Source organism: Streptomyces sp. NBC_00249, assembly GCF_026342355.1.
GTDB lineage: Bacteria > Actinomycetota > Actinomycetes > Streptomycetales > Streptomycetaceae > Streptomyces.
The window spans coordinates 1478599-1535793 of record NZ_JAPEMV010000001.1 but is presented as its reverse complement, the minus strand read 5'-3'; the positions used below and the strand labels follow the sequence as shown (position 1 = coordinate 1535793).

Sequence of the window (57195 nt, the reverse complement as noted above, 5' to 3'; positions counted from 1 at the left end):
GCCGTCGTCGCGTGGCCGTGGAGGACATCGAGATCGCCGGGCAGGTGATCCGGGCCGGCGAGGGTCTGATCCTCCCGGAGGAGATCGGCAACCGCGACGAAAGCGTGTTCCCCGGTGCCGGGGAGCTGGACCTGCGCCGCGATGCCAGCCAGCAGCTCGCCTTCGGGTTCGGTGTGCACAAGTGCACCGGCCAACCGCTGGCCCGCCTGGAGCTCCAGGTCGTGTTCGCCGCCTTGTTCCGGCGCATTCCGACACTGGCCCTGGCCGTCGACCTCGGCGACCTCCCGTTCATGGACGACGGGCTCGGGTACGGCGTCAAGAAGATGCCCGTGAGCTGGTGAGTGAATGAGGTTGACCAATGATCACCGGAGTCACCAGGGGGAGCCCGCAGCATGACCGGCACCACGGAGGCCCTTGGCGGGCCGGCTGCAGTCGACGATGCGGCACGGAGCGTCGCGCGCCCGTTCTACGTATACGCCGTGCTCGCCAACGCGCTGTTCCAGCGCGGCGTATTCGTCCTCTTCCTCTATGAGCGAGGCTTCTCCGTCGGGCAAGTGGCCCTACTGCAGACACTGCTCTTCCTGGTCAGCGGACTTGCAGAGATGCCGACAGGAATCATCGCCGACCGAATCGGCAGGCGTGCCAGCATCGTGATCGGCCAGGTGCTGATTGCTGGATGTCTGCTCGGTCAGGGGACGTTCTCCAACTACTGGGTGTTCCTGGCGCTGTTCATCGGGCAGGGCGTGGGCATGGCATGTGTGTCCGGTTCGGACACCGCCCTGCTGTACGACCTGCTCGTGCGTCGTGGTGCAACGGCCGGCTACGTCAAGATCAAGTCCCGGTTCACCATGCTCGGGACGGTCACCTCGGGAGCCGCCATCGTCCTCGGCGGCCAACTGCAGCAGATTTCCTGGGGAGTCGTCTACGTCGGTTCGGCGGCGTGCCTCGTCCTGGCCGTGGTGGTGCTGATGTCACGGGTGCCCGAGATCCGGGGCGCGGACGCGGTGGACGAACAGGGCGGAGCCGAGGAGGCGCACAGCGACGCCACGGCATGGCGGGCGATGCTTCGGGTCGCCACGCCGGCGCTCGTGACGCTTGTCGTGGTGTCCGGATTGATGCATGCGACGTTGACGCCGTTCATCATTTTCACCCAGAAGACCCTCTCCGATCAGGGAGCGGGCACCGCATTGGTCAGCGTGGTCATATCGGCGGGATTCTTCGTCGGCGGGCTCACTCCCTTGCTGTCGGACCGCGCGGACCGGCGCATCGGGTATCGGATCATCGTCCCGGTGTCTCTCCTGATGCTCGCCGTGGCGCTCGGCCTGAGCGGCCTCGGCCTTGTCTGGGTCACCATCGCCGCGTTCCTGGCCCTGGTCGGAATTCCCGAGATCACCGCCGTGCTCGTGGACAACGTGTTCAACGAGGCAGTGCCGTCGCGCCACCGGGCGAGCCTGCTGTCGATGATCGCGTTCGTGGAGTCGGTGCTCATCGGCACCGGCTATCTCGTCCTCGGCGCGCTCATGGACGGGTTGGGCTCCAGTGTGGGCATGGCCGCCTACGCCGCGGTCCCCCTGCTGGCATGTCTCCTGTGGCTCCCGGTGCTCTTCCGAGGGACGCGGGTGACCAGCGAGATCGAGAAGCCCGCCGGCCAAAAGGCAGCCTGAAACAGAGCATCTCGAGCAACGCCCCTAATCGATGAGGAGCCGAAGTGGAATTGATGCAGATCGGGCACAAACGACCGGTGCTGGATCTCACCCCGCCGGCCGTGCACGAGGATTCCCTTTCGGTTGCGTTGGTCTGCATGCCCTGGGCCGTGGTTGACATGCCCTCACTGGCGCTGAGCACGATCGCTCCGTTGTTCGAGCAGCGCGGAGAAGTTGAGAAGCTCGACGTCGTCTACGCCAATATTCGGTGGCTCGACTTCTTGGTCCGGGAGGCGGGCCTCGAACGTGATCACTACGAACTGATCGTCGATGCTGAAGTGTTCGGGGTCGGCGAATGGGTCTTCTCCAGCTGTTTCCGCCCCGGTATCGACCCACGCCGCACGAGTTTCTATGACCTCGTGAGCGACAGTGAGCACGTTGATGCCTATTGCGCGATGTTCCGCGCGGCGCCCGCCTTCATCGACGAGTTGGCCCGAGATCTCGTAACGTCAGATGTCGATGTCCTGGGGTTGACGACGACGTTCGATCAGAACATTGCCTCGTTCGCGCTCGCGCACCGCGTCAAGGAGTTGCGGCCAGGCATCGTCACGATTCTCGGCGGGGCGAACTGCGACGGCGTTCAAGGTACGGCAGTCCACCGCGCTCGCACGGAGTTCGACTACGTGATCCGGGGCGAGGCGGAGCGCTCGATCGCACCACTCATCGCCCACATCGCAGGATTTCGTAGCGGTGACGAGGAAAGGCATGACGAACTGCTGCGTGCCGTGCCTGGACTGTGCTGGCGATCGGACATCGATGGAGCCTCGGTAAGCAACCCCATCGGACCGACACCCGTCTCCATGAACGCGGTGCCGGAGCCCGTCTACGATCACTATTTCCGCGATTTGCGGAAGTCTCCGGCCGGTCAACTCATCGATGTCAAGATTCCTCTGGAGGCCAGCCGCGGATGCTGGTGGGGTGCGAAGCACCATTGCACATTTTGCGGCTTGAACGGGTCGGCCATGGCCCATCGCGCAAAGCCGGCCGAGCGCGTGCAAGCGGAGGCCACCCGGGCCATCCGTCGGCACAACGTGCTTGACCTGGTGTTTGCTGACAACATCTTGGCGCCCGAACATGTCATTCAACTCACCACGGATATGGCGCTGCCCGCTGAATGGGACGTCCGGTTGTTCGCCGAGGTGAAGTCGAACCTCAATTTCAGTCAACTCGAGTCCCTTGCGCGCGCCGGCTTCACGCAACTGCAACCGGGTGTCGAGAGCCTCTGCACACCCATCCTGCGCATCATGCGCAAGGGGGTGACCGGGTGGCAGAACGTGCGATTCCTACGAGACTGTGCCACCTGCAGGATCTATCCGTCGTGGAACATCCTCTTGGGTTTCCCCGGGGAGCATGACCGCGACTACATGGCGTTGATCGACTCGCTCCCGTCCCTCCATCATCTGACGCCGCCCGCCGGGGCGTTCCCGATCAAACTGGAACGCTTCAGCCCCTACTTCGACGATCCAGAACTCGGTCTCCGGGCTCTCGGTCCCTCGCGCAACCTGGTGAGCGCTTACGAGGGGGTAGTGGACGCCCTCGATGACCTCGTCTACGTGTTCGAGTCCGAGCCCGCTGGCATATCGCCTGAGACGGATGAGATGTTGCGCGAAGCGGTCGCGAACTGGAAGGCCACCGCATCGGTTTCTCGGCTGGTCGCTCTGCCGGCGCCGGACGACTCGCTCGTCGTCGTCGACGACCGGCCCGCCTGGCCCTCCCGTGAGGTGGTGCTTCAACCGGGTCTCGAGGCCGAGGCCTACCGTGCACTGGCCAAGGGCAAAACGCTTCCTGCACTCGCTTCCACGATGCGCTCGCTCGGGATCGCAGTGCGGGAAGGTCAGCTCGAAGAGCTCGTCGAGAATTGGACAGAGCTCGGAATTGTTTTTCATGAGGATTCCACCTATTTGGCGCTCGCGACAGGATTGCGTTGGTGACGAAGCAGACAGCAGAGCGACGGTCGAACCGGCGAAGGCTCTTCGCGCCAGTGAATCTCCACTCGGTGCAGAGCAGGGAGAACCTCGTCACCCTGACCCGGTCGGGATACGCCGGGGTTCGACTGGTCGGTCACTTTGCCATGCCGGAGATGGGCGATCGCGAACTCGTCTCCTTGATCGCGCTGCTCCGCGACGCGCGCGGCGTTGGTTTGCGGGTTTCGTGGAGCGGCGACTGTGGCGCCCTCGAGGTCGGGTGCCTTCGCCACCTCGACCCGCCACGCCAGTCGGACGGCACCTTTGCGTGGTCGGCGCAGCAGGGAGAATCCCTTGTCGTTCGGCGCGGTCCGACGTTCCTGTCCGTTGAGGACACACGCTACGGGGAGCGTCGCCGCATCGATATCGACCGCTCGGAACCGGCGGCTGCCGTTCTTGACGAAAGCGGTTGGGGGCACACGATCACCCCCGTAGAGGCGGCCAGTCTGCACGCTCTTGAATTGCACGACCTCGTCTTTCGTTCCGGCGACCACGGTGTGGGTATTGCCGTAAGGCAAGGAGTCTGGTGTGTCTGAAGGCAGCATTCTCTTCCGCAAGACACTCGATGAGCGGACTGTGTCGCGAGGGTCGGCGGATCCGGCCGCCACCATCGTTCCCATGCGCATGGGAACGGCTGGAGTGGGACTGCTCGTCAACGATCACCGCGAAGCCACCCGCATCTTGTCCGACGTCGAAACCTACGGCAGTGCGGGCGAACTCATGGCGAGCGTTTTCGACGAGCCGGCCGAGTCGCATCCGGATCCGATGTCCGAGACGGTCTTCGCGGTCACCCAAACCGATGGGGAAGAGCATCGTCGCGTACGGCGCGCACTTCGGAGGGTCATCGATACGCGCGTGCGCGATGTCTCGGACCAACTGATTCAGGATGTCCAACACTCGATCGAGAGCGCTCTCGCCCTGGGAAGGTTCGACGCGGTCGCGTCGATCGGCGTGCCCATCGCCGACAGTGTGATGTCGCGATTGCTTGGACTTGACGAAAACCTCGTCTCGGCCCTGAGAACCGCGGTTTACCAGGGATACCCGGTGCGCGAACTCGACGCCACGCTCGTCGACTGGGTGCGCGACAGGCGTGCTCACCCCGCCGATGACCTCGTGTCGGACCTGATGGCGGAACTACCTTCCCTCGACGATCGACAGGTTGCGGCGAACACTCGACTGCTCGCGCTGTCGGGTGTCGAGGTGTTGGCGGCACTGATCACGAATGGAATCCTCTGCCTGGCGCAAGATCCGAGGACTCAGAGTCTCGTACGCGATGACGAGACACTGCTGCCTGGCCTCGTCCATGAGGTACAGCGGTACGCGAGCCCGATTGCGCGGGGGGTCTATCGGATGACGAAGGAGCCATCCGTGATAGGCGAGTACGCAGTTCCCGCAGGTACTTTGCTCGTCATCGGGGTGGACGTTTGCAACAGGGACACGTCAGTGCTTCCCGATGCTCACAGGTTTGACCCCACCCGCGGTCGGGATTTCGAACATCTGACGTTCGGTCACGGGCGGCATTCATGCCTGGGCATTCCAGTCACGCGTCTTGTTGCGGCGCAGGCCCTGCGCGCGTTTCTCTCGGGAACAACGGGTTTCGGCCTGACCGTGAAGCCGTCAGAGCTGCGTTTCCAGGACACTGCGGTCATGAACGGTCTCGTCGAACTCCCGATCTGGGTTGAGTGCGCGAACTAGCGTCTCGTGATCCTGGTCGCGTCACTTCGCATGGTCCTCACGCTCGCCGGGACCTCCTTCGCGGTCCCGCCCGCCCTCACCGGCGTCAGGGTCGTCCGCCCCGTGGACCTCCCCGGGGACTGGACCGCGTCCGCCACGCGGGACGGCGGCTGGCGGATCGCAGCGGCCGACCCTCCCGAGTCCGCGGAGTCCTGAGGCATCCTGAGGCCGACCGAGCGCACCACCACCCCCACCGGCCCCAGGAGCCTCACGTGCCGCACGACCGCCACATCGAGTTCGAACGCCTGCACAACTTCCGCGACATGGGCGGCTACCGCACCGCCGACGGCCGCACCCTCGCCTGGGGGACGCTCTACCGCGCCGACTCCCTCGGCAAGCTCCAGGGCGCCGACTGGGACCGCTTCCTCACCCTCGGCATCCGTACCGTCATCGACCTGCGCTACCCCTGGGAGATCGACGCCAAGGGCCGGATACCGGAGCCGGAACGCTTCACCTACGCCAACCTCAGCATCGAGCACCGGCCCTACGACCAGGCCGCCATCGACCCCGCCCTCGACCCCTGGCGCTACCTCGCCGACCGCTTCGCGGAGGTGGCCGAGGACGGGACCGACGAGATCCGCCGGGCGATCGAACTGATCGCGGACGGCCCCGGCCCCGCCGTGTTCCACTGCGCCTCCGGCAAGGACCGCACCGGCCTGATCGCCGCCCTCGTCCTGACCCTCCTCGACGTCCCCGAGGAGCAGATCCTCGCCGACTTCGCCCTCACCGAGCTGGCCACCGCCCGCCTCACCGCCGACTGGCACGCCGCCCACCCGGGCCGCACCCTGCACTGGCCCTCGTACGGGCGAGCCCCCGCCACCGTCATGGCCCTGGTCCTCGCCGACCTGACCACCCGCTACGGCTCCCCGTCCGCCTACGTCACCGGGCCCGTCGGCATCACCCCCGACACCGTGGCCCGGCTGCGGGCCCGCCTCCTGGACTGACCTCGCGGGGCGCGGTGCGGGCGCCGTGCGGGGCGCGGGCGGAAAACCCCGTGCGCCCGCACCTCCCGCCCCCTATGCTCACCAACACGCCCCGCCCGCAAGGCGATGCGTACCGATGCACAGTGATGCCGAGTGAAGAGAAGGGGAGCCAGGCCATGAACGCGCACACGCACACGCACCGCGCGGCCGCCTCCGTTCCCCCGTCCCGGTACGACGTGATCCTGGTGTCCCGCCGCGTACGGTGACGGCTGCGCGCCCGCCACCGTACGACCCTGACGCACGCCCGAGCCGTTCCCCCCTGCCCCGCCCGCCCCACCGGCCTTCCGCCGTGGGCCGGCGCCCGGGCCGGGGAAGCTCCGTGCCGTGCGCCGGGCCATCGCGCCGCCCTCTTCCGCGTCATCCGAAAGGCCCCGGGCCATGCGCACCGTCCAACGACACCTCACCACCACCACCCGCACCGCCGACACCCTCGGCGCCGTCCGCAACCTGGGCATCCTCGCCCACGTGGACGCCGGCAAGACCACCCTCACCGAGCGGATCCTGTACGCGACCGGCGCCGTCCACAAGCGGGGCGAGGTCCACGAAGGCACCACCGTCACCGACTTCGACGCCCAGGAACGCGACCGCGGCATCACCATCTTCGCCGCCGCGGTCAGCTGCGCCTGGGACGGACACCGCGTCAACCTGATCGACACCCCGGGCCACGTCGACTTCTCCGACGAGGTCGAACGGTCCCTGCGGGTGCTCGACGGGGCGGTCGCCGTCTTCGACGCCGTCGCCGGCGTCGAACCGCAGAGCGAGACCGTATGGCGCCAGGCCGACCGGCACGGCGTACCGCGGATCGCGTTCGTCAACAAGCTGGACCGCGCGGGCGCCGACCTCGACACGGCCGTCGCCTCCATCAGGGAACGCCTGGGAGCCGTCCCCCTGGTGGTCCAGCTGCCCGTCGGACGGGAGGACGCCTTCACCGGCGTCGTCGACCTGCTGCGCATGCGCGCGCTGCTCTGGCAGCCGGACGGCGGAGCGTACGAGGAGACGCCCGTCCCCGAAGAGCTGCGGGAGGAGGCCGCCCGCCGCCGGCGCGAGCTGGAGGAGGCCGTGGCGGAACTCCACCCGGACGCCCTGGAGGAGTTCTACGAGGCCTCCGCCCTGACCGAGGGCACCCTGGTCCGCGCCCTGCGCGAGCTGACCCTCGGCGGGGACGCCGTGGTCGTGCTGTGCGGCTCGGCGTACCGCAACCGCGGGATCGAGCCGCTGCTCGACGCCGTCGTGGCGTACCTCCCGTCGCCCGCCGACATGCCGCCCGTACGCGGTACGACGGCGGACGGCACGGAGCAGGAGAGGGAGCCCGACCCGGCGGGCCCGCTCACCGCGCTCGCCTTCAAGGTGACGGCGACGCCGACCGGACGGCTCACCTACCTGCGCCTGTACGCGGGCACCCTGCGCAAGGGCGACTCCGTACGGGACGCGGCCACGGGCCGTACCGAACGCATCGGCCGGATCCTGCGGGTGCAGGCCGACCGGCACGAGGAGAGGGAGGAAGCGGTGGCCGGTGACATCGTCGCCGTGGTCGGGCTGAAGACGGCCCGCGCCGGCACGACCCTGTGCGCGCCGGGCGCGCCGCTCGTCCTCGAACCGCCGTCGGTCGCCGAACCGGTGGTGTCGGTGGCGGTCGAGGCCCGGCGCGGCACCGACACCGGGCGGCTCGCGTCCGCGCTGGCACGCCTCACCGAGGAGGACCCCTCCCTGGTGGTGCGGTCCGACCCGGAAACGGGACAGACCGTGCTGTCGGGCCTGGGCGAACTGCACCTGGAGGTCGCGGTGGAGAAGATCCGCAGGGGCCAGGGCGTGGAGGTCGTCGTCGGCCGGCCGCAGGTCTCCTACCGGGAGACCGTGGTGCGCGGGGTCACCGGATTCGTCTACCGGCACGTCAAACAGGACGGCGGCGCGGGCCAGTTCGCGCACGTGGTCCTCGACGTCGAGCCGCTCGACGAGCCGGGCTTCGAGTTCCGCTCGACGGTCGTCGGCGGCCGGGTCCCGCAGGAGTACGCGCGGGCCGTCGAGGCCGGCTGCCGGGACGCCCTCGCCGAGGGCCCCCTCGGCGGGCATCCGGTGACGGGCCTGCGCGTGGTCCTCACCGACGGGGCGACCCACTCCAAGGACTCCTCGGAGATGGCGTTCCGGGCCGCCGGACGCTTCGCCCTGCGCGACGCCCTGCGCGCGAGCACCCTGCAACTCCTCGAGCCGGTCGCGGAGATCACCGTGACCGTCCCCGAGGACGGTGTGGGCGTGGTCCTGGGTGACCTCGCGGCCCGCCGCGCCAGGGTCGGCGGATCCACCACGGTGGGCGGGACGGCGCAGCTCACGGCGACGGTGCCGCTGGCCGAGCTGTTCGGCTACGCGTCCCGCCTGCGCGGCCGCACCCAGGGCCGGGGCACGTTCACCACCCGCCCGGCGGGCCTCGCCCCGGTCCCGGCGGCGACGGCGGCCACGCTGCTGCGCGGCTGACGGGCGAGCGAGGGGGTCTGCGATGTCAGACCCCCTCGCGACAATCCGCGGATGGGAGTCAGAGCGGACTGGTCATTGGAAGAACAGTTGGAGATCGTGGAGAAGGAGGCGGTCGCGGATGAGGTGAAGGCCGCCGTCGCGGCCGCGGTCACCCACATGCACAGCGGCAGCGGCCGCGCCCGCAGCCGCCGGGGCGGCAAGGCCCTCGTCGACCTCCTGGCCGCGGCCCGCGCGCGGGCCGCGGAGGCGGGGGAGTGGCAGGTCGTACGCCTCCTCCAGGACTCCGTGGACTACGCGCAGGGCCGGATCCTGCAGCCGGAGTTCAGGGAGCGCCACCGCCTGTTCCAGGACGGCGCCCGCAACGAACGCTGGCGGGAGCACGCCGGCGCGATGCTCAGCCTCAAGTTCGGCTTCGCGGCCGAGGCGGGCCGCGCGTACCTGGACGGGCATCCCGGGGCCGGGGTCGAGGAACTCCTCGCCCACATCGGCTCGCTCACCCAGGACGCGCGGTACCTGGCCGCGCCGTCCGACCGTCCCGGCCGCTACGTCCTGCTGCGGGGCATGGCCGAGATGATGGTCTGGCTGGAGCGCGCCCTCAGCGAACGGGTCGACATCGAGGACCTGGGCACGGCCGCGCGCCGGATCGCCGGCTCGCCCGACGCCCTGGCCCTGCTCGCCGCCGACCCGGACGGCCAGATGCTCATCAGGGCCGCCGAACTGCGACGCCGCTCGGCGAGCCTCGCCGCCCTGCGCCGGGTCGCCGAGGACCCCGCCGCCACCGAAGCGGACCTCCAACGGGCCCTGGCGGGCCAGTACTGGATCTTCGGCGGGCAGTTCGTGGGAGAGGCCGCCCGCCGCAGACTGGTACCGGGCGACGAGCTCGACATCCCCCTGATCCGCGGCGACGGCGCCCTGCACGTCGTCGAACTCAAGCGCTCCATGAGCCTGCGCGGCAGCCTCGTCAAACCCCACCGGGGCGGCTGGGTCCCCACGGCGGAGGTCCACGACGCCATGGGCCAGGCCGCCAACTACCTGGTCCGCCTCGACGAGGACCGCCTGCGCATCCGCGAGGAGTTCGGCATCGAGACGCGCCGAGCCGGCGCCCTCGTCCTCATCGGCCACCCCGCGCTCCAGCCGCACGTCCCGGAGGAGGAGATAGCCGAAACCCTGCGCACCCTCAACACCCAGGTCACGCGGGTCGAGGTCCTCACGTACAAGGAACTCCTGGACAACGCCGAACGCTCCCTCACCCTCGCCTCGCGGACCGGGTGAGGGCGGGTGATCGTCCGTCAGGCTGCGTTGTCAGTGCCTGCGCCTAGTGTGAAGTCATCACTCGGGGAGCCTCGGCGAAGGAGCAGAAGCGTGTCCGCCAACAAGATCCAGCACAAGGTGAACCACGTCGCGCTCGTAGTGGACTGTTCGGGTTCCATGCGGCAGCACCAGGGTCAACTCATCCGCGTCGTCGACGAGTTCGTGACGGGACTGAAGGTCGAGTCGGACAGCCTCGGTCATGAGACCCGCATCAGCCTCTACTCCTTCGACCACAAGGTGGAGAACCTGGTCTGGGACATGGACGTCAAGCACCTGCCGTCCATGCGGGGCCTGTACAAGGTCAACAACGGAGCCACCGCCCTCATCGAAGCCTCGCTGAAGTCCCTGGACGACCTCGGCCACATCTGGGAGGAGTACGGCGAGCACAGCTTCCTCCAGATCGTGGTGACGGACGGCGAGGAGAACGCCTCCGGCGGCAACAGGCGGCACGACGGCGACATGACCGTCCTCGGCCCCTGGCTCGACCGGATCGCGGCGAGGATGGGCACCCTTCCGGACCACTGGACCTCGGCGATCCTCGTACCGAACTCCCTGGCGAAGCGCACCGCCCAGAACTACGGCTTCCCGGCCGGCAACATCGCGATCTGGGACGCCGATTCCCAGGAGGGCGTCGAGGAAGCCATCGGCACCGTACGCGCCGCCGCCACCAGCTTCCTCCGGGGCCGCGAGAAGGGCGTGCGCGGCACGAAGAACCTGTTCGCGGTCGGCCAGGACATCTCGGTCGACGACGTACGCGCGAACCTCGAACCGGTCCCCACCGACAAGTACCGGCTGCTGAAAGTCGACGCGGAGACCGAGATCCGGCCCTTCGTGGATTCGCATCCGGGCGTGACGTACGCGCGCGGGGCCTGCTACTACCAGCTGGGTACCCGGGTCCAGGTCCAGCCCGACAAGGAAGTCATCGTGGTCGAGAAGGACACCGACCGCGCCTACACGGGCGACGCGGCCCGCAGCCTTCTGTTCGGCACGGATGTCCAGGGCACCGTTTCCGTGAAGGCGGGACGCAACCCCAAGCTGGAGGTGTACGTGCAGAGCCGTTCGGTGAACAGGAAGCTCAAGCCGAACACGCGCCTGCTCATCATGCTCTGAGTTCCATGAGAAGAGCCCGGAATGCCGACGGGGGTCCGCCGTGACAGGCTGAAACGGGGAACTCCGCCGGACCCGGTACGCCGGACCGGCTCTCGCAACTCATGGAGGCCGACATGGCCAGTGACGCCGGCACCGCGCGTGCGGGTCACGAGAATCCCAGGCCCTGGCACGCGGCCACGTCCGGTAGAACCGAACTGGCAGCAGCCCTGATGATCTTCGGCGGCGTGATGGCGGCCCTCGAAGGGATCTCGGCCATCGCCAAGGACAACCTGTTCGTCGTGACGCGCCACTACGTGTTCGAGTTCAGCCTGGTGGGCTGGGGCTGGGTGCACCTCATCCTGGGCCTCGCACTCGTCTTCGCGGGCGTCGCCGTGCTCCGCGAAGCCCTGTGGGCACGCTTCTTCGGCGTCACCGTTGCCGGACTGGGAGCGATCGCCAACTTCCTGTGGCTGCCCTACTACCCGCTGTGGGCCCTGGTGCTGATCGCGGTCAACCTGCTCGTCGTCTGGGCGCTGTGCACAGGCATGCACCGAGAGGCGGACACGGCCCGGACCGGCTAGGTCGTCTCCTCCGGATCTTGCCTGGCCCGCGCCGAGGTGCGCACCTGGCCCGGCAGGAGCAGTCTGGAAACAGCGCGCGTGCAGGGGCGAGAGAAGCCGCATGACCTGCCCGGCAAGATCCGGAAGAAGCCGGCCTAGCAGCGGACCAGTGTGCCGCTCTCCCGGGTGAAGTGGTCGCTGGAGATCCAGCCCTCGGCGTCGGTGCCCTCGATGCGGGCGTAGATCCACTTGTTGCCGTGGGCATTGGTGATGTAGCAGTGGTAGAAGAGCTTCGCGCCGGTCTTGGCGAAGGTCACGTAGGAGCACTCCTTGTACGGCCCGGTGAAGAGGTGGTTGTCGTCGGCCAGGTAGCCGTAGCCGTTGCTGCGGTTCTGGTGGGCCCAGCCGGTGCACGCCGTCGACACCGGGGTGGGCTCCTTCACCGTGGAACTGGGCTTCGCCTCCGGGGAGGCCGGCGTCTTCGTGGGCCGCGCGGTCGTCTTCGAGGGAGACGGCTGCGCGGACGCGCCTGAGGAACCGGCGGCCGACGGGCTGCTGCCCGCCGTCGGCCGGTGACTGCCCGCCGGGGAGCTGACGCCGGGCGGCGCCGCTTGCGAGCCCTCCACGGCCGTGCCGCCCTCCTCGGCGGTCAGGGCGTACGTGATGCCGGCGCCCGCGGCGAGGAGCACGACGGCGGCCGCCGATGCGATGAGGGTGTTGCCGCGACTCCGGGTACGACGGGCCACGGAGCGGCTCGTTTCCGGAGTGGGGACTCCTCCGGCTCCGGCGGGACCCGCGACCGGCACGCCGGGCTGCGGGTAGCCGGCATACGGAGGCTGGGGCTGCGGGGTGGGCTGCGGGAACAGCGGGGGGCCGAACCCGGCGGGCGGTGCGACAGCGGCCGCGGCCGCGGCCCCGGCCCCGGGAACCACCGTGGGAGTGGACGTCGGGCCGGCGGACGCGGAGTGCACCGTCCGACCCGAGGCGACGTCCTCCAGCATGCCGCGCGCCTGGTCCGCGGTGGGCCGGTCCTCCGGCTCCTTCGCCATCAGCGCCATCAGCACCGGTGCGAGCGGTCCGGCCAGGCGGGGCTCCGGCAGGGGATCGTTGACGATGGCCGACATCATGGACCACGCGGACGTGCGACGGAACGGCGAGGTGCCCTCCACGGCCGCGTACAGCGTCATGCCGAGCGACCAGATGTCCGACGCGGGACCGGGCTCCCTGCCCTGCGCGCGCTCCGGCGGCAGATAGTCGAGGGAGCCGACTATCTGACCGCTCTGCGTCAGCTTGGCCATGGCGTCGTCGCCGGAGGCCTCCAGGGTGGCGATGCCGAAGTCGGTGAGCACGACCCGGCCGCCGTGCTCCAGCAGCACGTTTCCCGGCTTGACGTCCCGGTGCAGGACCCCGGCCCGGTGTGCGGCGTCGAGCGCGTCCATCAACTTGACGCCGATCGCCGCCGCTTCGCGCGGCTCCAGCGTCCCGCGCTTCGTCAGGACGTCGTCGAGCGAGGGGCCGTCGACGAGTTCCATGACGATGACCGGCAGACCTTGATCCTCCGTCACGTCGTGCACGGTGACCACGCCGCTGTGCCGGATGCGGGCGGCGGCCTGTGCCTCCCGCCGCATCCGGGTCCGCAGATCGGCCAGTTCGGTCGCGGAGGCGTCGGTGTAGGCCCGCAGGATCTTGACGGCGACCTCCCGGTCGAGCAGCTCGTCCACCGCCCGGGCGACCACGCCCATGCCGCCGCGCCCGACGATGGCGGTCACCCGGTAGCGCCCTCCGAGTACCTTGCCGACCAGCTCTCCGCCATTCGCTTCCCCCGCCGTCACCGCACGCTCCGTTCCGTCGTTCGCTGTTCCTCGTCCGTCAACCGGCGGCATTAAGAGTAGAGGCAGGGTGTGCGGGGAGCGCGGAGGCCGGTCAGCCGGCGAAGCCCGGGACGACCAGGCCGGATTCGTACGCGATCACCACCGCGTGGGTCCGGTTCTGCGCGCCGAGCTTGGTCAGCACATTTCCTACGTGGGTCTTGACCGTCTCCAGGCTCACCCTGAGGGACTCCGCGATCTCCGGATTGGAGAGCCCGGTGGTCATCAGGCGCAGCACCTCCTCCTCCCGGCCGGTGAGCGCGGCCCGGGGCAGGGCCTCGGCGGAGCCGAGCGGGCGGGGGGCGACCATGCGGCCCAGCGCGGCCGGGAAGAGGACGGCCTCGCCCGCCGCCACCACCCGGACCGCCTCGGCGATCCGGCGGACCGGGAGGCGCTTGAGGACGAAGCCGCTGGCGCCCGCGCTGAGGGCCGCGGTGACGTAGCCGTCGTTCTCGAAGGTGGTGATCACCACGACCTTCGGCGGGTCGGCCGCTTCGGCGAGGAGCCGGCGGGTGGCCTCGATCCCGTTGAGACGCGGCATCCGGACGTCCATCAGGACCACGTCCGGCCGCAGGACCTCCGCCCGTTCGACGGCCTCGACGCCGTCGGCGGCCTCGCCGACCACCGTGATCCCCGGCTGTGCGGAGAGCAGCATGCGCAGGCCGCTGCGGGTGACCTCGTCGTCGTCCGCGATCAGCAGGGTGACGGTGGGGCCGGTGACGGTGGGCGGCGCCGTGCCTTCGCCGGCGTCGGATCCGCTCACGCCGACACCCGTACCGGCAGCCGGACGGCCAGCCGCCAGTGCCGCGCCCCGTCCGGACCGGCCTGGAACTCACCGTGCAGCAGCCGGACGCGCTCGGCCAGTCCGGACAGACCGTGGCCGGAGGTCGGGAAGGTACCCGGCCCCGGGCCCGGTCCCGTCCGTGCCCCGGTCCGGTTGACCACCGTGAGGTCCAGCCGGTCGGGCCCGGCCGTCACCCGGACCTCGATCGGGCCGCCCGCCCCGTGGCGCAGCGCGTTCGTCAGCCCCTCCTGGAGGATCCGGTACGCCGCCCGGGACAGCGTCCCCTGTATTTGCGTCAGCTCGCCCGACAGCTCCGGTTCCACCACCGCCCCCGCGTGCCGCAGGCGGTCCAGCAGCTCGGGGAGGTCGGCCAGGGTCCGCGTCGGCGCCGTCCCGGCCTGTTCCTCGCGGAGCACTCCGAGTACGTAGTCCAGGTCCTCCAGCGCGGCCCGCGTCGACTCCTCGATGCTGCGCATGGCGGCCCGCGCCGCCGCCGGGTCGACGGAGAGCACCTCACCCGCCACCGCCGCCTGGATGGTGGCCGCCGTCAGGGTGTGCCCGATCGAGTCGTGCAACTCGTGGGCGATCCGGTTGCGTTCGGCCAGGAGCTGTTCCCGCTCGGCGGCCAGCGCGAGCCGCTCGGCCGCCGACGGCCCCAGCAGCCGTGGCGCCGACCAGCGCAGGGCCTTCGCCACCAGTGCGCAGACGGCCACCGCCAGCACGATGCACACGGCCGCCGCCACCCAGCTCCACCCGCCGCCCGACACCCGGACCGACGTGCCGGACAGACTCAACTCCGCCTCGCCGTCGAGCCAGTTCCCCGGCAGGGAGAGGCCCATGAGGAACAGCACCCCGCTCGCCAGCGCTCCCGTCCACCCGACGGCCGCGTGCAGCACCAGCCAGAGCGGGGTCCGCCAGCGGTCGAGGCCGGGGGAACCGGAGTCCCGGCGACCCGCCACCGGATCCGGCAGCGGCACCCGCAGCAGCCGGCGGGCGGACACGACCAGCGCCCGCCGTACGGGGCGCGCCAGCCCGACCACACCGACCAGCAGAGCCCAGACCAGCAGGGCCAGGACGATCTGCACGCCCTCGGGAGCGGAGCGCCACGACAACGCCGGCAACAGGGCGAGGGGCAGCAGCGGAAGGCTCGCCAGCGCGCCGCCATAGGCGAACAGCGCACCCGAGTACGTGGAGCCGCGCAGCAGCGGCCGGAACATCCTGATCATGGTCGCCAGTATCGCCGGGCAGCCCACCGGCAGCCTCCCCCGATCGGGGGAGCGAATCCTCCCGCCTTCCCGCGATGCGGTCACAGGGCCCTGGAAACCAGGATCGTGCACCGACCGAACGATTCACCAGGAGTTGACGACTCATGCGAGCTCAGACCCGGCAGGGCCTTCCTTCCTCGACCCGGCAGCAGCACGGCGGCAAGCGGCGACGAGCCGTCTCGGCCGCGGCCGCGGTGGCCATCGGCGTCATGACCTTGGGCGCCCTCGCCCCGCCCGCCTCCGCTTCCGCCTCCGCCTCCGCCAGGCCAGACACGGTCCAGCAGGCCCTGAACACGCTGGTGCGCGACGACGGGATGCCCGCCGCGCTGGCGAGCGTCCAAGGCCGTGACGGCCGTACCCGCACCTACACCGCGGGAGTCGGCGACCTGGCCACCGGCTCGAAGGTGCCCAGGGACGGCCAGGTACGGATCGGCAGCAACACCAAGGCGTTCGTCGCGGTCGTCGTCCTCCAGCTGGTCGGCGAGGGGAAGATCGGTCTCGACGCCTTCGTCGACACCTACCTGCCCGGCCTCGTCCGCGGAGAGGGCATCGACGGGCGGCGCATCACCGTCCGCCAGCTCCTCCAGCACACCAGCGGACTCCCCGACTACAGCGTCCACCTCGACGACGACGAGATCAGGAACCGGTACATCGAACCCCGCGAGCTGCTCGACATCGCCTTCCAGCACAAGGCCGACGCGGATCCGGGGAAGACGTGGGGCTACAGCAACACCAACTACGTCCTGGCCGGCCTGATCGTCCAGAAGGTCACCGGCCGCCCCCTGGCCGAGGAGATCGACCGGCGCGTCATCAAGCGCATCGGGCTGCGCCACACCTACTTCCCCGCCCCCGGAGAGAAGACCATCCGAGAGCCGCACCCCCGGGGCTACCACCGCAACCCCGCGGACGGACCGCTGCGCGACTTCACGGAGATGGACCCCTCCTGGGGCTGGGCGGCAGGCCAGTTGATCTCCACCAACTCCGACGTCAACCGCTTCTTCACCGCACTCCTCGCCGGCCGCCTCCTCCCGGCGGCCCAGCTCGCCGAGATGCGCACGACGGTCCCCGCCGGGACCTCAGGCCTCCGCTACGGGCTGGGGCTCACGAGCAGGCCGCTGTCGTGCGGCGGCCTCTACTGGGGCCACGGCGGCGACATCGCGGGCTACGAGACCCGGGGCGGCGTCACCGAAGACGGCCGCGCCGCCAACGTCGCGGTCACCAGCATCCCGACGGACGGGGCGGCCACGCAGCACGTGACGGACGCCGTGGACAGGGCCCTGTGCGGATGAAGGCACCCGGCGACCCCGGCGCCCCGGTGCCCCGGCGACCGAACGACGATCCAACGATTCCTCAGGAGTTGACTCATGCGTGGACAGACCCGGCAACGAGCCCTGCCCGCCGCGGCCGCGGTGGCCATCGGCATCATGACCTTGGGCGCCCTCGCCCCGCCCGCCTCCGCCTCCGCCTCCGCTTCCGCCTCCGCCAGGCCGGACGCCGTCCAGCAGGCCCTGAACACGCTGGTGCGCGACGACGGGATGCCCGCCGCGCTGGCGAGCGTCCAAGGCCGTGACGGCCGTACCCGCACCTATACCGCAGGGCTCGGCGACCTGGCCACCGGTTCGAAGGTGCCCAGGGACGGCCAGGTACGGATCGGCAGCAACACCAAGGCGTTCGTCGCGGTCGTCGTCCTTCAACTGGTCGGCGAGGGGAAGATCGGTCTCGACGCCTTCGTCGACACCTACCTGCCCGGCCTCGTCCGCGGAGAGGGCATCGACGGGCGGCGCATCACCGTCCGCCAGCTCCTCCAACAGACCAGCGGACTCCCCAACTACAGCGACCACCTCGGGGACGACGTCCGCTACTACACCCCCCGCGAACTGCTCGACACGGCCCTCCGGCACCCGGCCGACTTCGACCCCGGGAGGCGTTGGAAGTACAGCAACACCAACTACGTGCTCGCCGGCCTGATCGTCGAGGAGGTCACCAACCGCCCCCTGGCCGAGGAGATCGACCGGCGCGTCATCAAGCGCATCGGGCTGCGCCACACCTACTTCCCCGCCCCCGGTGACGCGAGCATCCGGGAGCCCCACCCCCACGGCTACTACCGGGAACAGGCGGGCGCGCCGCTGCGCGACATCACGGAGATTGACCCCTCCTGGGGCTGGGCGGCAGGCCAGTTGATCTCCACCAACTCCGACCTGAACCGCTTCTTCACCGCACTCCTGGCCGGCCGCCTCCTGCCCTCGGCCCAGCTCGCCCAGATGCGCTCCACCGTCCCCGCCGAGGCGACCTTCGGCCCCGGCGCCCGCTACGGACTCGGACTCGTCAGCCGGCCGCTGCCGTGCGGCGGCCTCTCCTGGGGCCACGGCGGCAGCTTCCCGGGCTACGAGACCCGCGGCGGCGCCACCGACGACGGCCGCGCCGCCAGCGTCGCGGTCACCATGCAGCGCACCGACGAGGCGGGCCGCAGAAACCTCGAACGCGCCGCGGACACCGCCCTGTGCCGCTGAACCGTTCCTAATCAGTGAGCAGGAGTGAGTCTTGGACCCACTGCCCGGCACTGCGCGCATCCCGAACGGTTTTGGATGCGCTGGTCTCCCGCGTTCCCTTTTGGTGACCCGGTCGGCGGCGTGCATCGTGTGCACGCTCCGTGACGGGTGGGCGGGTTTCCTCACGCTCCCGGTCACCTGGTCCGGCCTGGACGGTCCGATGCCCAGCACCATCACTCTGGTGATGCCGGGGCGGTGCCGTCCGTCGCCGGATCGGGTGTCCGAGGGCGCGTCGCCCGATCGCGATACCAGCGGCATCGTGACGGGACATCTTTCGGCGCGGGGCGGTCAGCGGCTTGCGCCAGTGCTGATCGCCCCACATCGAGGTGTAGGCCGGGTCCACGGCCACGATGGACATGTCGCTCTCGGCGGCCATCGACACGAGCCGGGTTTTGAGTTTGCCGGTGGGGATGCCGGAGATGAGCTGCCGGAAGCGCTTCTTGCGTCCGTGCTTCTCGCGGGTCTTCTCGGCGGTGAAGTCGAGGTCCTCGATCGCGATGGCAGCCACACCGCAGGACTTGGCCCAGTGCAGGACTTGGGTGATGGCGTGCCGGATCTGTGCGTCGCGGTGGTTCGCCGAACCACTGAGGTCGTAGGGGAAGCGGTGCGGGTCGCCGATCGGGTTGCCGTGGGCGTCGAGGCGGTAGGCGGCGAAGTGGTCGGCGTTCGTGTCCACGCCGATCACGCCCTTGGCGCGGGCCGTGGCCAGCGGCATGGTCTGGACGACGGGGCGTTGCCAGGACGCGGTGAGGTACCAGCGCCCGCGTTCCACGTCGAGGTGGATGCGGTAGGCGACGGCCCGGTTCGCTTCCACACGGTCGGCCCACTCCTCGCCCCGGTGCGCGAACGCGGTCTTCGAGGCCAGGGCATACCGGCCGTGCTTGGCGTTCGCCAGGTGCGCGAGCGGCGCGGGCAGCTTGATGCTGACCTCGCCGGCGGCCGTGACGCGGATGGTCTCGTTCCCGAACGGCTTTCCAGACTCGCCGTCGGCGGCGAGGAACCAGCGCTCGGCTTCCCACCGTTCCCGCCACTCGGGCTCGGTGAGCTGCGCGGCGGACAGGTTGTGCCGGGTGTTGAGCAACTTCCGGCTACCGCGCACGACGTGCACGACTGCGGCCTCACGTTCAGCGCGAGCGACATCGAGGCGGTGTTCCAGCGTTGCCAGGCGTCGGGTTTTCTGGAACCACTCGCCCTTGGAGCGGTAGCCGCCCGCAGCGCGCTTGGTGCCCTTCTCCCCGAGCGGGAGGGACAGACGGTGCATCAGGGTCCGCACACCGGCTTCGAGGTTCTGGATGTGGGCGAGCTGGCACCGGCGCGAGAGCGCCCACTGATCGTGGGAGGTCTTCGTGATCGACCCGGCCCACCGCGACGACGAGGCGGCGGTCAGGCCCTGCTTCCGGGCCGCCCACGTATCGGTGGAGTGGTCGCTGCCGTCACGGCAGCGGGACGCCAGATCGCGGGATGCCAGGGAGCCGAGGTGCTCGCCGACCAGGCGCAGCACCTTGTCGTCCTCGGGTGTGAGGTGCTTGAGGCGGTCGCGTATCGCGACACCGGACGGACCGAGGGCGACGAACGGCGCGTCGATGGTGCGGAGCTGCTTCTTCTTCGGCTCAGTCATCGGCGGCAGCCGCCTCAAGAGCCTTCATTGCCCGGTTCTTCGCGGAGCGGCGCCCGTACAGGCGGGCACAGAACGAGGTCAGGACATCCACGATGTCCTGCACCAGGTCGTCATCGACTTCGCCTTCGTCCAGGACGACCAGGCGGCGTCCGGTCGCGGACAGCGCGGCCTCGACCAGCTCGACGTTCATCCGGCCGAGCCGGTCTTTGTGCTCCACCACCACGGTGGTCACAGCCGGGTCGGCCAGCAGACGACGGGCCTTCGTACGGCCGCCGTTCATACCCGAGGCGATCTCGGATTCGATCCGCACCACCCGGTGACCGGCCTTCGCCGCCCACTCGGACAGCCGGGCCGTCTGACGTTCCAGGTCGGCCTTCTGATCGTGGGAGGAGACGCGGGCATACAGACCCACACCGCCAGTCACAACCGGTGACGAGTTCGCCTCGATGTTCACCAGGATCGTGCGCGGCCCGACCCGCTCAGCGGGGACCGGCAACGTGCCCTCACGGAACCAGCGGTACGCGGTATGCGGATGCACACCGTTCACTTTCGCCCACTCCTTGAGGTTCACGCAGCGATCGTAACACCCACTCAAAGGCGCCAAAGCACACTAGAGTTGACCTAATCCGGAGCAGTTCCGTACCCCTCCGAGGGCGTTCCGCGCCCCGTCTCCGAACGCCCCGCCGGGCGCGACCGCCGGCGCGGCTATGCGGATGCGGATGCGGCCTGGTCAGGGGAGCGGAAGGGCCGGGAGGGGACGTGGGTCGTGTTCACTCGGTGCCGAACCACGTCTCGGCGAGCGAGTCGAGGGTGGGCTCGGGCGGTTCGGGCAGGTCCTTGAAGTACCGCGGCAGGTTGCTGTAGACGTGGAGCAGTGTGTGCGCGAGGAGTTCGCGCGGGTCGAACTCGTGCCCGTACGCCTTCAGGACCCGTCCCAGCAGGCGCGGGTCGCCGCAGGACACGTACAGGCCGACGCCTACGAAGTCGTACGCGCGATCCCCGATCATGGCCGGTTCGAAGTCGATGAGTCCGGTCAGCCGCCAGTCGTCGGGATCGACGATCAAGTGCTGCCGCATGACTTCGGTGTGCAGCAGGGAGTGGGGCCGGTCCGTGGCGAGCGGGACGGAGTCCAGGAAGTCCGGGATCTGCTCCAGCCACTGCTCCGGCAGGTCCCGTTCGCGCTGCCGCCCGACGGCTCGGGCGCGGCGCTCCGCCAGGGCGGTGTCCCAGTTCTCGGGCCCCAGGACATCGGTGAGGGGTGCGGGGTCGAGCGAGTGCAGGACGGCCAGGGCTTCCCCGACTTCGGTGGTGATGCGGTCCCGGTCGGCTTCCGGGATCCGCGGCCAGGCCTTCGCGAGGCCCTGCCCCGGAAGCTGTGACATCAGGACGTAGCGCCAGCCGTTCTCGTACTCCCCGAACTCCAGCAACTCCGGTACGGGGATCGGCAGACGTCCCTGGAGGTACTCCAGAACCCGGTGCTCCGTGACGGCGTCCTGGATCCACATACGGGGAAAGAGTTTGAGGACGTGGCGGTCCCCGAGCGCGTAGACGGGCTGCGAGCCGTCGGGGTACCGAACGGGCTGGACATCGGCGAGGCCGAGGCGGGCGCAGAGGTCCTCCACGCCGGGCCGCAGTGCTTCGTCGTCCGGGACGACTGTGTCCCACTGTTCGTCTGTGTCCACGGCAGGCAGCATGCTCGTCACGGTATAGCGGGGGCGATGCGTTCGTAAAGATCTTCCGTGAGCGGACGGTCCCGCCGGTGCCCCGGGCAGTCCGCAGGCTGCCGCGAGCGGATGGCTGGTCTTGTGTTTGCGCTGGTGAGCGCGATGTGTTCGGCATGAGCGGCGCTCCGTTGCCATCGATGAGAACCCAAGCCGGGAGCAAACAACGGGACTTCGGAAGTTCGCCGGCCTGCCGCGACATGCGGACGCTCGGCGGCTGGCCAGGGGCGACGGCGCGAGGCCCGACCAACGACGTGGGCCGTTCACGCCGACGCACTTCCACTGCGACTCGGCCTACCGAGGCCGATGTCTGTCATGCGCCTCACGCCAGCCCAGGGCCGACATCCGCAAACGCGGCTCCCAGCCGACGTGCACCCTCGGTCAGCTCGGCGTGATCGGCCGTCGCGGCGAACCCGATCCTCAGGTGAGCCGCCGGCGGCTCGGTGGCGAAGTAGCGACTGCCGGCGCTCACGGCGACGCCGCGCCGGCGGGCGGCGCTGGTGAGGACGGTGTCCTCCACGCCGGGCGGCAGGCGAACCCACAGGTGCAGTCCGCCCGTGGGCAGTCCGGCCAAGGTCGCACCGGGGATCTCCTGGCTGACCGCGGCGGCCAGCGTGGCGCACCGCTCCCGCAGCGCCGTACCGAGAGCGCGGACGTGCCGGTCCCAGGAGGGGGAACTGAGCACTTCCAGCGCGGCTTCCTGGAGCGGACGCGTGACGAAGAAGTCGTCGACCAGGCGCACCGCCCGCATGCGCTCCATGACGGGTCCGCGGGCCACCAGCACCCCGATCCGCAGGCTCGGTGCGGCGGGCTTGGTGAGTGAGGTGACGTGGACGACCGTGCCGTCGCGGTCGTCGGCGACCAGCGGTCGCGGCACGGCGCCGCCGTGTCCCAGGTGCCGTGCGAAGTCGTCCTCGAGCACGAACGCGCCCGAGGCGCGCGCCACATCGAGGATCTGGCGGCGCCGTTCGGGCGTGAGTACGGTGCCGGTCGGATTCTGGAAGGTCGGCTGGCAGTACAGCAGCCGTGCGCCGGTCATCGCGAACGCGTCGGCCAGCATGTCGGGCCGCAGGCCGTCGGCGTCGAGCGGTACCGGAACCGGCCGCAGCCCCGCGGCGCGGGCGGCGGCCAGGGCCCGGGGATAGGTGGGGGACTCCACCAGGACCGGGCTGCCGGGCCCGGCGATGGCGCGGAACGCGATCGACAGGGCGCTCTGCCCGCCGGCGGTGACCAGTACGTCCTCCGGCGTCACGCTGCCGCCGACGATCTGGGCGAACACGGTGCGCAGTGCCATCAGGCCGCCGGCCGGGGCGCGGTCCCAGGCGTCCGGACGGCGTGCCGCCCGTGCGAGCGCCGCGCTCAGGGCCCGGGTGGGCTGGAGCGAGCGGTGCACGTAGCCGCCGTCCATCGTGATCGTCCCGGCCGGTGGAGGGCCGAGCGGGTCGGCGATCAGGTGGGTGTCGACGGCGCGGTCGGTGAGGGCGACCGTCTGCCAGTCGGTATCCGTGTCATTGCCGCCGGCCGCGTCGCGGAGCCGGCCCCGCTGCGCCGCGAACGTCCCGCTGCCCGGACGGGTCACCACCGCGCCCTCGGCGGCAAGTGCGGCGATGGCCCGCGCCACTGTCGCCGGGCCGACCCGGTACTCCTTGATCAGCTCCCGGCTGCTCGGCAGCCGGTCGCCGGGCGACAGCCTGGAGACCAGCGCACGGAGACTGTCGGCCAACTCCCCGGAAGTGCTACCGTCATTCATGAGAGACAACAGTAGCGCTTCTGGTCCTGGTCAGGAAGCACTTCGGCTGGACGTCGCCGCTCTGCGGGCCGACACACCGGGGTGCCGCCAGGTCATCCACTTCAACAACGCGGGCTGCGGACTGCTCCCGGCGCCCGTGACGGACGCGATGGTCGGCCATCTGAACCTAGAAGCCCGGCTGGGTGGTTACGAGGCCGCGGCCGCACGCGCCGCCGAAGTCCGCGGGTTCTACACGGAGATGGCCGCCCTCATCAACACCACACCCGACAACATCGCCTTTGCGGGCAGCGCCACCCACGCCTACGCCAATGCCCTGTCCTCGATCCCGTTCGAGACCGACGACGTCATCCTCACCACCCGCGACGACTTCATCTCCAACCAGATCGCCTTCCTCTCCCTGCGCAAGCGGTTCGGCGTACGCATCGTCCACGCACCCAACACGCGGGAGGGCGGGGTCGATGTGGAGGCGATGGCCGCGCTGATGCGGACCCACCGCCCCCGCCTGGTGTCCGCCACCCATGTCCCCACCAACTCGGGCCTCGTCTCGCCCGTCGCCGAAATCGGCCGTCACTGCCGGGAACTGGACCTGCTCTACCTGGTCGATGCCTGCCAGTCGGTGGGTCAGTTCGTCATCGACGTGGAGGAGATCGGCTGCGACCTCCTCACCGCCACTTGCCGCAAGTTCCTCCGCGGCCCGCGCGGTTCCGGATTCCTGTACGTATCCGATCGCGTCCTGCGCGCGGGCTACGAACCGCTGTTCATCGACATGCACGGGGCCCGCTGGACCGAGGCGGGCGGCTACGAGCCCGTGGCGACGGCGGCCCGGTTCGAGGAGTGGGAGTTCCCGTACGCCACGGTGCTCGGCAGCGCCGCTGCTACGCGCTACGCCCGCAAGGTCGGCATCGAGGCCATCGAGCAGCGCACCCCGGCGCTCGCGGCCCGCCTGCGCGACCGGCTCGCACCGGTCCCGGGGGTGCGCCTGCTCGACCGCGGCCCGCGTCTTGCCGCGCTCGTCACGTTCGACGCAGCGGGCTGGCAGCCGCAACCGTTCAAGGCGGCCATGGACGCCCACGGCATCAACTCGGCCCTCAGCTTCCGTGAGTTCGCACAGTTCGACTTCGGGGACAAGGACGTCGACTGGTGCCTGCGCCTGTCGCCGCACTACTACAACACCGAGGAAGAAGTGGACCACGTGGCGGACGTGGTCGCGGACCTCGCCGGCCAGGGACGGCGATGACCGCCACGCAGACACGCGCCGAGGAACCGTCCACGGAGAGCCTCTGGCGCCACGGCGACTTCCTCAAGTTCTGGCTCGGCGAGACCCTTTCGCTCCTCGGCACCCAGGTCACGAACCTCGCGCTGCCGCTCACCGCCATCATCGCCTTCAACGCCACCGACGAGCAGGTCGGCCTCCTGCGCTTCCTGCAGCTCGTCCCGTATCTCGGGCTCGCCCTGGTCTTCGGGGTGTGGGTGGACCGGGCCAGACGGCGGCCGATCATGCTCGGCGCCAACCTCGTTCGGATGATCCTGCTGGCTCTCGTCCCCGTCCTGTACTGGACGGACGCGCTCAGCATGGGCTCGCTGCTGGTGATCGCCTGCGCCGTCGGCGTCGCCTCGGTGCTGTTCGACGTGAGCTGGATGTCGTACGTACCCACTCTCGTACGCGACCCCGAGCGCTATGTGGAAGCCAGCGCCAAGATGGGGATGAGCTCATCGGCGGCCGATGTGGCGGGGCCCGGACTCGCGGGCGTCCTGGTCGGCGCCCTGACCGCGCCCGTGGCGCTGATCGCCGACGCGTTCTCCTATTTGGTGTCCCTGATCTCGCTGCTCGTCATTCGCACGCCCGAGCCCCGCCCCGAACCGCCGGCCGCACGGCGGCACCTGCCGACCGAACTCCGGGACGGCTTGCGCTGGGTGCTGAAGAACCCGGTGCTGCGGTCGCTGGCCCTGATCGGGTTCTGCTGCAACTTCTCCATGGTCACCGTGTGGACGATGTTCCTCCTGTACGGGTCACGGGACCTGCACCTGGGCTCGACGACGCTCGGCGGAATCTTCGCCACTGCCTCCGTGGGCGGTCTGATCGGCGCGGCGATCTCCCGGAAGGTCATCCGGCGCTTCCGGCTCGGGCTGGTCTATCTCGGCGCCCAGTCGGCCCTCCTCATCGGCCCGACGCTGATCGCCCTGGCCACCGGCCCCCGGCCGGTGATGGTGGGGACTTTCGTCCTCTCCTTCTTCACCACCTACCTCGGGCTCGGCGTCGCCGGCGTCGTCATCGTCAGCCTGCGCCAGGCCAGTACCCCGCAGTCGATGATGGGCCGGATGACGGCGGTCTTCCGCACCCTGCTCTTTGGCGGCGGCGCACTCGGAGGCCTGTTCGCGGGCCTGCTGTCCGGCCGGATCGGCGCCCGGGGGGCATTGACCGTGGCGGCGATCGGTTCCGCCGCCGTGCTGATCGCGCTCGTCCTGTCCCCGGTGAGCCGACTACGTGGCCTGCCGTCGGCACCGGAAGAACCCGTCACGGCGGCAACGGACGGTCAGGCCGCCGGCTGACATGGAGCACGTCGAGGGCCCCACCGCGAACGGTGGGGCCCTGCCGCAAGGTCTGTGGTGAGGCGCCGGCGGAGGATACGCGCAGTTGATCAGCGGTCGTGCTCTGCTCGCTACAGCCAGTCGCGCTTCTTGAAGAATACGTAGAGGCTGACGGGAGCACCCTGGCCGCTCACTGGGCGGCCAACCGGGCCGGCGCCCTCGGCCTGACGCCGATCCGCTGGATCACCGCGGACAGTCCGGCGTCGAGCAGGGCCTCGCCGCTCTGGGGATGGCCCTCCAGAGCCCTCGCGCACCACGAACGGACGCTGGGCCCCGACCACATCGACACGGTCGCCTGCCGTCACAACCTGGCCAGGGCCTACGAGGAGGGCGGCGACCTGAAGCGAGCCATTCCGCTCTACGAACGGGCCCTGCAAGACGCGGAACGCACCCTCGGCGAAACGCACCCCCTCACCCTCGCCAGTCGCAACAACCTTGCCGACGCCCACCGGGCGGCCGGCAGCACGGACCGGGCTCTCGACCTGCTCGAGCAGAACGTCGCCTTGGGCCTGCTGCAGGGCACGGACGAGCTCAGCACCCTCGCGGCCATCACCAACTCGCAAACCGCGGTGCACTTCCGCAGCCGCTCGCCGGCCTCGGCCGCCTCCGGAGCCCCGAGCACGTCGCGGGCGGTCAGGTCCTGGTGCCATCGGCGCAGCCGCTCCAGGCCCTGCTCCTCCTCTTCCAGCTCGGCGAGGGTGAACCTGCCGATCCGGATCTCCTTGGCGATTGCGCGCTCGTGGCAGCCGAAGAAGGCCCGACTGCAGAGGCGGGATGCACCGCCGAGCCCCTAGTGCCGCCTGCCGGGGCCCGGGCCTGGGGGAGACAGCGACGGAGGCAGCGGACCGCTGATCGGGTTCCCCGGACGCTCCACTGACGACTCGGCCTGGGCCGAGTTGCTGCTGACTGCTTCTGCACGCATGAGGTTCATGAGTTCGCGGTGCCAGTCGGCGAATTCCTCGCGGATGGCATGCGCAGCCTTGTAGTCGAGGCCGTAGGCGGCGAACTGTCTGTCGGTGTGATGTCCGACCCGGGAGAGGGCGGACGCGTACTCGTCGAGGTTGGGCTCGGCCTCGTTCTGCGCGGTGAGTTCGAGAAGCCGTCCGCGGGTGTAGCCGGCGTCGAGGAGCGCCTTGACATCGATGGCATCCCGGACTTCGGCGCGGCCGAAAAGAGCGCCGGTCTTGGCGGCGGCCAGGTCGTCGAGGTGGAGGACCGGGCCGAGGTCCGATTCGACCGGCGGGTGGTGCAGCAGGTCACCGACCAGTTCCACCTTGGACTGGGCGCCGGAGGCGGGATCGGTGACGTTCAGGCGGGCGTACACCTGCGCCTGCTGGGTGACCTGGACCAGGTACCCGGCCGTCCGGTACGCCTCGGAGAGGCGTGTGATTGCCTGTGGCAGCTCGCTCTCGGCGCGTCCGATCGGGGTGAACAGGTCGACGTCGTCACTGACGCGGCTGACGAGACGATGGGCCTGGACGGCGTATCCGCCGGCGAGCCGGTAGCCAAAGTCCTCGGCGAGTGCTTCCAGGCCGATGCGGATGAGCCGATGGTGCAGGTCTTCCACTACGCGGCCGCCGCCGTGCTGGCGAGTTCGGGGAAGCGGGCTTCCCAGGCGGCCCTCGCCGGCCCGGGCAGGAACAGTTTCCGCCAGCGGCTCCGCAGCACGTCGGCATTGAGGTGGGTGTGCAGGTCTTCGGGCGTCTGCGCCTCGCGGATCACCCGCTCGTACATCAGCAGGACGTCGGCGACGTCGGCCAGGTCGTACTCGTAGTGCGGACCCCAGTCCAGGTGCCGGGGCAGGACCACGCTGCCGTACGCCGGCCCGCTCAGCTCGCTGAGGGAGCCCGGCAGGGTGTACGGCCGGAGCTGTGCGTACCTGCTGCTCATGCTCACCAGCATGCCCGAAACGGGGGCCCCGCGGTACGCATACCTGCGATATCGGCGCTCCCGGGAGCCCGTCGAGGCGGAGCGCGTGGCGCGTCCGACTTCGAGATGGAGGTCACTGTCTGTGATGCGCCGCAGGGTCTGCGGGCTCTGCAGGGAGCGCTGAACGGAAGCCGGACCGGCTCGTTGCGGCGGACGCAAGGTGCCGACGCCATTCGATTCTCCCCGGATTCCCCCAGAGCTTTCCCGAGCCACAAAAGGCCTGGTCAGAGGCCTGTCGAAGGCAACGTGAGGAGATCACCCGCATCTATTCCCCATGAGGCAGATCGCAAGGGGGTATCCGAAGCTCCAACCCAACTCAGGCATGGACTCGAAGTTCATGCCGTAGATGGTGCCGACCAGGGTGGGGGCGAAGAGGATGGCGGCCCACGAGGAGATCTTCTTGAAGTCGTCACCCGCACGCCGCTGACCTGCGAAAATTCGCTGCACAGGTCGTCTGACCTGCAGTGATCGACCTTTCGGAGTCTTTCACTCTGCTGCCCGTATATGCAGCCGATTCCCCCCAGCCGCCCCCCGACGAGGCCTCATTCCCCCCGGATTCCCCCCAGCGGAGGCAGCTTGCGGCGACCGTCAACGGCCGCCCCGGCGTCATCTCCTGGTGCGAAGACGGCACCCCCTATCCCTCCTCGCCTTCACCGTTGCCGACGGCCGCGCCACCGAGATCACCACGGTGATCGGCCCGGCCGAACTCGTCACTTCGCGGCGACTTCGGGAGCACAGGGCCAGGATGACGAGCTCAGTGCCAAGCGTTCAGGCGAGGCCGGTCTTGAGTGCAGCGAGGGAGTCGTCCAGCGCTCTCGCCGCGGCGGGCACGTGCGGGGCGAGGGTGCAGAAGGCGTGGACCAGGTCCTCGTGGTTGTGGTGTTCGACCGGGACGCCGGCTGCCCGGAGCAGTTGGGCGTAGCGGATGCCTTCGTCGCGGATGGCGTCGCCTTGGACTGTGGCGATGTAAGCGGGCGGCAGGCCGGCGTGGCTTTCGGCGTAGGCGGGTGCGGCGCCAGAGGTCTTGGGGTCGCGCTCGCCCAGGTACCAGCCAGCACTCAGCTCGACGGCGCGGCGGGGCAGGACGGGTGCGTCGGCATTCTCCGCCTCCGAGGGCAGGGTGGGGTCGATGTGCGTGCACGGGTACCACAGCAACTGGAAGCGCAGCGGTGGCCCACCGGCGTCGCGGGCGCGCAGGGCGACCATGGCGGCCAGGTTCCCGCCGGCCGAGTCGCCGGCCACGGCGATGCGGTCCGGGTCCCCGCCGAGTTCGCCGGCGTGGGCGGCGGTCCAGTGCAGCGCGGTGAACGCGTCCTCCACCGCCGCCGGGTAAGGGTCCTCGGGGGCGAGCCGGTAGTCGACGGAGGCCACGACTGCGCCTGCTTGGTGGGCGATGGTGCGGGCGACGCTGTCGTGAGTGTCGAGGTTGCCCATGAAGAACCCGCCCCCGTGGTAGTACACGACCATCGGCAGGCCGGCCGGGTCGGCCTGAGGCCAGTAGATGCGCACGCCCACCCCGTCGGCGCGGCGGTCCTCGATGCGCGGCAGCTCTACGACGCGCCGCTGTGCGATGGCGTTCGCGATGTTGGCGCGGCGCAGTTCCTCCAGCGGAACCGTATCGAAGTCGGTCGCCGGCATATCGGCGAGCAGTTTCTGCAGAGTCGGATCCAGTGGCACGGCTCGCTCAATCCTCTCGCGTTGGACAGCAGCTTCCAGCGCCCCACCGTGAACGACGCTCGCGCCGGGGTCCAGGCCCCACGCCGGTCACCGCTGCCGACCACGATGATCTCGGGAAGCTGGGCCATGGAGCACTACGTGCCCGGGTGCCCCGACCCGCTGCAGGGCCGGGCGATCTGGCATCAGGGCACCAAGATGATGAAGGACGCGTTCCCCGACCTGAAGATCAGCGTCCAGGACATGTTCGGCGTCGGCGACAAGGTGACCGTGCTGGTCCGCTTCGAAGGCACGCACCAGGGCCCGTTCCAGCAGTTCGAGGCCACGGGCCGCCAGGTCGGCTACCGAAGTGTCGAGGTGTGTCGCTTCGAGGGCGACCAGATTGCGGAGGAGTGGGTCGCTCCGGACCTGCTCAGCCTCATGCAGCAGATCTCGGCCGCCCCGCCGACCGCTGACACCGGCCGGTCCGAGCGCACGGCCTCGTAGGGCCGGGCCGGCTTCTCCCACATCGCCGCCTCGGTCGACCAGTCGCCCTCCGGTGGGGCCTTGACCACAGCCGCACCGTCGGAGATCGCCTCCCGCGGCACGGTCTCCTCCAGCGCAGCCCGCACAGTGGCCGCGTCCAGCTCACGGTTGAGGACCTTCGACGCTTTGCCCAGGATGCGGGCGCCTTCTTCAGCTGAGGCGTCGCCGGCAAGAGCCGTCCCATCGGGACGGCGAGTGGGAACGCATTCCTCGTCGGCAGCCGGCTGGCCGGGTATCAGGGCCGGTACGTGCTTGCCCTTGGCGCCGCGTGCACCGGTGGCGCGATCCGCGCCGGAGCGGGAGTGGTCAGCTGAGTCGTTCCTTGAGTTGGGCGTACAGCTCGGTGACGGCGGCGTCGGCGGCCGGGGAGACGGGGAAGAGGTTGAGGAAGGCGTGGATCAGTCCGTCGTAGCTGCGGGCGAAGACGTCCACGCCGGCGTCGGTGAGGGCTTCGGCGTAGGCGTTGCCCTCGTCGCGCAGGGGGTCGTACTGGGCGGTGCCGATGACTGCGGGGGCGAGGCCGGTGAAGTTCTCGGCGCGCAGCGGGGAGACCTGCCAGGAGCCGCGAACGGCGGGGTCGTCGCCCGCGTAGAGGTGCTGGATGTCCAGGACGTCTTGCTGGGAGAGGACGTAGCCCGTGGCGTTCTCGGTGCGCGAGGGGTAGTCGCCGATGAAGTCGGTGGCGGGGTAGACCAGGAGTTGTGCGGCGAGCGGTCGGCCTTCGTCGCGGAAGGTGAGGGCGACGGCGGCGGCCAGGTTGCCTCCGGCGCTGTCACCGGCCACGGCGAGGCGGTCGCGGCGGCCGCCGTAGTCGTCGATGTGGTCAGCGATGCGGTGGGCGGCGGCGAGGCAGTCGTCGTAGGCGGCGGGGAAGGGGTGCCCGGGGGCCAGGCGGTAGTCGACGGCCACGACCACCGCGTGCACGTCGCGGCACATCCGCCGGGTGACGTCGTCATGGCTGTCGAGGTCGCCGGTGAGCCAGCCGCCGCCGTGGAAGAAGACCACCGTGGGAACGGGTCCACCCCGGTCGGGCCGGTAGACGCGGACGGGGATCCGCCCGGCGGGTCCGGGGACGGTGGTGTCCTGCACGGAGCCGACCTCGATCGGCTCCGGCAGCGCGAGGCCTGCGCCCATCTGGCGGTTCACCTCGCGCAGCACCTCGGGATCGGTGTCGATGATCCTGGGGGCGGGGTGGGCGTTGACCTGGTCGAGTACGGCGGCGATGGACGGGTCGACGGGCATGGGGCACCTTTCTTCGGCGGGACGTGTCGGGACACGCGAGGGAGTGGCGGTTCGGGTCTTTGCCTCGCATCGTGCGGTCACGGTGCGGATGCCGCTACCGGAGACGGACGGGCGAGCAGCGGCCGCCCCGGCGGCGCGGGTGGGAGACGGGGGTCAGGGGCGCAGGACCAGGCGGATCGGGTCGCCTTCCTTGGTGCGCAGGCGCTGGACGGCCTTGGCGGCGTCGGCGAGCGGCAGCACGTCGGTGATGGAGCGGGAAAAGTCCAGCCGGCCGCCTTGGGTCAGGGCGATCAGCTGCGGGACGGCGTGGTCCTCGGAGCCGTAGTGGCCGAGGATCCGGTGCTGGAGGTAGCTGAAGAGCGTGCCGTTGGCGACGGTCAGCGGCTTGATGGTCAGGCCGACCAGGACCAGTTGTCCCTGGGGTGCGAGGACGGTCAGGGCCTGCTCACGGACGGCGGCGACGCCGGCGAAGTCGAAGGCGACCTCCAGTGCCCGGTAGCCGGTGGCCTCCATGATCTGTATGCGCAGCAAAGGGTCGGCCGGGTCCAGGGCCAGGTCGGCCCCGAAGTCCAGGGCCCGCCGGCGGGCGGCCGGTGCCGGGTCGACGGCGATGATCGGATGGGCCCCGACGGTGCGCAGCAGCTGGACGGCGTGGGCGCCGAGCCCGCCGACGCCCCAGACGCCGACGGCCTGAGCCGGGCGGACTCCGGCGGTGGTGGTGACGGCTCCCCAGGGGGTGGAGACCGCGTCCGGGATGATCGCTCCCTGCTCGAAGGGGATCGAGTCGGGCAATGCGAACAGAGTGTCGACACGGGCCAGCGCGTACTCGGCCCAGCCGCCGTCGTAGTCGACGCCTCGGGTGAGGAGGCGGTCGCCGCGGACCTCGCCGGCCTGCAGCACGACCCGCTGCCCAACCGTCCAGCCGGTCACATCCGGTCCGAGCGCGGCGATCGTCCCGGCGACCTCGTGTCCGAGGGTGACGGTGTCGCCGTGCAGGTGGGCCGGTGTGAGGGTGCCGTCGATCAGGTGGACGTCGGACAGGCACACGCCGGCCGCCGCGACCTTCACCAGTACCTGCCCTGGGCCGGGGACCGGCTTGGGCGCGTCCTGGACGGTCAGTGTGCGGGAGGGGATGTGCAGCCGTGCGGCGCGCATGAGGTCCATGGCGGTTCGTCCGTTCCGGGTCGGTGGACTGCGAGCTATCGCAAGTCGTCTTGCTTTAGAACGTACGCCTGCCGGTTCCATATCGCAAGGAGACTTGCGTTAGGCTGCTGTCATGACGGGTGAAAGAGGCGAAAGAGAAGCGCCGCCGCTCAGGCGTCGCGGTGAGCGGATGCGGCAGGCGGTTCTGGCCGCCACCGTCGACCTGCTCACCTCGGAGGGGCTGGCCGCGACCACCGTGGCCGCCGTCGCGCGCGCGGCCGGCGTCCACGAGACCTCGGTCTACCGGCGTTGGAAGACCCGCGAGAACCTGGTCTTCGACGCGCTGGCCACCCATTCCGACACGGCCCTCCCGACTCCGGACACAGGAGGTGTGCGCGAGGACCTGTCCCAGCTGTTCACGGCGCTGGCCCGGTACCTCTCGACGCCGGCCGGCGCCGCACTGCTGCACCTCGGCACGGTGCGCGGTGAGAACGACCTGGAGGAGGGGAGGCGCTCCTACTGGAACGCCCGCCTGGAGCGTGCCGAAGCCCTCGTCCGGCGCGGCATCGACCGCGGAGACCTACCCGCCGAAACCGACCCCCACCTCCTGGTCGAGGCCATCACGGGCCCCCTTCTCGCCCGGGTGCTGCTCACCGGCGAACCGCTGGAGGACACCCTGGTCCCGCGCCTGGTCGACCTGATCCTCGACGGTGCGCGCGCCTGACTCCTACGCGGTCACAAGGCCTCGTCGTCCCATTGGTCGAGGAGGTGTTCGACCATGTCGGCTCCTGGTCCTTCTTGGTTGTCGTGGAGCGACTGCTCGGTCCAGATCACCTTGCCGCGCGGGGTGTAGCGAGTGCCCCAGCGTTCGGCGAACTGGGCTACGAGGAACAGGCCGCGGCCTCCCTCGTCGGTGGTGGCGGCGCGCCGCATGTGCGGGGAGGTGCTGCTGCCGTCGGAGACCTCGCAGATCAGGCTGCGATCGTCGTCGTGCAGCATGCGGACGCGGATGGGCTGGGCGCCGTAGCGGATGGCGTTGGTGATCAGCTCGCTGAGGATCAGCTCGGTGGCGTACCCGATCTCCTCCAACCCCCATGCGGTCAGAGTGCGTCCGCAAGCGGAGCGGACCGGAGCCACGGCCGCGGGGTCGGAAGGGACCTCGTCCCACTCGGCGACCCGGGCGGGGTCCATCAGCCGGGTGCGCGCCACCAGCAGGGCGACGTCGTCGTCGGGGTGTGCGGACAGCACGGTGTCGAGGACTGCGGTGCACGTCTCGTCCGGCGTACGGTCCGCACCTGCGGCCAAGGTGATGCGCAGCAGCTCCAGGCCCGTATCGATGTCGCGGTCACGGTCCTCGACCAGTCCGTCGGTGAAGAGCACGAGTCGTGACCCTTCGGGCAGGAGGATGTCGGCGCTCTCCACGGGCAGGCTGCCGCCCACACCCAAGGGCGGGGACAGGGGCACGTCGGGGAACGAAACGGTGCCGTCGGGGAGGACCAAGGCGGGGCCGGGATGGCCGGCCCGGGCGATGCTGACCCGGCCGGCGATCGGGTCGTAGACGGCGTACAGGCAGGTGGCCCCCGCGAGCGCCGCGCCGTCACCGCCGGCTGCCTCGTCGCTGTCGATCTGGCTCACCAGTTCGTCCAGGTGCACCAGGAGGTCGTCGGGAGGCAGGTCGAGCGCGGAGAAATTGTGCACCGCGGTGCGCAGACGGCCCATGGTGGCGGCCGCATGCAGCCCGTGGCCCACGACGTCGCCCACGACCAGCGCCACCCTGGCGCCGGGCAGCGGGATCACGTCGAACCAGTCCCCGCCCACCCCGGCCCGCGCGGGCAGATAGCGGTACGCCACATCGAGCGCGGAATGCTCGGGCACCCCCTGTGGCAGGAGGCTGCGCTGCAGGGCGACGGCCACGGCATGCTCGCGGGTGTAGCGGCGGGCGTTGTCGATGGCCAGCGCCGCTCGGCCGACCAGCTCCTCGGCGATCGACACGTCCTCCTGCTCGAAGGGTTCGGGCTTCTCGGAGCGCCAGAAGCTCGCGACGCCCATGAGGACGCCCCGTGCGCGCAAGGGGATGACGATCATCGAGTGGATGCCGTGGTCGATGATCTCCTGGGCGATGACGGGATCCTGCTCGCGCCACTCGGTCGAGCCGGGCAGGTCCGCCTCCAGAACCGGCTCCCTGGTGCCGAAGCCGATCGCCTGCGGGGCGGTGGCCACGAAGTCGATCACCTGGCCGACGTCGTACAGGGGATGGTCGTCCCGGATGCCGGTGACGGCCGTACGGCGAAGTGTCGTGCCCGTCGGCTCCTCTCCCTGGAGGATCGGGGCAACCAGATCGACGCTGGCGAAGTCGGCGAAGCGGGGGACCGAGAACCGGGTCAGCTCCTCGGCTGTCCTCACGACGTCGAGGGTGGTGCCGATCTCGGTCATCGCGTCGTAGAGCAGCTTCAACCGGCGCTGGGCCACGGCGGCCTCTCCGGCGACGACCCGCAGCTCGGTCGTGTCGCGCAGCGTCACCACGTTCCCGGGCGGTCCGCCGTACGGCTCGGTGGGTCGTACGTTCACCGCCAGCAGCCAGTCGCCCGCGGCATGCACCTCGTCGGTGGCCTCCCGGCCGGAGAGCAGCAGTTCGGCCAGTGGCGGAGGCAGGTCCAGGTCCGGGATCTGGCGTCCCTCCGCGTCCGCGGGCAGGTCCAGTAGCCGCCGCGCCTCGTCGTTGGCCAGTACGAGGCGTCCGTCGCCCCCGACGATGAGCACCCCTTCGCGCGCCGCGTGGAGCACGGCATCGTGGTGCTCGTACATCCGCCTCAGTTCGGCCGGCTCCAGACCGTGCGTCTGGCGCCGCAGTCTCCGGCTTACGAGAGCCGAGCCGGCCGTCGCCAGGAGCAGGGCGCCGGCTGCGGCGGCGAACAGGAGCGGCAGCTGGTGCGTGACCCGCTCGTTCACGCTTTCCACGCTGATACCGACGGCCACCAGTCCGACGACCGCCCCGTCGGCGTCGATGACGGGGACCGTGGTGTCCACGGCCTTGCCGAACGGCGTGAGGAAGGTGCTCGTGTACGTCTCGCCTGCGAGCCCGTGCTCAAAGGTGCCGGTGACGTGCTTCCCGATCAGGTTGGGGTCGGGGTGGGTCCAGCGCGTCCCGGCCGGGCTGAACACGACGACGTAATCGACTCCGGACTTCTTACGGGTCTGCTCCGCCCGCGGCTGCAGCAGCGCGGTCGGGTCTTCGGCCTCCATGGCTGCCAGCGTCTCGGGCGCGCTCGCGAAGGTCTGGGCGCCCACGAACGAACGATGACGGGCGTCCTCCATGACCCCGGCCTGAGCCTGCAGCACCTGCGCCACCACGGCTGCTGCAACGAGCAGAACCACGATCGCGAGCTGCATCACGAACACCTGGCCCGCGACACTGCGCACCCTCGGCCGGAACCGACGACGCTGCCCCTTGGCAGGCGGTGACGCCTCGGTGCCGGCAGGGTCCCCTCGTGCCCCGAACGGGCCGGTAACCCTCATAACGCTCTATTTCTAGCACCGGCCACGGCCCGGGGCGACCGCTCGTTCCTCTCAGTCCTGCTGTCGCTCGCCGGGCAGCCAGTGGAGGGCGAACCAGAGCTCCATCCGGACGTCAGGGTCCTGGACATCGGTCTCCAGGAGGTCGGCCACGCGGCCGATGCGGTGGCGCACCGTATTGCGGTGCACCTGGAGCGCGGTGGCGGTCTGGTCCCAGCTGCAGTGCAGTGCGAGCCAGGTGCGCAGCGTCTCCAGCAGAACGGCGGGGCCGGGCTGTGCGGCGGTGTCGAGCGGGGCGAACCGGGCGCGGGCGAGAGCCCTGGCATCGGCGGCGTCGACGATGCCGTGGACGCTCTGCTCCTCGGCGCGGTGGTGCACCACCGGCTCACCGGTGGCGAGGGCGCGCCGCAGTGCGCGCTCGGCCTGTGTATCGGCGCTGGGCAGGTCGACGGTGGCCACGGGTGCGCTGAGGCCGAGCGTCCAGCCCAGCCGGGCGGCGGCCTCGGCGTCGATCGAGGGTGCGCCCGGGACCAGGGCACGCAGCGCGTCGCCGTCCAGGCCGAGGTAGGAGGTGCTCAGCGCGGTGCCAAGTGCTGCGAGCTGTACGGGGTCGCCGCCGACGGGCACGCTCGAGCCCGCCTCCGGCCTGGCGCGATGGCCGCGGACGACGACCCAGCGACCGCCGGGCGGAGCGTCGGCAGGGAGGAGGACGGGGGCGACGTCCGCGGGTGACGCTCCCAGCATCAGCCGGACCAGCGCGCCGGCGTCGGCGCTGTCCGTACCGAGGGCGTGGCGGGGGCTGGTGAGCAGGGAGAGCAGGACGGTGGCCACGCCGGTCGCCGCGCGGTGGACGACCGTGGGCGGAGTGGTGGCGGCGATGCCGAGGACGAGCGGCCCGGTGCTGCCTTCCCTGCCGGGGAGCGTGTGCACGGTGAGGCGGCTGCCCGCGTGGTGCTCGGCCGCGGCGGTCGGTGGCTGGGTGCGTCCCGCCCTGGCGAGCCGTGATCGGGACATGGTGCGTACGGCCAGGTCGAGCAGCTGCTGCCGGACGGCCGGGGCGGGCCGGGGGCCGGCGCTGAACAGGTCACGGCCCTGCGCGTCGATCAGCACGGTCCAGGCGCCGAGGTGGGTGGAGAGCTGGTGCAGGACGGCGGGCATCGCATCGGGGCGGGCCGCGGCGGAGGCGAGGGCGGACTGCGCCTGGGAGATCTGCCGCAGGTCGCGAGTGCTGGCGTCGGCGATCGCTCCGTAGAGGGAGCGGCCGACGGCGACGAAGGGTGTGGCGACAGGGACGCGCAGCAGGGGAAGGGAGTGCCGCTCGCAGGCGGTGACCAGGTCCGGCGGCACCTCGTCGTAGACCGGTGCCACGCCGAAGCCGAGCGCGGCTGCTCCCGCACCGACCACTACGAAGGCGTCGCCCTCAACCTCGACGAACAGCAGCGCCTGGTCGCCGACCTGGGCGAGCACCCCGCGATGATCCTGCGCAACCACGGCCTGCTGACCGTCGGCACCAGCCCCGCCCAGGCCTTCCTGCGCATGCACTACCTCGAGAACGCCTGCCAGATCCAGACCACGGCCATGGCGGGCGGGGCTCCGCTCCTGATCCCCGCCCCCGAGGTCTGCGAACTGACAGCCCGCCAACTCTCCGGGGACCAGCACGGCTCCGACTTCCAGGACGACAAGGCGTACGACCTGGCCTGGGCCGCCCTGCTCCGCCTCGTCGAACGCATCGCCCCCGACTACGCCCACTGAGAGGCGCTGATGAATACCGCAACACGCGCCCGGACGGCCAAGACCCTTGCTGGAGGTGTCCGTTGAACCACGTTCGCAACGGCGGCGACCTCGTCGTCGAATCACTCACCGCACTCGGCGCCGAATGCGTCTTCGGCCTCCCCGGCCAGCACGCCCTGGGCCTCTTCGACGCGCTGCGCCGCTCCCCGCTGCGCTACGTGGGCCTGCGGGTCGAGAACAACGCCGGCTTCGCCGCCGACGGCTACGCCCGCACCGCCGAAACGGTAGCGCCCCTGTTCCTCTCGACCGGACCGGGCGCACTCACCTCACTCGCCGCCCTCCAGGAGGCCGCGGCCGCCTCCGTCCCGGTCCTCGCCGTGTCCAGCCAGATCCCCTCGGCCGGACTCGGCGGCCGCCGCCGCGGCTACCTCCACGAACTCACCGACCAGCAGGCCAGCTTCCGCGACGTCGTGAAGTCCGTACACACCGCGCGCACCGCCTCGCAGATCCCCTCCGCTCTGGCCGCCGCCTGGGAGTCCGCACTCACCGTGCCGTACGGCCCGGTCTGGATGGAGATCCCGCAGGACGTACTCCTGGCCCCCACCACGGTCCCCCCGGTGACCGGCCTGCGAGCCGAGCCACGCCCCCTAATCCCCCGGCCCGAGCTGATCGCCGAGGCGGCCCTGCTCCTGGCGCAGGCCGAGCGGCCGGTCATCCTGGCGGGTGGCGGAGTGGTGCGCGCGGGGGCCACCTCGGAACTCCTCCTGCTCGCCGAGCTGCTGCGCGCCCCCGTGGCCTCCACCTACGGCGCGAAGGGCGCCTTCCCGTGGGAGCACCCGCTTTCCCTCCAGTCCTGGCTGGAGGACCGCCACACCACCGGCCTCCTCGAAGACGCCGACGTCCTGCTGGTCGTCGGATCCGGTCTGGGCGAACTCTCCAGCAACTACCACACCCTCGCACCGCGAGGCCGGCTGATCCAGATCGAGGCCGACCTAGGCAAGCTGGAGTCCAACCATCCCGCCTTCGGCATCCACGCCGACGCCCGGCTCGCCCTGGCCGCCCTGTACAACTCCATCCCGGCCAGGGAACCGGACGGCCGAGCCGAGGAGGTGGCGGCCGGCCTCCTCAAACGGATCCAGGCCCGACTCGACGAACAGGACCTGGAACCGGAACGCGAACTGCTGGCCGCCCTGCGACGCGCCCTGCCCGACGACTCCCCGGTCTTCTTCGACATGACGATCCTCGGCTACTGGGCCTGGTCCGCCTTCGACGCCCGCCGACCGAACGCCATGCACTCCGCACAGGCCGCCGGCGGCCTCGGCTACGGATTCCCCGCGGCCCTCGGAGCGGCGGTCGCCGCTCCGGTCCGCCCGGTGCTCGCCGTCTCCGGGGACGGCGGGGCGATGTACTCGATAGCCGAGCTCGCCACAGCTCGCCAACTCGACCTCGACGTCACCTGGCTGATCGTCGACGACGGCGGCTACGGCATCCTGCGCGAGTACATGACCGACACCTTCGGCGGGGCCACCGCCACCGAACTCACCCGCCCGGACTTCGTCCGCCTCGCCGAGTCCTTCGGCGTCCCGGCCACACTGACCAGCCCACCCGACCTGGAACACGACCTCGCCGCAGCCCTGGCAACCCCCGGCCCGAGCGTCGTTGTTCTCCCCGCCCTGCTCCGCATGTTCGCCCCCACCCACCTCGATGCGGCCCGGGGAAGTGGCCTGTAGGCCTGCCGAAGACCTCAGGTTCCAGCCCCGGCTCAGCGGAGCCGGGGCTGCTGGCTAAGCGCTCCTGGCGCTCGCCGGGATGCGTGGCGGGGGCGGAGGAATGTCGGACGAAAGTCGCATGGAGGGCACTGTCTGTGATGCGCCCGATTGCCATTCGTTTCTCCCCGGATTCCCCCCAGGGCTTTCCGACGCACAAAAGAGGCTGGTCATAGGCTTGCCGGGGCAGGGCGAGGAGATCGCCCGCATCTATTCCCCCCAGAGACCCCCCACGGCTGCTTCGGGGTCGATCTGTGAGTGATGCGAAAGCGAAGTGCGAAGGATGACTGAGCGTCACGCGAGGGGCTTAGAGCCAGTCCCGTCGCTTGAAAATCACATACAAACTGACGCAAACCATCCCCATGAGGCAGATCGCAAGGGGGTATCCGAAGGTCCAGCCCAACTCGGGCATGGACTCAAAGTTCATGCCGTAGATGGTTCCTACGAGTGTGGGTGCAAACAAGATTGCCGCCCACGAGGAGATCTTCTTGATTTCCTCGTTCTGTTCGAAGCCCGCTTCGGCCAGGGCGCGCATTTCGGCGTTCTGTTGTTGGGAGACCAGGGTGGCGTTGACCGTGAGGATTTCGGTCAGGGCCTGGCGGAAGCCGTCGACGCGTTCGCTGGTGTGGGTCACGTGGTCGGCGACGTCGCGGAGGTAGCGCTGGAGTTCCTCGTCCGTGCCGTACTTGGCGAAGCCGGCCATCAGGGCGTGGAGCATGCCGACCAGGGGGCGGGTGGCGCGTTGGAACTCGACCATTTCGCGGGAGAGTTCGTAGATGCGGCGGGAGACCTCCGGGTCGCCGCGGAAGACCTCGGTCTCGATCTCGTCCATGTCGTTCTGGACGCCGGCGACGACCGGGGCGTACCCGTCGACCACCGCGTCGAGGATCGCGTACAGGGCGGCCTCCGGGCCGAGGGAGAGGAGGTCCGGGGTCTCCTCCATGCGGCGGCGGACGGCGGAGAGGTCGGGGGCGGCGCCGTGGCGGACCGTGATCAGGAAGTCCGGGCCGACGAAGACGTGGAGTTCGCCGAAGTCGACCTCCTCCAGGGCGTCGAGGTAGCGGGCCGCGCGCAGGACGACGAAGAGGGTTTCGCCGTAGCGCTCCAGCTTGGGGCGCTGGTGGGCCTCCTGGGCGTCCTCGATCGCGAGCGGGTGGAGGTCGAACTCGGCCGCCAGGGAGTGGAGTTCGGTCTCCGTCGGGCGGTGCAGGCCGATCCAGGCCATGCCGTCGGGCTGTTCGCGCAGCTGCCGGAAGGTCTCGGCGAGGGTGGCCGGGGAGGCCACGCGGCGGCCGTCGCGGTAGACGGCGGAGTCGACGACGCTGTGGTGGTTCGCGGGCACGGCGGCCGGGGACGCCGGCGGGGTGGCGCCCGGGGGAGTGGAGGCGGGGCCGCCGGGCGGGCGGAGCCAGCCCGAGCGCTTCGCGGACGGTGAGGGGCGGCGGTCTGGGCGCTCCGGCATCGCAGGTCAGCTCCCGTGGGTGGTGGGGACGGCGGTGGGCGGGGGCGGGTAATCGGGGCATATCGGTTTGCGGACAGAATGTGTCCGCAAGGGCGGCTAGCGTGCAGTCATGGCCTCCAGGACAACGAATCCCGTACTCGACACCCGCGCACTGAACCGTGCCACGCTCGCCCGGCAGCTGCTGCTGAGCCGCGCCGAGATGTCCGCCGAGGACGCCGTGACGCACCTGGTCGGACTCCAGGCGCAGAACGTCAAGCCGCCGTACTACCAGCTGCACGCCCGGCTCGCCGGTTTCCGGCCGGGCGAGCTGGCGGAGCTCATGGAGGCGCGGCGGGTGGTCCGGATGGTCACCATGCGGTCCACCATCCACACCCACACCGCCCACGACGCCCTGACCCTGCGGCCGCTCGTCCAGGCCGCCCGGGACCGCGAGGTCGGCTACTTCCGCAAGGGCCTGGTGGGCGTGGACCTCGGCCGGCTCGCCGCGCGGGCCCGCGCCTTCGTCGAGGCCGAGCCGCGCACCATGGGGGAGATCCGCGAGGAACTGCTCGAAGAGTGGCCCGGCGCCGACCCGCAGTCCCTGTCCGTCGCCGCGCGCTGCCTGCTCCCGCTCGTACAGGTCACCCCCCGCGGGGTGTGGGGGCGCAGCGGCCAGGTGCGGCTCACCACCGCGGCGCGGTGGATCGGGGAGTCCGAAGGGCACGAGCGCGAGCAGGAGGGGCAGGCGATCGACGGCCTGGTGCTGCGCTACCTCGGTGCCTTCGGTCCCGCATCCGTCAAGGACATGCAGACCTGGGCCGGTCTCACCCGTCTGCGCGAGGTCTTCGAGCGGCTGCGCCCGCGCCTGCTCGCCTTCCAGGACGGGAACGGGACCGAGCTGTTCGATCTCCCCGACGCCCCGCGCCCCGACGCAGACACCCCGGCGCCGCCGCGCTTCCTCCCGGAGTTCGACAACCTGCTGCTCTCGCACGCCGACCGCTCCCGCGTCCTCAGCCCGGAGAGCAAGAGCCGCATCTGGACCGGGAACCAGGCCCACTGCGCGCTGCTCGTCGACGGATTCCTCGCCGGGCTGTGGAAGGTCGAGGCGAACGGGGACGGGGACACGGACGGGCTCGTGGTGGAGCTGTTCGGCGAATGCGCCAAGGGCGTCCAGGAGGAGATCGTCGCCGAAGGAGAGGCCCTGCTCGCCGGGATGGGCCGGGGCGCCGGGCCCGTGCGCTTCGGGTCAATCCACGGCTGATCAATCCACGGCTGACGCCGGCCTGGTGGAGGCCCCGCCCGGCGCGGCACGATGCCTGTCATGACGGAGAACAGCGCCACCGACAGCTTCCTGGCCGCCCGGGACTTCCTCCTCGCGCACCGGGGGGAGTACGAGGCCGCCCGCGCCGGCTTCACCTGGCCCCGCCCCGAGCGCTTCAACTGGGCCCTCGACTGGTTCGACCGCATCGCCGAGGGCAACGGCGCGGACGCCCTGCGGATCGTCGAGGAGGACGGCACCAGCCGGGGCGTCTCCTACGAGGAGATGAGCCGGCGCTCCGCGTCCGCCGCGAACTGGCTGCGCGCCCAGGGCGTCGCCGCCGGCGACCGGATCCTGGTGATGCTCGGCAACCAGCGCGAGCTGTGGGAGGTGATGCTCGCCGCGATGAAGCTGCGCGCCGTCGTCATCCCCGCCACCCCGCTGCTCGGCCCGGCCGACCTGCGCGACCGCGTCGAGCGGGGCCGGGTGCGTCACGTCATCGCCCGTACGGAGGACACCCCCAAGTTCGAGGGGGTCCCGGGCACCTACACGCGGATCGCGGCCGGGCCCGACGTACCCGCCGGCTGGCGCAGGCTGGAGGAGATGTACCGGGCTGACGGGAATTTCAGCCCCGAGGGCGGGTACGGAGCCACCCTCGCCAGTGATCCGCTGATGCTGTACTTCACCTCGGGCACCACCGCCCGCCCCAAGCTGGTCGAGCACACGCACGCCTCGTACCCGATCGGGCACCTGTCGACGATGTACTGGCTCGGGCTGCGCCCCGGCGACGTCCACCTCAACATCGCCTCACCGGGCTGGGCCAAGCACGCCTGGTCCAACCTCTTCGCCCCCTGGAACGCCGGCGCGACCGTCTTCGTCCACAACTACGCCCGCTTCGACGCGCAGCGGCTGATGGCCGAGATGGACCGGGGCGGGGTCACCACCTTCTGCGCCCCGCCCACCGTGTGGCGGATGCTGATCCAGTCGGACCTCACCCAGCTCCAGAGCCCCCCGCGCGAGGCCGTCGCCGCGGGCGAGCCCCTCAATCCCGAGGTCATCGAACGGGTCCGGGACGCGTGGGGCGTCACCATCCGCGACGGCTTCGGCCAGACCGAGACCACCCTCCAGGTCGGCAACTTCCCCGGCGTCCCGGTCAAGCCCGGCTCCATGGGCCGCCCGGCACCCGGCTACGAGATCGTCCTCCTCGACCCCGTCACCGGCGAGGAGTCCCCCGAAGAGGGTGAGCTGTGCGTGGACCTGCGCCCCGCCCCCGCCGGGGTGATGACCGGCTACCGCGACGACCCGGAGCGCACCGCCGAGGCCATGGCGGACGGGCTCTACCGCACCGGGGACATCGCCTCGCGCGACGCCGACGGCTACCTCACCTACGTGGGCCGGGCCGATGACGTCTTCAAGGCCTCCGACTACAAGATCAGCCCGTTCGAGCTGGAGAGCGCCCTGCTGGAGCACGAGGCCGTCGCCGAGGCGGCCGTCGTACCGGCCCCGGACCCGCTGCGGCTGGCCGTCCCGAAGGCGTACGTCACCCTCGCCGCCGGATGGGAGCCCGGGAAGGAGACCGCCCGGGCGCTCTTCGAGCACTCCCGGGCGGTCCTCTCCCCGTACAAGAGGATCCGCCGCATCGAGTTCGCCGAACTCCCCAAGACGGTGTCCGGCAAGATCCGCCGCGTCGAGCTCCGCGAGCTCACCGCCGCCGGCCCGGCCGGCCCGGGCGTGGAGTACGACGAGGCCGACCTGGGCTGACCGACGGAACAGCACCGAAGGATCAGCCCGGCAGCTGCGCCTCGATCGCCGCGATGACCTCGGCGGACTCCGGCTCGGTACGCGGGCGGAAGCGCGCGACGACCTCACCGGCGGGGGAGATCAGGAACTTCTCGAAGTTCCACTGGATGTCCCCCGCCTCACCCTCGGCGTCGGCGGTCTTCACCAGCTCCGCGTACAGCGGGTGCCGGTTCTCACCGTTCACCTCGGTCTTCTCCAGCATCGGGAAGGTCACGCCGAAGCCGGCCGCGCAGAAGGTCTGGATGTCCTCCGCGTTGCCCGGCTCCTGGCCGCCGAACTGGTTGCAGGGCACGCCGATGACGGTGAAGCCCTTCTCCTCGTACTTGAACTGCAGACGGGCCAGCCCCGAGTACTGGGGGGTGAGCCCGCACTGCGAGGCCGTGTTCACCAGCAGGACGGCCTTGCCCTTGTGGGCCGCGAGGCTCGTGGGCTCGTCGTCCAGGGTGGTCAGCGGGATGTCGTACAGGCTCATCGGGCTCTCCTCGGCAGGAAGGGGCGTTGCGGCCGGCCAAAACTGAAACCGCCAAAACTGAAACCAACAGCCTCCGAGCCTAGGCCCCCGTCCCCACGAGCCGGTCCGCCGGGTCGTTGACCGGCTGCGGCATGCCGGTGAGGTCCATGACGAACAGCGGTATCCCCAGGTCGTCCGCGCGGCTGCGGGCGTCCTCCGTGTACCCGGCGAGGGAGAAGTAGACGCTGGTCGCGGACGCCGTGAGGCCGTTCAGCCAGACGCACTCCACCGCCCGCAGCCCGGCGGGCGCCGTCGTCGGGTCCACCTGGGCCACCACGCCCGGGGCCCGCAGGTCCACCGCCGCCGAGGGGACCGGGACGCCGTCGGGCTGCCGGACGTCCTGGAAGCCGAGCCAGCGCAGGTACAGCGCGGCCGTGATCACCGCGTCCCGGGCGGTACGGATGGTCACGGGCCGGAACGCCGGCCGCGGGACCGGCGTACGGGCGACGGCGGGGGACGAGCCCGGGGACGAGCCCGAGCCCGGAGACGAGCCCCGGGACCCCGCCGGGGTCTGCGTCCCGGTGCGCGGGTCGCGTCCCGCTGGAGGCGCCGCCGGGCGCCCCGTGGCCGGATCCGGACCCCGCCGAGGCCCCCGCCCGGCCGCCGGGTCCGCCGCCCGGTCCGCCCCGGGCAGGTCCTCCCGTACGCCGTCCCGCGCGCCCGGCGCGTCCCCCGCGCCCGCGTCCGCCGGCTCCGGCGGATGCACCGGAACGAGGACCACCGTCCCGCACGAGCCGCAGCCGACCTCCGGGTGCGGCCACTCGCTCTCCCGCCCGCAGGCCCCGCACCGCACCGTCACCCAGCTCTCCGACCAGGTGCGATGCGTCAGCGGCAGGGGCGGCGCCGAGAGGTCCAGGGGTGGTGCGACCGGGCTCCCGCAGGCGCAGGGGAAGACCGGGGTGGTGTAGCCGTTCTCGCGCAGGCACGCCGGGCAGCGCACCGGTACCGCTTCCGCCATGAGACTCAGGGCCCCCTCCGTCGCTGTGCGTAGGTACATGCTCCACCACCGGCGACCGCCGGGGCGAGCGAGCCCGTGGATTCCCGCCGATTCCTCGCGCGGGCCCGGCCATTTGTGCAACTCACCGAACGAGATGTGCCTTTTGGTGGTTTCCGGGGTGTCGTACCGCCTTGACGTGCGGAGGGTGGCCGCTTAGCTTGTTCCGTATAGCAGAACAAAACTTCCGGATTACGGAAAACAGTCTGACCGCCAGACCCGCAGGAGAACTCGATGCCTCGTATGACAGCCGCCGCCGCTGCAGTGGAGATCCTCAAGCGTGAGGGCGTTTCGCAAGCGTTCGGCGTGCCCGGCGCTGCGATCAACCCGTTCTACCGCGAGCTCAAGAACGTGGGCGGCATCGCCCACACCCTGGCCCGCCACGTCGAAGGCGCCTCGCACATGGCGGAGGGTTACACCCGCGCCAAGGCCGGCAACATCGGCGTCTGCATCGGTACCTCGGGCCCGGCCGGCACCGACATGATCACCGGCCTGTACTCCGCGATCGCGGACTCGATCCCGATCCTGTGCATCACCGGTCAGGCCCCGGTCTCGAAGCTCCACAAGGAGGACTTCCAGGCCGTCGACATCGCCTCGATCGCCAAGCCCGTCACCAAGGCCGCCACCACGGTCCTGGAGGCCGCGCAGGTCCCCGGTGTCTTCCAGCAGGCCTTCCACCTGATGCGCTCCGGCCGTCCGGGCCCGGTCCTGATCGACCTCCCGATCGACGTCCAGCTGACCGAGATCGAGTTCGACCCGGAGACCTACGAGCCGCTGCCGGTCTACCAGCCGAAGGCCACCCGCGCCCAGGCCGCCAAGGCCCTGCAGTTCCTGCTCGAGTCCGAGCGCCCGCTGATCGTCGCCGGTGGCGGCATCATCAACGCCGACGCCTCCGACCTGCTGGTCGAGTTCGCCGAGCTGACCGGCGTCCCGGTCATCTCCACCCTCATGGGCTGGGGCGTCATCCCGGACGACCACGAGCTGGCCGCCGGCATGGTCGGTGTGCAGACCGCGCACCGCTACGGCAACGCGACCTTCCTGGAGTCGGACTTCGTGTTCGGCATCGGCAACCGCTGGGCCAACCGTCACACCGGTTACAACCTGGACGCGTACACCAAGGGCCGCAAGTTCGTCCACGTCGACATCGAGCCCACCCAGCTCGGCAAGATCTTCGCCCCGGACTTCGGCATCGCCTCCGACGCCAAGGCCGCGCTGGAGCTCTTCATCGAGATCGCCAAGGAGCTGAAGGCCGAGGGCAAGCTCCCGGACTTCTCCGCCTGGGCCGCCTCCTCGCAGGACCGCAAGGCCACCCTGCAGCGCCGTACGCACTTCGACAACATCCCCCTGAAGCCGCAGCGCGTCTACGAGGAGATGAACAAGGCCTTCGGCCCGGAGACCCGCTACGTCACCACCATCGGACTCTCCCAGATCGCGGCCGCGCAGTTCCTGCACGTCTACAAGCCGCGCCACTGGATCAACTGCGGCCAGGCCGGCCCGCTCGGCTGGACCATCCCGGCCGCCATCGGTGCCGCCACCGCGGAGCCGGAGACCCCGATCGTCGCGATCTCGGGTGACTACGACTTCCAGTTCATGATCGAGGAGCTGGCGGTCGCCGCCCAGCACAAGGTCCCCTACGTCCACGTCCTCGTGAACAACGCCTACCTGGGTCTGATCCGTCAGGCGCAGGGCGGTCTGGGCATCAACTTCGAGGTCAACCTCGAGTTCGAGAACATCAACACCCCCGAGCTGGGTGTCTACGGTGTCGACCACGTCAAGGTCGCCGAGGGCCTGGGCGTCAAGGCGATCCGCGTCACCGACCCGGACAAGCTGGGCGAGGCCTTCGAGGAGGCCAAGAAGCTGGCGCAGGAGTTCCAGGTCCCGGTCGTCGTCGAGGCCATCCTGGAGCGCGTCACCAACATCGCGATGAGCAAGACGGTCGACATGAGCGACGTCACCGAGTTCGAAGAGCTCGCGACCGAGCCGGGCCACGCCCCGACCGCCATCAAGTCCCTGCAGGTCTGATCCCCCGGATCAGGTAGCGGACTCGGCAGTCCAGGCCTGGCGGTACGCAGCGGCCCCCGCTCCTCCTCACGGAGGGGCGGGGGCCGCTGTCGTACGTACGGGGGCCGTGCGCGGGCTACGAGGGACGCGGGCCCAGCTCGGCGTCGACCGCGCCGGTCAGTAGCTGACGGGCCCGCTCCAGGGTCAGCGAACCGCTGAGCCAGCGCTCGCTGAGGCCCTCCACCAGGGACGTCAGCCGCTCGGCCACGTCCAGGGGGGCCACGCCCTGTTCCGCCAGGCCGGCGGCCCGCGCGTTCGCGACGGCGTCGGCGGTGTCCTGGACCCAGCCGCGCGTGGACTCGGCGAGGGCCTGGCGCAGGCCGGCGTCGAAGACGGCGCTGGCGCGCAGCTCGCCCCAGGCGATGCTGTTCTCGCGGACGCTGGGGGTGTCCTGGAGCTCGCCCAGCAGCAGCTGGAGCAGGACGCTCCGGGCGTCGTCGGCGTCCTGCACGGCCTCGTCGGTGTAGCCGGTGGCGCGGTCGCTGATGAAGGCGAGGGTGCGCGTGACCAGGCCGGCGCGGTCCTTGAAGTGGTAGTAGATCAGGGCCGTGGAGACCCCGGCCTCGGCCGCCAGCTCCTCGACCCGCAGCCCTCTGACGCCGTTGCGCGCGATGACGCGTACGGCTGCTTCCAGGATCAACGCCTGACGGTCGGACACTCTCGCTCGCACCCCTCGGTCGGACACCGCCGACTGACCTTTCAGTCAGAGCCGCCTACGATAGCCCGCCTGCCTCGGGGAACGACAAAGCGCCGAGTCACGGGACCGTCCGTGACTCGGCGCTCTGGTTTGTTACCGCCCGACGGAGCGAGGCTGGCGCGACAGGACGTTCGCACCGCCGGGCGGAGTTGTGTGGCTGCCTGGACTCCGGCGGACGGAGTCCGGCGCAGCCGGTCGATGCCCGCGAAGCGGTGCGAGTACGGCGTCCAGAAGACGTCGTTCGCACCGCCGGGCGGAGTAGGAGGCTCCTCTATCTGTACAGGGGACTCTGTGCGTGGCCCCTGTACACATATATAAGGAGTGGCTGGGACCGTGGCGGGCGGCGACGAGAACTCCGGCATCGTCTCCCTCAGGTCAAGAGACGGGCCTCGGAACCCATTACCACCGCACTGGCTCGCACGCTCGCCACGGTCCTCGTCCTGCCCTCACCGCGTACCACCCCTCATCCGGGTCCGCGGGTCGGGCTCAGCACCAGAGGTCTGACCTCCCGTCAGGCCTCTGGTACAGCTGTGCGGCTCAGGCGTCGCGCAGGGCGCGGACGGCCTCCTCGACGCGACGGCCGTAGTCGGCGTCTGCGGCGTGGAAGTGAGCCAGGTTCTTCTCGATGACGTCCTCGAGGGTGACCTGAGACAGGCCGCCGGCGATGGTCGCCACCAGACGCTGCTTCTCGGCCTCCGACATCAGGCGGTAGAGCTCACCGGCCTGGAAGAAGTCGTCGTCCTTGGTGTGGGCCGGGGCCTCGTGGGTGCCCGTGTAGCCGGAGACGGCCTTCGGGGCGCCGAGGGCGAGACCGGTCTCGGCCGGACCCTGGTACGAGTTGGGCTCGTAGTTCTTGTCGTGGCGCGAGCCGTTGCGCAGCGCCATGACGCCGTCGCGGCCGTAGTTCTCGGCCTTGGTCGCCTTCGGGGCGTTGACCGGCAGCAGGGTGTGGTTCACACCGAGGCGGTAGCGCTGGGCGTCGGCGTAGGCGAAGAGGCGGCCCTGGAGCATCTTGTCCGGCGAGGCGGTGATGCCCGGGACGAAGTTGTTCGGGGAGAAGGCGGACTGCTCGACCTCGGCGAAGACGTTGTCCGGGTTGCGGTCGAGGACCAGACGGCCCACGCGCTGCAGCGGGTAGTCGCTGTGCGGCCACACCTTGGTGAGGTCGAACGGGTTGAAGCGGTAGTCCGCGGCCTCGGCGGCCGGCATGATCTGCACGTACAGGGTCCACGAGGGGTTCACACCGCGCTCGATGGCCTGCAGCAGGTCGGTCTGGTGCGAGTTGGCGTCCGAGCCGACGAGCTCGGCGGCCTGCTCGCCCGACAGGCAGCGGATGCCCTGGTTCGTCTTGAAGTGGTACTTGACGAAGAAGGCCTCGCCCTGCTCGTTCGTCCACTGGTACGTGTGCGAGCCGTAGCCGTTCATGTGACGGTACGACGCGGGTATGCCGCGGTCACCCATCAGCCAGGTGATCTGGTGCGTCGCCTCGGGGGCGTGCGCCCAGAAGTCCCAGACGTTGTCCGCTTCCTGCTTGCCCGTGAAGGGGTCGCGCTTCTGGGAGTGGATGAAGTCGGGGAACTTGATCGGGTCCTTGATGAAGAACACCGGGGTGTTGTTGCCGACGAGGTCGTAGTTGCCCTCTTCGGTGTAGAACTTCAGCGCGAAACCGCGGGGGTCGCGGACCGCGTCCGCGCCACCGAGGGAGTCGGCGACGGTGGAGAACCGCAGGAAGGTCTCGGTCTTCTTGCCGACCGTGTTCAGGAACGCGGCGCTGGTGTACGCGGTGACGTCGTCGGTCACCTCGAAGTAGCCGTACGCGGCGCTGCCGCGGGCGTGCACCACGCGCTCCGGGATGCGCTCGCGGTTGAAGCGGGCGAGCTTCTCGAGGAGCTGCTGGTCCTGGACCAGGAGGGGGCCACCGACGCCGGCGGTAGCGGAGTTCTGATTGTCGGCGACCGGGGCGCCAGACTCGGTCGTCAGCGTGCGCTTCGACATGGTGACCTTCCGTACGGGGCAACTGCTGACGGAAAGCGTCTTCCGTCATGCGGAACAGCCTAATTTCGGCGTGAACGCGGCGTCAACAGTTTGTTGAAAGAAAGAGAGAAGGAGAGGTAATCCGGACGGTGCCGGCACTTGGGCGCGACAGGACAGGTGTCAGCACCGGCACCATCCGGAAACTCAGGCCCCCGTGGAGGGGGAGGGGCGGCCCGGGGGAGCGGGCCGCGGGGGATCAGATCTGGGCGCCGGAGAGGCGCTCGACCGCGCGGAGCAGCGCGGAGTGGTCCAGGCCGCCGTCACCCTGGGCGCGCAGCGAGGCGACCAGCTGGGCGACGACCGCGCCGACCGGCAGGGCCGCACCGACGTTGCGGGCGGCGTCGGTGACGATGCCCATGTCCTTGTGGTGCAGGTCGATCCGGAAACCGGGCTTGAAGTCGCGGTTCAGGAAGTTGGCCTTCTTGCGGGTCAGGACCGTGGAGCCGGCCAGACCGCCGTTGAGCACGTCCAGAGCGGCTTCGAGGTTCACGCCCGACTTCTCGAGGAAGACGACGGCCTCGGCGCACGCCTGGATGTTCACCGCGACGATGAGCTGGTTGGCGGCCTTCACCGTCTGGCCGGAGCCGTGCGGACCGCACAGGACGATGACCTTGCCGAGGGCCTCGAGGACCGGCAGGGCCTCGTCGAAGTCGGCCTGCTCGCCACCCACCATGATCGACAGGACGGCCTCGATGGCACCGGCCTCGCCACCGGACACCGGGGCGTCGATGACGCGGATGCCCTTGGCGGCGGCGTTCTTCGCCAGGTCGATCGAGGTCTGCGGGGTGATCGACGACATGTCGATGATCAGCGCGCCGGACTTCGCGTTCTCCAGGATGCCGTTCTCACCGTAGGAGATGGCCTCGACCTGGGGGGAGGCGGGCACCATCGTGATGATCACGTCGGCGTCCTTGACCGCGTCGGCGATCGAGCCGGCCGCGGTGCCACCGGCGGCGGCGAGGCGCTCCAGCTTGTCCTGCTCCAGCGTGAAGCCGGTGACCGAGTAGCCGGCCTTCAGGAGGTTCTCGGCCATGGGGGAGCCCATGATGCCGAGGCCGATCCAGGCGATGTTGGGGAGGGTGCTCATGATGAGGGTCCTTCTCTTAATGCTTTGTACGAAAAGTGCGTGAGGTGCCTGGCTGATCGCCTGGACTTTGTCCGCCTACTTGGCGGCGCGGGCCTCGGCGGGCAGCCACTCGAAGGAGGCGACGGCGTCGGCGGCCTTGTACTCCAGACCCACCCAGCCTTCGTATCCGGCCTTCTTGAGCTGGTCCAGGAGCGCCTCGAGAGGCAGCTCGCCGGTGCCGGGAGCACCGCGTCCGGGCTTGTCCGCGATCTGGACGTGGCCGGTCTTGGCGGCGTACTTTTCGATGACCTCGGAGAGGTCCTCATCGTTCATCGCCAGGTGGTACAGGTCGAGCAGGAACTTGGCGTTCCCGAGGCCGGTGGCCTCGTTCACCTTGTCCACTACCTCGATGCCGGCCGGGGCGCTCACCAGGGGGTAGAGCGGCGACTCGGGCTTGTTGAGGGTCTCGATCAGGAGGATCGCACCCACGCGGTCGGCGGCCTGGGCCGCGACGACGAGGTTCTTGAGGGCCAGCTCGTCCTGGACGGCGGGGTCCACGCCTTCGACGCGGTTGCCGTACAGGGCGTTCAGCGCCTTGCAGCCGACCGAGGCCGCGAAGTCCGCGGCCACGTTGATGTTGGCGTTGAAGCGGTCCGACTCCTCACCGGGGACCGAGACCGCACCGCGGTCCGGCCCCGGCAGCTGGCCGGCGTAGAAGTTCAGGCCCACCAGCTGGGTGCCGGCGTCCTCAAGAGCCTTCTTGAGGGCGTCGAGCTCCGCCTGAGCGGGGGTGGGGGTCTCGATCCAGGGCCACCACAGCTCGACCGCCGTGAAGCCCGCCGCGGCGGCAGCCGCAGGGCGCTCCAGGAGCGGGAGTTCCGTGAAGAGGATCGACAGGTTTACATCGAAGCGCTGGTCCGTGTATCCCATGAGGGGTGTGCGCTCCTTCCGTATTGCGGAAGTTATTTTCTGCTTGATGGAAGACTGCATTGGCTCCCGCGCGGATGTCAAGTGCCGACTCCCGAAAAATCGCGACCGCGCAGTAGGTTGACCTGCGTGCGATTGAGAGTGGAGTTCACGACCGAGCCCTTCGATCTTGAAGAGGCCCCCGCCCATGCCGTGGCCGCTCGCGAGGTCATCCAGAAGGCGCAGCTGGACGCGGTGGACGTCGGCCCGTTCGGCAACACCGCCGAGGGCGAGTCCGACGCGGTGCTGACCGCGGTGGCCGCGCTGCTGCGCGATTCACTGGAGGCCGGGGCGACGCGCGTCTCGCTCCAGGTCAATGTGATCGGGGAGGACACCCCATGACCGAGCCCCGCGACCACCCCTTCGTCGCCGCGGTCAAGCCGCTGGTCGACGCGATGGGGGGCGAGCTGATGGATCCCGCCCTGGCGCAGCCCGACGACGTCGTGCTGACCTGGGAGGGCCAGGACCTGCTCGCGGTACGCCTGCCCCAGCTCTCCGACTCGCTGGACCACATCCTGGCGGCGCTGGAGCGCCGGCACGGCGTACCGTTGGCCCAGCTCGACCGGAAATCCAAGCAGGACGTGGTACGCATACTGGAGGCGCGCGGCGCCTTCTCCGTACGGCACGGCGTGGAGACGGTCGCGGGAGCCCTGGGCGTAAGCCGCTTCACGGTCTACAACTACTTGAACAGGGATGCGGCCACTTCGAAGGGGCCCAAAAACAGCCAAGAGTGAAACCTGGTTCACCCACCGTGACGAGCCGCCGCCCAATTCACCCGGGCGGCGGCTTTTGTGTACGGGAAGTTTCAACAAAGTGTTGACGCCGTGTTGTCGAGGGCGTTAGCTATGCGCAGCCCGTCAAAGCAACAACAGGCCACGGAGGCCTACCGTGACTTCGAGTCCGACCCCGGGTCTCACCCGGTTCAACGCCTTGGACGACAGCGCGGCCACGGCCGAGCTCCACGAGGTGTGCGCCAGTTCGGCATGGGGCAGCAAGCTGCTCGCCCAGCGCCCCTTCGCCGGCGTCGATGCCCTGTTCTCGGCCAACGAGTCCGCCATGGCGGAGCTCACCGCCGAGGACCTCGGCGAGGCGATGGGGGGCCACGCGCCGATCGGCCGGCCGAAGCCGGGTGACCCGACCTCCGCCCGCGAGCAGCGTGGCATGGCCGGCGCCTCGGAGGAGCTCAAGAGCGAGCTCCTCGAACTGAACCTGGCGTACCAGGAGAAGTTCGGCCACGTCTTCCTCATCTGTGCCACCGGTGCGACCGGTGAGTTCATGCGGGACGCGGTCAAGGTCCGGATCGAGAACTCGCCGGAGCAGGAGCGGGAAATCGCCCGCGGCGAGCTCGTCAAGATCAACAAGATCCGCCTGACCCGCCTCGTCGAACTCGCAGAAGAAGGAGCGTGAGCATGAGCACCGCGACCACCGCGTCGGTGTCCACGCACATCCTGGACACCAGCATCGGCAAGCCCGCAGAGGGCGTCGCCATCTCCCTGTCGGCCCGTACGGGCCTCGACGGCGAGTGGGCGGCCCTGGGCGGCTCCGCCACCGACGCCGACGGGCGTTGCAAGGACCTGCCGGCGCTGCCGGAGGGCACCACACACGTGCGTCTCGACTTCGAGACCGAGACGTACTTCACGCGTTCAATCAACACAGTGAAGCAAGCCGAGGCGCAGCAGGACGCCCCCCGCGTAAGGGACAGCGGTGCGTTCTTCCCCGAGGTAACGATCACCTTCGCGGTGAACCCGGGCGAGCATTACCACGTACCGCTGCTGCTCAACCCGTTCGGCTACTCCGTTTACCGAGGGAGCTAGCATGGCCACGATTCTGGGCCAGAACCAGTACGGCAAAGCAGAGAACCGCGTCGTCAAGATCACGCGGGACGGCGACACCCACCACATCAAGGACCTGAACGTCTCGGTCGCCCTGTCCGGCGACATGGACGACGTCCACTACTCCGGCTCGAACGCCAACGTCCTGCCGACGGACACCACCAAGAACACGGTGTACGCGTTCGCCAAGGAGTACGGCATCGAGTCCGCCGAGCAGTTCGGCATCCACCTGGCGCGCTGGTTCGTCAACAGCCAGGAGCCGATCCAGAAGGCCCGCATCCGGATCGAGGAGTACTCCTGGTCCCGGATCGCCACCTCGGACGCCAACTCGAAGTTCATCGGCTCCGACGAGGTGAACCACTCCTTCGTCCGCAACGGCGGCGAGACCCGGGTCACCCAGATCACGTACGACGGCAAGAACTGGGAGGTCATCTCCGGCCTCAAGGACCTCGTCGTCATGAACTCCACGAACTCCGAGTTCTGGGGTTACGTGAAGGACAAGTACACGACCCTGAAGGAAGCGTACGACCGCATCCTCGCCACCCAGGTGTCGGCCCGTTGGCGTTTCAGCTGGTCGGACGACGACCAGCGGATGCCGAACTGGGAGAAGTCCTACGCCGAGACCCGCAAGCACATGCTGCAGGCCTTCGCGGAGACCTACTCCCTGTCGTTGCAGCAGACCCTGTACCAGATGGGTTCGCGCATCATCAACCACCGTTCGGAGATCGACGAGGTCCGCTTCTCGCTCCCGAACAAGCACCACTTCCTCGTCGACCTGGAGCCCTTCGGCCTCAAGAACGACAACGAGGTCTACTTCGCCGCCGACCGCCCGTACGGTCTGATCGAGGCGACGGTCCTCCGCGACGGCGTTGACGCCCGTATCCCCGTGGACATGACCAACCTCTAAGCGCGGCACGCGCGTCCCGGGGCTCCGCAGTGGCCCCGGGACCGCGCGACACACGTCAACTTCCTGAATCGGCACCCGGACGCAACATATGGGGCGGCAGTACTGTCAGCTGTCAAGGCCCCCGGCTCCGGCACTCAAATCCCCTGGGTTTTGCCGTGCCCGCACCGCCACTGAAAGCACGAGGAAGTCCCATGGCAGCATCGGCAGCCCATGACAGCGCCGTCGAGCGCATCGTCATCGAGAACTGTGCGATCGCGACGGTCGACGCGAACGACACCGAGTACGCCTCGGGTCACGTGGTCGTCGCCGGCAACAAGATCGAGTCCATCGGCGCGGGCAAGGCCCCCGAGAACCTCGAGAACGTAGTCCGCCGCATCGACGGCACCGGGCACCTCGTGACTCCCGGTCTGGTCAACACGCACCACCACTTCTACCAGTGGATCACGCGTGGCCTGGCCACCGACCACAACCTCTTCAACTGGCTCGTCTCGCTGTACCCGACCTGGGCGCGCATCGACGAGCAGATGACGTACACGGCCGCGCAGGGCTCCCTGGCCGCGATGGCCAAGGGTGGCGTCACCACCGCGATGGACCACCACTACGTCTTCCCCAAGGGCTCCGGCGACCTGTCCGGCTCGATCATCCGCGCCGCGTCCGAGATGGGTGTCCGCTTCACCCTCGCCCGCGGCTCGATGGACCGCAGCGAGAAGGACGGCGGCCTGCCGCCGGACCACGCCGTCGAGACCCTCGAGGGTGCGCTCGCCGACACCGAGGCGACCGTCAAGAAGTACCACGACGCCTCCTTCGACTCGATGACCCAGGTCGCCGTCGCCCCCTGCTCCCCCTTCTCCGTCTCCACCGAGCTGCTGAAGCAGGGCGCCGAGCTGGCCCGCCGCCTCGGTGTGCGCCTGCACACGCACGGCTCCGAGACCGTCGAGGAGGAGCAGTTCTGCAAGGAACTGTTCGGCATGGGCCCGACCGACTACTTCGAGTCGACCGGCTGGCTCGGCGAGGACGTGTGGATGGCGCACAGCGTCCACATGAACGACTCCGACATCGCCGCGTTCGCCCGCACCAAGACCGGTGTCGCGCACTGCCCGTCCTCCAACGCCCGTCTGGCCGCCGGCATCGCCCGCGTCCCGGACATGCTGGCCGCCGGCGTCCCGGTCGGCCTCGGCGTGGACGGCACCGCCTCCAACGAGTCCGGCGAGCTGCACACCGAGCTGCGCAACGCGCTCCTGATCAACCGCCTGAACCCGGTTCACCGCGAGCGCGCCCTCAACGCGCGCCAGGCCCTGCGCCTCGGTACCTACGGCGGCGCCCAGGTCCTCGGCCGCGCCGACAACATCGGTTCGCTCGAGGTCGGCAAGTGCGCCGACCTGGTGCTGTGGAACCTGAGCACCTTCCTGCACTCCTCGATCGCCGACCCGGTCACCGCCCTGGTCTTCGGTGCGGCGGCCCCGGTCACCGCGTCGTTCGTCAACGGCAAGCAGATCGTCGAGAACAACCGCCTCCTCTTCGCCGACGAGGACGCCATCGCCGTGTCCACGCGGGAAGAGGCCCAGCGCCTCGCGCGGATCTCCGCGCAGGCCTGATCCCACGGAGTCCGGTCGGGGGGGACGGCCCTCGACCGGCGGCCGCGGGCCCGAGCGGGGTCCGCGGCAGCCGTTCCCGGGTCGCGCCCGAGGAGAGATCCGAAGGCGCCCCCGGGGGCGGTGACTCGTGACGGCGCCGGCACCGCGGTGCGGCGCACATCTCGTGCCACTGCCATCGCCACGGCACCGCCAGCCCTCGGGCAGGCCGTGCAGCACCAGCGCGGAACGACTCGGGCGAATCGTTTCCGCACCTCTTGGGACAGCACATTCGCGGTACCCACAACTCCATACAGGCTCGACCAGCACGCTTTCGCACCACCTCCAAGACACCCACGTCCCTGCCGACGTGTTTAACCGACCGGAGGAAGCCGTGGCAGCAACGCCCAGGTTTCGCAAAGATGCAGTCGCAGTACCGCAGGTCTCCGGGGAGAAACACCCGGTCGACGAGACCTTGCCTCCGCTGAAGATGTTCACGAGCGGTCTCCAGCACGTGGCCGCCATGTACGCGGGGGTCGTTGCCCCGCCCATGATCGTCGGTCCCGCCGTCGGGCTC

General features: G+C 70.1%; 50 protein-coding genes and 3 pseudogenes (2 of these 53 cut by a window edge). 30 read left to right on the top strand and 23 right to left on the bottom strand.

Annotated elements, in window-relative coordinates:
* The 11 genes from OOK31_RS06875 to OOK31_RS06825 form a co-directional block, all read left to right on the top strand.
* Window positions 1-341 carry the 3' portion of a cytochrome P450 gene (locus OOK31_RS06875; RefSeq protein WP_267011854.1) on the top strand. The gene continues 838 nt to the left of window position 1, outside the view, so the window shows 341 of its 1179 coding nt (coding positions 839-1179); the start codon falls outside the window, past its left edge; it ends in the stop codon at window positions 339-341.
* A gap of 51 nt (window positions 342-392) precedes the next feature.
* The gene (locus OOK31_RS06870; RefSeq protein WP_267011430.1) at window positions 393-1664 is read left to right on the top strand and encodes an MFS transporter; all 1272 of its coding nucleotides are present in this window, start codon (window positions 393-395) and stop codon (window positions 1662-1664) included.
* A 53-nt stretch (window positions 1665-1717) separates the two neighbouring features.
* On the top strand, window positions 1718-3634 hold the full coding sequence (locus OOK31_RS06865; protein ID WP_267011853.1) for a RiPP maturation radical SAM C-methyltransferase: 1917 nt from the start codon (window positions 1718-1720) through the stop codon (window positions 3632-3634).
* Window positions 3631-4203, top strand: coding sequence for a DUF5825 family protein (locus tag OOK31_RS06860; protein ID WP_267011429.1), 573 nt, complete (start codon window positions 3631-3633; stop codon window positions 4201-4203). Before OOK31_RS06865 ends, OOK31_RS06860 begins: the two co-directional genes overlap by 4 nt.
* Complete coding sequence (locus OOK31_RS06855) at window positions 4196-5362, top strand: cytochrome P450 (protein WP_267011428.1); 1167 nt, start codon at window positions 4196-4198, stop codon at window positions 5360-5362. The genes OOK31_RS06860 and OOK31_RS06855 overlap by 8 nt, the downstream gene beginning before the upstream one ends.
* Before the next feature lie 6 nt (window positions 5363-5368).
* The gene (locus OOK31_RS06850) at window positions 5369-5557 is read left to right on the top strand and encodes a hypothetical protein (protein ID WP_267011427.1); all 189 of its coding nucleotides are present in this window, start codon (window positions 5369-5371) and stop codon (window positions 5555-5557) included.
* Between the two features lie 107 nt (window positions 5558-5664).
* Complete coding sequence (locus tag OOK31_RS06845) at window positions 5665-6345, top strand: tyrosine-protein phosphatase (protein WP_267011852.1); 681 nt, start codon at window positions 5665-5667, stop codon at window positions 6343-6345.
* A gap of 417 nt (window positions 6346-6762) precedes the next feature.
* The gene (fusA, locus tag OOK31_RS06840) at window positions 6763-8853 is read left to right on the top strand and encodes an elongation factor G (protein ID WP_267011426.1); all 2091 of its coding nucleotides are present in this window, start codon (window positions 6763-6765) and stop codon (window positions 8851-8853) included.
* Between the two features lie 51 nt (window positions 8854-8904).
* On the top strand, window positions 8905-10125 hold the full coding sequence (locus tag OOK31_RS06835; RefSeq protein WP_267011425.1) for a Shedu anti-phage system protein SduA domain-containing protein: 1221 nt from the start codon (window positions 8905-8907) through the stop codon (window positions 10123-10125).
* Between the two features lie 90 nt (window positions 10126-10215).
* Window positions 10216-11274 (top strand): vWA domain-containing protein, encoded by a 1059-nt coding sequence (locus OOK31_RS06830; RefSeq protein WP_267011424.1) that lies wholly within the window; start codon window positions 10216-10218, stop codon window positions 11272-11274.
* 113 nt (window positions 11275-11387) lie between these two features.
* Window positions 11388-11834: a hypothetical protein gene (locus tag OOK31_RS06825; RefSeq protein ID WP_267011423.1), complete on the top strand. Its 447-nt coding sequence runs from the start codon at window positions 11388-11390 to the stop codon at window positions 11832-11834.
* A 134-nt stretch (window positions 11835-11968) separates the two neighbouring features.
* On the opposite strand, the gene OOK31_RS06820 is transcribed toward OOK31_RS06825, so the two are convergent.
* The 3 genes from OOK31_RS06820 to OOK31_RS06810 form a co-directional block, all read right to left on the bottom strand.
* Entirely contained in the window at window positions 11969-13645 is a 1677-nt protein-coding gene (locus tag OOK31_RS06820) for a serine/threonine-protein kinase (RefSeq protein ID WP_267011422.1), read from the bottom strand.
* 91 nt (window positions 13646-13736) lie between these two features.
* Entirely contained in the window at window positions 13737-14444 is a 708-nt protein-coding gene (locus tag OOK31_RS06815; protein ID WP_267011421.1) for a response regulator transcription factor, read from the bottom strand.
* Window positions 14441-15691, bottom strand: coding sequence for a sensor histidine kinase (locus OOK31_RS06810; protein ID WP_267011420.1), 1251 nt, complete (start codon window positions 15689-15691; stop codon window positions 14441-14443). The genes OOK31_RS06815 and OOK31_RS06810 overlap by 4 nt, the downstream gene beginning before the upstream one ends.
* Before the next feature lie 143 nt (window positions 15692-15834).
* On the opposite strand from OOK31_RS06810, the gene OOK31_RS06805 reads away from it, so the two are divergent.
* A complete protein-coding gene (locus OOK31_RS06805; protein ID WP_267011419.1) occupies window positions 15835-17019 on the top strand; it encodes a serine hydrolase in 1185 nt (394 codons plus the stop codon).
* A 75-nt stretch (window positions 17020-17094) separates the two neighbouring features.
* Window positions 17095-18240, top strand: a complete 1146-nt coding sequence (locus OOK31_RS06800) for a serine hydrolase (protein ID WP_267011418.1) — start codon at window positions 17095-17097, stop codon at window positions 18238-18240.
* Between the two features lie 7 nt (window positions 18241-18247).
* Here OOK31_RS06800 and OOK31_RS06795 read toward each other — a convergent pair whose 3' ends face one another.
* The 4 genes from OOK31_RS06795 to OOK31_RS06780 all read right to left on the bottom strand — a co-directional run bounded on the left by OOK31_RS06795 (window position 18248) and on the right by OOK31_RS06780 (window position 23368).
* Window positions 18248-19897 carry a transposase gene (locus tag OOK31_RS06795; protein ID WP_267011417.1) on the bottom strand — a complete coding sequence of 550 codons (1650 nt, stop codon included), beginning with the start codon at window positions 19895-19897 and terminating at the stop codon, window positions 18248-18250.
* The gene (locus OOK31_RS06790; protein ID WP_267011416.1) at window positions 19890-20468 is read right to left on the bottom strand and encodes an IS607 family transposase; all 579 of its coding nucleotides are present in this window, start codon (window positions 20466-20468) and stop codon (window positions 19890-19892) included. Before OOK31_RS06790 ends, OOK31_RS06795 begins: the two co-directional genes overlap by 8 nt.
* A gap of 199 nt (window positions 20469-20667) precedes the next feature.
* Entirely contained in the window at window positions 20668-21591 is a 924-nt protein-coding gene (locus tag OOK31_RS06785) for a phosphotransferase family protein (protein WP_267011415.1), read from the bottom strand.
* Between the two features lie 349 nt (window positions 21592-21940).
* The gene (locus OOK31_RS06780; protein WP_267011414.1) at window positions 21941-23368 is read right to left on the bottom strand and encodes a PLP-dependent aminotransferase family protein; all 1428 of its coding nucleotides are present in this window, start codon (window positions 23366-23368) and stop codon (window positions 21941-21943) included.
* On the opposite strand from OOK31_RS06780, the gene OOK31_RS06775 reads away from it, so the two are divergent.
* The 3 genes and pseudogenes from OOK31_RS06775 to OOK31_RS39345 form a co-directional block, all read left to right on the top strand.
* A complete protein-coding gene (locus OOK31_RS06775; RefSeq protein WP_267011413.1) occupies window positions 23367-24605 on the top strand; it encodes an aminotransferase class V-fold PLP-dependent enzyme in 1239 nt (412 codons plus the stop codon). The two genes, OOK31_RS06780 and OOK31_RS06775, sit on opposite strands and share 2 nt — an antisense overlap.
* Window positions 24602-25918 carry an MFS transporter gene (locus OOK31_RS06770; RefSeq protein ID WP_267011412.1) on the top strand — a complete coding sequence of 439 codons (1317 nt, stop codon included), beginning with the start codon at window positions 24602-24604 and terminating at the stop codon, window positions 25916-25918. Before OOK31_RS06775 ends, OOK31_RS06770 begins: the two co-directional genes overlap by 4 nt.
* 98 nt (window positions 25919-26016) lie before the next feature.
* A pseudogene (locus tag OOK31_RS39345) lies at window positions 26017-26448 on the top strand (tetratricopeptide repeat protein); the annotation flags it as partial.
* Between the two features lie 104 nt (window positions 26449-26552).
* On the opposite strand, the pseudogene OOK31_RS39340 reads toward OOK31_RS39345, so the two are convergent.
* The 5 genes and pseudogenes from OOK31_RS39340 to OOK31_RS06745 form a co-directional block, all read right to left on the bottom strand.
* A pseudogene (locus tag OOK31_RS39340) lies at window positions 26553-26645 on the bottom strand (Chromate resistance protein ChrB); the annotation flags it as partial.
* 102 nt (window positions 26646-26747) lie between these two features.
* Entirely contained in the window at window positions 26748-27524 is a 777-nt protein-coding gene (locus tag OOK31_RS06760; RefSeq protein ID WP_267011410.1) for a nucleotidyl transferase AbiEii/AbiGii toxin family protein, read from the bottom strand.
* Entirely contained in the window at window positions 27524-27847 is a 324-nt protein-coding gene (locus OOK31_RS06755; RefSeq protein ID WP_267011409.1) for a hypothetical protein, read from the bottom strand. The genes OOK31_RS06760 and OOK31_RS06755 overlap by 1 nt, the downstream gene beginning before the upstream one ends.
* Before the next feature lie 294 nt (window positions 27848-28141).
* Window positions 28142-28297: pseudogene (locus OOK31_RS06750) on the bottom strand (CorA family divalent cation transporter); the annotation flags it as partial.
* Between the two features lie 357 nt (window positions 28298-28654).
* Entirely contained in the window at window positions 28655-29563 is a 909-nt protein-coding gene (locus tag OOK31_RS06745) for an alpha/beta hydrolase (protein WP_267011408.1), read from the bottom strand.
* A 21-nt stretch (window positions 29564-29584) separates the two neighbouring features.
* On the opposite strand from OOK31_RS06745, the gene OOK31_RS06740 reads away from it, so the two are divergent.
* On the top strand, window positions 29585-30046 hold the full coding sequence (locus tag OOK31_RS06740) for an ester cyclase (protein ID WP_267011407.1): 462 nt from the start codon (window positions 29585-29587) through the stop codon (window positions 30044-30046).
* A gap of 345 nt (window positions 30047-30391) precedes the next feature.
* Here OOK31_RS06740 and OOK31_RS06735 read toward each other — a convergent pair whose 3' ends face one another.
* Together OOK31_RS06735 and OOK31_RS06730 are read right to left on the bottom strand one after the other, a co-directional pair.
* Window positions 30392-31327 (bottom strand): alpha/beta hydrolase, encoded by a 936-nt coding sequence (locus OOK31_RS06735; protein WP_267011406.1) that lies wholly within the window; start codon window positions 31325-31327, stop codon window positions 30392-30394.
* Window positions 31328-31480: 153 nt separating this feature from the next.
* Window positions 31481-32491 (bottom strand): zinc-binding dehydrogenase, encoded by a 1011-nt coding sequence (locus tag OOK31_RS06730; RefSeq protein ID WP_267011405.1) that lies wholly within the window; start codon window positions 32489-32491, stop codon window positions 31481-31483.
* A gap of 169 nt (window positions 32492-32660) precedes the next feature.
* Between OOK31_RS06730 and OOK31_RS06725 the strand changes: the two genes are divergently transcribed.
* On the top strand, window positions 32661-33194 hold the full coding sequence (locus OOK31_RS06725) for a TetR-like C-terminal domain-containing protein (protein ID WP_267011404.1): 534 nt from the start codon (window positions 32661-32663) through the stop codon (window positions 33192-33194).
* 11 nt (window positions 33195-33205) lie between these two features.
* Here the strand turns inward: OOK31_RS06725 and OOK31_RS06720 are convergent, their stop codons facing one another.
* Window positions 33206-35860, bottom strand: coding sequence for a SpoIIE family protein phosphatase/ATP-binding protein (locus OOK31_RS06720; protein WP_267011403.1), 2655 nt, complete (start codon window positions 35858-35860; stop codon window positions 33206-33208).
* A 177-nt stretch (window positions 35861-36037) separates the two neighbouring features.
* The gene (locus tag OOK31_RS06715) at window positions 36038-37450 is read right to left on the bottom strand and encodes a PucR family transcriptional regulator (protein WP_267011402.1); all 1413 of its coding nucleotides are present in this window, start codon (window positions 37448-37450) and stop codon (window positions 36038-36040) included.
* 6 nt (window positions 37451-37456) lie between these two features.
* Here OOK31_RS06715 and OOK31_RS06710 point away from each other — a divergent pair, with 6 nt between their 5' ends.
* Entirely contained in the window at window positions 37457-37735 is a 279-nt protein-coding gene (locus tag OOK31_RS06710) for a class II aldolase/adducin family protein (RefSeq protein ID WP_323188184.1), read from the top strand.
* Window positions 37736-37797: 62 nt separating this feature from the next.
* Window positions 37798-39444 (top strand): thiamine pyrophosphate-binding protein, encoded by a 1647-nt coding sequence (locus OOK31_RS06705; RefSeq protein ID WP_267011401.1) that lies wholly within the window; start codon window positions 37798-37800, stop codon window positions 39442-39444.
* A 343-nt stretch (window positions 39445-39787) separates the two neighbouring features.
* On the opposite strand, the gene OOK31_RS06700 is transcribed toward OOK31_RS06705, so the two are convergent.
* On the bottom strand, window positions 39788-40942 hold the full coding sequence (locus OOK31_RS06700) for a magnesium and cobalt transport protein CorA (RefSeq protein ID WP_267011400.1): 1155 nt from the start codon (window positions 40940-40942) through the stop codon (window positions 39788-39790).
* Window positions 40943-41051: 109 nt separating this feature from the next.
* Here OOK31_RS06700 and OOK31_RS06695 point away from each other — a divergent pair, with 109 nt between their 5' ends.
* A complete protein-coding gene (locus tag OOK31_RS06695; RefSeq protein WP_267011399.1) occupies window positions 41052-42182 on the top strand; it encodes a winged helix DNA-binding domain-containing protein in 1131 nt (376 codons plus the stop codon).
* Window positions 42183-42242: 60 nt separating this feature from the next.
* Window positions 42243-43940 (top strand): AMP-binding protein, encoded by a 1698-nt coding sequence (locus OOK31_RS06690; RefSeq protein WP_267011398.1) that lies wholly within the window; start codon window positions 42243-42245, stop codon window positions 43938-43940.
* A gap of 22 nt (window positions 43941-43962) precedes the next feature.
* On the opposite strand, the gene OOK31_RS06685 is transcribed toward OOK31_RS06690, so the two are convergent.
* Window positions 43963-44451 carry a glutathione peroxidase gene (locus OOK31_RS06685; protein WP_267011397.1) on the bottom strand — a complete coding sequence of 163 codons (489 nt, stop codon included), beginning with the start codon at window positions 44449-44451 and terminating at the stop codon, window positions 43963-43965.
* Window positions 44452-44530: 79 nt separating this feature from the next.
* Entirely contained in the window at window positions 44531-45448 is a 918-nt protein-coding gene (locus tag OOK31_RS06680; protein WP_267011396.1) for a hypothetical protein, read from the bottom strand.
* 270 nt (window positions 45449-45718) lie between these two features.
* Between OOK31_RS06680 and gcl the strand changes: the two genes are divergently transcribed.
* Window positions 45719-47506, top strand: a complete 1788-nt coding sequence (gene gcl, locus OOK31_RS06675; RefSeq protein ID WP_267011395.1) for a glyoxylate carboligase — start codon at window positions 45719-45721, stop codon at window positions 47504-47506.
* Between the two features lie 115 nt (window positions 47507-47621).
* Here the strand turns inward: gcl and OOK31_RS06670 are convergent, their stop codons facing one another.
* The 4 genes from OOK31_RS06670 to OOK31_RS06655 form a co-directional block, all read right to left on the bottom strand.
* On the bottom strand, window positions 47622-48203 hold the full coding sequence (locus OOK31_RS06670) for a TetR/AcrR family transcriptional regulator (RefSeq protein ID WP_267011394.1): 582 nt from the start codon (window positions 48201-48203) through the stop codon (window positions 47622-47624).
* Between the two features lie 576 nt (window positions 48204-48779).
* Window positions 48780-50237: a catalase gene (locus tag OOK31_RS06665; RefSeq protein ID WP_267011393.1), complete on the bottom strand. Its 1458-nt coding sequence runs from the start codon at window positions 50235-50237 to the stop codon at window positions 48780-48782.
* Between the two features lie 235 nt (window positions 50238-50472).
* Entirely contained in the window at window positions 50473-51363 is an 891-nt protein-coding gene (locus OOK31_RS06660; RefSeq protein WP_267011392.1) for a 2-hydroxy-3-oxopropionate reductase, read from the bottom strand.
* Window positions 51364-51438: 75 nt separating this feature from the next.
* Window positions 51439-52272 carry a TIM barrel protein gene (locus OOK31_RS06655; protein WP_267011391.1) on the bottom strand — a complete coding sequence of 278 codons (834 nt, stop codon included), beginning with the start codon at window positions 52270-52272 and terminating at the stop codon, window positions 51439-51441.
* A gap of 126 nt (window positions 52273-52398) precedes the next feature.
* Between OOK31_RS06655 and OOK31_RS06650 the strand changes: the two genes are divergently transcribed.
* The 7 genes from OOK31_RS06650 to OOK31_RS06620 form a co-directional block, all read left to right on the top strand.
* Complete coding sequence (locus tag OOK31_RS06650; protein ID WP_267011390.1) at window positions 52399-52650, top strand: thiamine-binding protein; 252 nt, start codon at window positions 52399-52401, stop codon at window positions 52648-52650.
* Window positions 52647-53042, top strand: a complete 396-nt coding sequence (locus OOK31_RS06645) for a helix-turn-helix domain-containing protein (RefSeq protein WP_267011389.1) — start codon at window positions 52647-52649, stop codon at window positions 53040-53042. The genes OOK31_RS06650 and OOK31_RS06645 overlap by 4 nt, the downstream gene beginning before the upstream one ends.
* 154 nt (window positions 53043-53196) lie before the next feature.
* The gene (gene uraD, locus OOK31_RS06640; protein WP_267011388.1) at window positions 53197-53715 is read left to right on the top strand and encodes a 2-oxo-4-hydroxy-4-carboxy-5-ureidoimidazoline decarboxylase; all 519 of its coding nucleotides are present in this window, start codon (window positions 53197-53199) and stop codon (window positions 53713-53715) included.
* A gap of 2 nt (window positions 53716-53717) precedes the next feature.
* The gene (gene uraH / locus OOK31_RS06635; RefSeq protein ID WP_267011387.1) at window positions 53718-54122 is read left to right on the top strand and encodes a hydroxyisourate hydrolase; all 405 of its coding nucleotides are present in this window, start codon (window positions 53718-53720) and stop codon (window positions 54120-54122) included.
* Window position 54123: 1 nt separating this feature from the next.
* Complete coding sequence (gene pucL / locus OOK31_RS06630) at window positions 54124-55047, top strand: factor-independent urate hydroxylase (RefSeq protein ID WP_254381168.1); 924 nt, start codon at window positions 54124-54126, stop codon at window positions 55045-55047.
* 191 nt (window positions 55048-55238) lie between these two features.
* Complete coding sequence (locus OOK31_RS06625) at window positions 55239-56642, top strand: 8-oxoguanine deaminase (RefSeq protein ID WP_267011386.1); 1404 nt, start codon at window positions 55239-55241, stop codon at window positions 56640-56642.
* Window positions 56643-57012: 370 nt separating this feature from the next.
* Window positions 57013-57195, top strand: the 5' end (the start) of a protein-coding gene (locus tag OOK31_RS06620) for a nucleobase:cation symporter-2 family protein (protein ID WP_267011385.1). The gene runs 1221 nt beyond the window's last position; only the first 183 of its 1404 coding nucleotides appear in the window; its start codon is at window positions 57013-57015; its stop codon lies beyond the right edge, outside the window.

Coding starts and splice junctions, on each gene's coding strand:
- gcl (WP_267011395.1), top strand. CDS start 45,719: ATGCCTCGTATGACAGCCGCCGCCGCTGCAGTGGAGATCCTCAAGCGT.
- OOK31_RS06735 (WP_267011406.1), bottom strand. CDS start 31,327: ATGCCCGTCGACCCGTCCATCGCCGCCGTACTCGACCAGGTCAACGCC.
- fusA (WP_267011426.1), top strand. CDS start 6,763: ATGCGCACCGTCCAACGACACCTCACCACCACCACCCGCACCGCCGAC.
- OOK31_RS06730 (WP_267011405.1), bottom strand. CDS start 32,491: ATGGACCTCATGCGCGCCGCACGGCTGCACATCCCCTCCCGCACACTG.
- uraH (WP_267011387.1), top strand. CDS start 53,718: ATGAGCACCGCGACCACCGCGTCGGTGTCCACGCACATCCTGGACACC.
- OOK31_RS06720 (WP_267011403.1), bottom strand. CDS start 35,860: ATGCAGCTCGCGATCGTGGTTCTGCTCGTTGCAGCAGCCGTGGTGGCG.
- OOK31_RS06655 (WP_267011391.1), bottom strand. CDS start 52,272: ATGGGATACACGGACCAGCGCTTCGATGTAAACCTGTCGATCCTCTTC.
- OOK31_RS06660 (WP_267011392.1), bottom strand. CDS start 51,363: ATGAGCACCCTCCCCAACATCGCCTGGATCGGCCTCGGCATCATGGGC.
- OOK31_RS06805 (WP_267011419.1), top strand. CDS start 15,835: ATGCGAGCTCAGACCCGGCAGGGCCTTCCTTCCTCGACCCGGCAGCAG.
- OOK31_RS06710 (WP_323188184.1), top strand. CDS start 37,457: ATGATCCTGCGCAACCACGGCCTGCTGACCGTCGGCACCAGCCCCGCC.
- OOK31_RS06870 (WP_267011430.1), top strand. CDS start 393: ATGACCGGCACCACGGAGGCCCTTGGCGGGCCGGCTGCAGTCGACGAT.
- OOK31_RS06800 (WP_267011418.1), top strand. CDS start 17,095: ATGCGTGGACAGACCCGGCAACGAGCCCTGCCCGCCGCGGCCGCGGTG.
- OOK31_RS06685 (WP_267011397.1), bottom strand. CDS start 44,451: ATGAGCCTGTACGACATCCCGCTGACCACCCTGGACGACGAGCCCACG.
- OOK31_RS06775 (WP_267011413.1), top strand. CDS start 23,367: ATGAGAGACAACAGTAGCGCTTCTGGTCCTGGTCAGGAAGCACTTCGG.
- pucL (WP_254381168.1), top strand. CDS start 54,124: ATGGCCACGATTCTGGGCCAGAACCAGTACGGCAAAGCAGAGAACCGC.
- OOK31_RS06825 (WP_267011423.1), top strand. CDS start 11,388: ATGGCCAGTGACGCCGGCACCGCGCGTGCGGGTCACGAGAATCCCAGG.
- OOK31_RS06690 (WP_267011398.1), top strand. CDS start 42,243: ATGACGGAGAACAGCGCCACCGACAGCTTCCTGGCCGCCCGGGACTTC.
- OOK31_RS06645 (WP_267011389.1), top strand. CDS start 52,647: ATGACCGAGCCCCGCGACCACCCCTTCGTCGCCGCGGTCAAGCCGCTG.
- OOK31_RS06770 (WP_267011412.1), top strand. CDS start 24,602: ATGACCGCCACGCAGACACGCGCCGAGGAACCGTCCACGGAGAGCCTC.
- OOK31_RS06755 (WP_267011409.1), bottom strand. CDS start 27,847: ATGAGCAGCAGGTACGCACAGCTCCGGCCGTACACCCTGCCGGGCTCC.
- OOK31_RS06680 (WP_267011396.1), bottom strand. CDS start 45,448: ATGGCGGAAGCGGTACCGGTGCGCTGCCCGGCGTGCCTGCGCGAGAAC.
- OOK31_RS06845 (WP_267011852.1), top strand. CDS start 5,665: ATGGGCGGCTACCGCACCGCCGACGGCCGCACCCTCGCCTGGGGGACG.
- OOK31_RS06700 (WP_267011400.1), bottom strand. CDS start 40,942: ATGCCGGAGCGCCCAGACCGCCGCCCCTCACCGTCCGCGAAGCGCTCG.
- OOK31_RS06835 (WP_267011425.1), top strand. CDS start 8,905: ATGGGAGTCAGAGCGGACTGGTCATTGGAAGAACAGTTGGAGATCGTG.
- OOK31_RS06695 (WP_267011399.1), top strand. CDS start 41,052: ATGGCCTCCAGGACAACGAATCCCGTACTCGACACCCGCGCACTGAAC.
- OOK31_RS06810 (WP_267011420.1), bottom strand. CDS start 15,691: ATGATCAGGATGTTCCGGCCGCTGCTGCGCGGCTCCACGTACTCGGGT.
- OOK31_RS06665 (WP_267011393.1), bottom strand. CDS start 50,237: ATGTCGAAGCGCACGCTGACGACCGAGTCTGGCGCCCCGGTCGCCGAC.
- OOK31_RS06625 (WP_267011386.1), top strand. CDS start 55,239: ATGGCAGCATCGGCAGCCCATGACAGCGCCGTCGAGCGCATCGTCATC.
- OOK31_RS06865 (WP_267011853.1), top strand. CDS start 1,718: ATGCAGATCGGGCACAAACGACCGGTGCTGGATCTCACCCCGCCGGCC.
- OOK31_RS06785 (WP_267011415.1), bottom strand. CDS start 21,591: ATGCTGCCTGCCGTGGACACAGACGAACAGTGGGACACAGTCGTCCCG.
- OOK31_RS06780 (WP_267011414.1), bottom strand. CDS start 23,368: ATGAATGACGGTAGCACTTCCGGGGAGTTGGCCGACAGTCTCCGTGCG.
- OOK31_RS06795 (WP_267011417.1), bottom strand. CDS start 19,897: ATGACTGAGCCGAAGAAGAAGCAGCTCCGCACCATCGACGCGCCGTTC.
- OOK31_RS06725 (WP_267011404.1), top strand. CDS start 32,661: ATGCGGCAGGCGGTTCTGGCCGCCACCGTCGACCTGCTCACCTCGGAG.